This window comes from Pseudoalteromonas sp. P1-25 (assembly GCF_001401805.1).
Classification (GTDB): domain Bacteria; phylum Pseudomonadota; class Gammaproteobacteria; order Enterobacterales; family Alteromonadaceae; genus Pseudoalteromonas.
The window spans coordinates 115,343-173,013 of the sequence record NZ_LKDW01000004.1 but is presented as its reverse complement, the minus strand read 5'-3'; the positions used below and the strand labels follow the sequence as shown (position 1 = coordinate 173,013).

Here is a 57,671-nt window from a genome sequence, read left to right as displayed (position 1 = left end):
TATGCACTTATGGTTTTTGTGGAACTTATTCCAGTTTTGCTTAATTCACTGGTTGTTGAAAACAACTAACTTATTAGGCAATAAATTCGATGCGCTTAGCGTCCACCCTTTATTTATGTGGGTTGTACTTCCCATCGTGTTAACGCTTTCTTTGATGGGGCAATCTATTCCATTCCGAGCCCCCGATAAGCTCACGCCACAGTTGTGGTCGTATGGTTTTTACGGCAGTTTTTATTGTTTAGGAGTAGGGCTTTATAAAAAACAACAGCTCATTTCGTCATATCATAAGTACTTATGGCCTCTTATTTTAGGTGTTGCAATATCACTGACTGGTTATTTTTCTTTATTACCAGCCGCGCCAAGCTTAGATGAAGTGATCGCCGCCGCAACTACGGAGTATTTTGCCGCAGCGGGAGAGCTACATGTATTGCATGTATTATTACAAGGACTGAGTGTTCTTTTTTTAACCGCCATAACGTTTTTACTTGGACATCGTTTTTTAAATCACAAAAGTAAACTCAGTCGCAGCATATCAAATGCATCATATTGGATTTATTTAATACATGTGCCAGTGCTGATTTATATTCAGATGCCATTGATTAATACTAATTGGCCAGTTTTAGTAAAGTTTATAGTTAGCGTGGTGGTTACATTATTTATAGGTCAAATAAGTTATTTATTATTAGTTAAAAATACGTGGTTGGGCGCACTACTTAACGGTAGGCAAACCAAGAGAAAGGTAATACAGTCTGCTTAAATGTCGTCACTTGGTAATGACTAAAAAGCAACACTACATAAAGGAATACTATTATGCATACAATAACAATCAAATCGACCATCGCCACGATTCAACAAGGGACGATTAAAGCCGACGGCAAATTTTGGCTAACCAACACCGATATTCATTTTGCGCCGTTGAACGCACAATTTGGGTTAGGGCCTTATATGTTTGCACGATGTGAAATTGTAAAAGTGAGTAAGTGCTCTGGTAAAATTGCGGGTATTTTGCCTTATACACATGATGCAATTGAAATCGTGTTAAAAGATGGCAATAAATATCAATTCATTGTGTCAAACGCAGATGAATGGATTAAATTACTTACTCATAGTGCATAGCGCAATCGCTGGTAATTCATCAAAATAGCTATTGTTTTAATGTACCTAATAATGCACGATAAAATATGCCACTATTTTATTGGGCATATAGTAATAAAACGCTTTTGCTTAAGCCCCGTTTGGGTAAAAAAGCCGAACCCCTCATCGTTTTAGGGAAAACTATTAAACAACACAAATGAGTTAGAGTCGAATGACGGCTCTGTGCCAATTACATAAAGTGGTAACGCCCGCATAATAGACGTGAGTTTACGAACGTCCTAGTTTACGGGGTTGTTAGATTACTCATCATATTGCCTCTCTTTAAACCATCTTAAGAACTTTTGTTGAGAGGTGAAATTTCTTCGTAAAAAGCTAAATATTAAGTCTTTGTTTATCTTTTCGATTTTTACTACATCTGAATTGTCAGCTTTAGCACCGAATGAATCTGAGATTAGATACAAGGATCATAAAACTGTGGCCAAAATTAGTTGACCACTACAGTGTATCAATATTGATTTGATAAGGCTTACTGACAAAGTCAGCCATTTTTATACACTCCTTAACTGCAAATCCTCGTCCTTTGTAGTTTGCGAAAGCAATATGAGTATTATCAGTCAACACTGCATATAATCTATAGTTATGTGTGTAGCCTTTTCTAGGTATAGCTTTAAAACCTTTAATATCCGATAATTTATAAACACGTTTAAAAATAGTGTATAAACTAGTCGACTTTAATTCCAAGGTTTGTTTTACGAGATCAAAACGACATACATAACCACCAAACGAACCACTCCACCCTAGCCAGCATATAAACCCAGATACCCATATCGGTAATGATTTTGCTTCATCAGAATTGAACACATTAATTAGTCCGATAAATAAAAAGAAACCACACAACAAAACTAGCAATAATCTACTTAACCTTGATTGTCGATAAATAGCTAGCTCACTAGATAGCTCTTTAAAATACATTACAGCACTCCGTATTTAACTAAGCCAGCAATGGCTGTAAAAACAAAAAATGGCAGGGATAGTTTTATTAGCGATTTGCGATCCCATATTTCAATGAAAACAAGATCTTCACTATTAAAATCTACATCTTCCAGATGAGAGTTTGAATTAGCTTTTTTAGTATCATGAGCAATTTGAGGTGAGCTATATAATTCACTTTGAGCAAACCTTATCGGTGTTTTATTTGGCCAATCCGATATGGTTTCAACAGCAGTAGTATTATATTTCGTATATAAAAACGAAATGAACATCTTAGCATCTGTATACTGTTTAAATTCATATAACTGATCAACAAACTTAATTTGATAAGGGCCTTGCGCACCTATACTACTTAATTCAAATGATAGTGTATCAAACGATGTAACAACTTTAGTTCTTTGAAAGCAACCCCATAATGCGGTTTTTAAATTAAGCTGTTTTTTTGTCCCGTTAAACTCTAAACGGCTCTTTTGACCAAAAAGCAATATAGATATACCTAAAAAGAAGCTTGCCGAAATCGCGAAGAAAATACTTTCCCCTCCTTCGCTTGCAACTGTCATCACAATGCTAATAACTCCAGGAACAAGCATAATAAACGCAAAAATTTTACTTGTCATCTCGCGTCTTGAGGGCATTGTTGTATTACCACTTTGATCTGTTTTGAGAACTTTTTTTACAAGCTTGGATAGATTGTTATATTCCATTACTTCAACCTTAAAAATTAATTATTACCTTATTTACATTAACATAAAGTAGCTAAGTAAACCTTATCTCACGATACACATATCGCTCCTGATACAGGAGCAAAATTACTTCAAGCCAGGAAAATTTTAAATGCATTTGATATAAAAAGGTGACCGTTGGCTATCGCTCAAATAAGATCTAGAAACGGAAGTTTGCTTCCGTAATATCGCTATATAAGCTTACAAACCGTGAGTTTACTCACGTTTTGTACTTTTAGATTATAATCCTGTATCTATTGAGCACTGGGAAATACAATTTGTTATTTAACCTATACTACCAGCCATAAAATCAAATAGTGCTGGCTACAATTTGCCAACCATCCTCCGTGAAGGCGTTATAAATATTGGAAAGTTTAAGCAATTAAACCACGCAATGTACAAAGGGTTAAAGTGGTGATTAAAGCTGGACTTAGTAGAGGTAATTTACGAATTAAACCTGCAACATCTACAGTGCCAATAGGTGCTCGTAAAATACCATAAACTGAGTTCCTGAATTTATGATTTATTAAAGTACGCTAGCTAAATCATACAATCTAGGTAAAGGGTTTAAGTGAGTGTTGTTTCAAATTTAACGTGTATTTTACCAAGTCCTTCATACGTAATTTGTATCGGTTTGTTCATCTCCACCTCCATAAGGCCATTATATGACCCGGTTATAAACACTTGGTTTTTTTCTAACTTAAAGCCATTTGCAGATAAAAAATTAATGGCCCAATAAAGTGGAAGTTGCGGTAACTTGCCTGGATGCTGCCCTGCAACATTAACGCTATTGTCGCCTTCCTGCTCCACTATAAGCGTTATATTATTACTCTCATAAGCTTTTTTCTGGCTTATTTCTGGGCCGATATACACACCTTGATTAGATAAACCGTCGGCAAGTTTTTCAAACTGTGTAGCTTCGTATTGCTTGCTAAACCTGTTTTCAATAAGCTCTAATGCTAGATGTGCACGACCTATAGCATTATCTATTTGTTCATTTGTGTATGGCTTTAATGCACTTAAGTCTTTATTTAAAACAAAAGCAATCTCTGGTTCTATCAGCGCTTTGCAATTTTCACTATTTATCAAGCACGTGTCAGTGCCTTTAATAGGTTTATGAAGCAATGGGGCTAGAGTAATTACGCCATTGCTTGATGGAAGCATACATTTCCAACCGTAAACGCTCTCATCATTGAGCTTTATCATCAATTTTTGAATTACTAAAACGTCTTCAATCGAGTCAAGCGTAAAACCTTTAGGAAGATCTGAAGCGCCACTACCGCACTTTCTTTTGCTCAATAAATGCTCTGCTATATGTTGAAGTTTTTCTGAGTTGTTCATTTTGTTGCCTTCGGGTAATACACTACTTGTGTCATGATGAAAAATTAATAATACATTGAACACACCAAAAAACATACTACCTTTGCATTTATAATATATTAGTATTTATTGTAATCTTTCAAGCAAATGTGCCCGCAATTTAGAGCTATGGATTTGCTCAATTAATTCATTCATATTTGCGCTAGATGTGCCTGTATAGTCGATATAGCTTTTGATAGCGAAATACTTCGATTGTTCGCCTTCTAGGGTAAATATCCATTCTCGTGCATCACTTAATTCATGTTCTGGCCATTGACTGATAACAGAATAAGCTAGATTAGGTTGAAATGATGAAGGATAACTATAAAACTCATCTTGTACCTGCTTCGAGTTATTTTTAGTAAGAGTTTGCGCTAGTTGGTGTTGAATAATATGTCGATTGTTACCGGCTATCTCAGTGTGGACTTCAAGGTAATTTAATAGCTGCATAGGGCCTAATTTAGCCCAGGTTTGTAAAAGCCTAAGCTCTGCCTCTTGTTTAATTTTTTCATTGCTTAAGTTATTCAACCATTCGATCCCATCATAGGGTGATACAGCCACTTGACTGCTCAAATAGTCATCAACAATACTTTGATCTGAATGAAGTATTTCAAAATTTAAAATAATATCCCCAGCGACAGGTAAATTATCTGTAATTAAGAAATGTATTACTTGGCTTATATATAACATGTGCTCTGGCGCTTTATATTGCTCACTCAGCCAATGGACACATTCTAATGGCGCTTCTTTGGCCCAATTAAGTAAATGGTTACTTATGGTTTTTATACGTAACTCTTTATCTCTAATTAACAAAGCCTTATCAAGTATGGCCGTATAGATTGGCTTTTCTGTTTCAAAATCTTCGGCAGGTGAAGCTTTAGGCTTGAGCGTTTCTATTGCGTGTTTTGTATTATTTATTTCAAAATGCATTTGCGCAGAAGTTTCTTCGATGACTTGCTTATTGTCGTTTACTTGTATTAAATAAACATAACCGCAAATGATTAGTAAACTAATGCTAATTATCCACTTGCCGTATAAATTTACCTTTTTCATACCCCCTCCAAAAAGTAGAAGCCTGAGACTATAAATAAAGTGCCTCAATCCTTCGAGGCTAATTTAAGTTAGCTTAATTCACCGTGATGGTTAATTTATCTAATTTACCTTTATTTTTAGTTTTAACCGTAATCGTCGCAGTACCTTTACTCCTCGCTTTTACAACACCAGCACTGTTCACAGTTGCCACATTTTTATTGCTTGATGAATAAATGACTTTTTTATTGGTTGCACAGTTAGGCAGTACTGTACTTTCAAGTGTTATAGATTGACCCTTTCTAAGTGTCTGTTTTGCTGAACTTAGTTGCACACTATTGACAGCGACAAAGGTGTTCGGACATGACTGTCCCTCGCCAGGATCAGAGTTGTTATTGCCCACCTTTACCCAGGTTCTTACATAATCAACTTCCATTGAGGTTGGGAAGCCTTCTGCTGATTTATTCGCTGATGGGTAAAATTGATTACATTTCCATTGTGTATGCGGCGCGCGTAAGCCTTGTGATAATGTGAGGTTCATTTGACGATGCCAGTATAAATTTTCCTTTTCACCTACTACTTTACCATCAACATACCAAGTGATCTTGTCTTTAGTCACATTGACACCATAAGTGTGAAAGTCATTTCGAGGATCGAAAGGTAAATGGTATCCGTTATGATTCGTTTGCGGAAAAGACCCTGGACGCATCCATGTTGGTTTACCATTTTTTACTACAATATTGTGTAAGTCATGATCAGATTCTCTCACGGCACTTTTTTGAGTAAGTTCTACTACGTCTATTTCGCTATATTGAACATCCCCTTCTTTCGTTAATGAACGGTCAATGGTGCTATACATCCAAAAAGCAGGCGATACGCCAGGAAATGTACTCGCTCCTTTGATTCGAGCTTCGTAATAGCCATAATTACCTGTAGCTCTTGATTTAGCGACTCCCGATGTATAATAAAGTGGGTAATTTGCAACTTGCTGCTGATTACAGCCATCCCAGAATGTACGCTGATGAGATTCTCGCTTAGTGGTTAATTTTAGTTTGCCATTAGATACTGTCGCATTTTCATTTTTCCATGACCAAACCCCATAGTTTTCTGTTTGAAAGTTCCACTTTGTCGCATCTTTTACGTTAAATTCGTCAGAGCGTTTGGCTTGTAAAATCCATGTTTCACCAGGTTTGGCGATGGGAGGTTGCATAGATGCTGCTTGCGATGCTGCACTTAAAAAAAGCATACTCATAGCTGATATAGGGAATGCCACGATACTTATAGGTTTCATTTATTTATCCATCCTTTGTTGGTGTGAACTGAGCCGCAGCCCAGTAATAGTTGCAGTGTTATAATCGATGAATTTGAATTTACAGATATGTGCTTCTTACCTGTCAGTCTAACTCTCGTTACTCGCGCAAAATTAAGCTGAGCGAGTGGAGATATTTAATATTTATATACAACACCAAACCTCAAAAAATGGTTTTACTGTTCTCTAAAAATGGCTTTTAATCGTTATTTAGTTGTAGTTTTAGCTGGAAAAAGTACGTTTAAATTGCTTCGGCGTGTAGTTTGTTCGTTTTTTAAAAACCGTAGCAAAGTAGTTTGAATTATTAAAACCGACCTCGTAAGCGGTTTCTGTAACAGATTTTTTTAGTAATACTTTTTTAGCCTTTTCTATTCTTATTTCAATAATTTTATTATTGATTGTCTCATCCGTAGCTAACTTAAATTGCTTTACAAGGTAGGAGCGACTTACGCCAACGGAAAGAGCAATCGTGTCTATATTTATATCTTTGAAGTAATTGTTTTCTATATATAAAAGTGCATTGTTTACAACACTATTATTAATATGAACCTGCTTTGCTTTACTATTAATGCACTCATTTTTATCGTCTTGTTGCTGGCTACTGTTATAAAGCGCTGTGTTTACATTCCCGCTGAAATTAACTTTATTAGCGTTAGAAGAGGAACTAAGTATTTGGCTATTCTGATAAGTGGTTATTTCTAAAGGGTTACTAAAATGACTTTTATTTTTAACAGCATAATTTGCTATTTTTATATCTTTTAACATGGTACCTAACCAAATCAATCCACATAGACTAGTACCTGAATAGTACATAACCCAATGCGCTGATGTACTGCCTAAAATGGCGATACAACCTAAACTAATTGCGCTGTATATATAACCTTTGTTTTGTGCTTTTGGTGTGTGCAACAATAAATAGCAACATGGTGTAATTAACAAAACCATAAAGGTAATGCTCTGCAAGTAGTAAATATGAGTGAGTTTAAGCCAATCAATAGGCGGTATTATTACCCCAAAATCTTCAAGCACGTTAATTTTAGGATGCTGTAACTCTGTTAAAACTAAAAAGCACAATGAAAAAGCGATGCCAAAGCTATAGCTAAAACAGGTAACAGATTTGGGTAATCTAACATCGGAAAATTTAAAAAGTGCAATTAACAGTGAAGGTAAACCTAACCCAAAAAATAAAATTGTTCGCCCTAATTGGATGTATGGTTTGGCGTGTTCAATAGGAAGAATATTGAAAGCGGGACCACATAAATAAAAAATAAAGGTTGCGAAAAACACAGCAAAATAGTTATACGACGAACCAAAACGCCGTCGCTCTATAGAAAAGTACACAATTGCAGTAAAAAAAATAGTCGCAACTAACATCGGCACAATGCAGCGCAAAAATACGCCCCACGTCAATAAATTGTCTAACACGCCCTTTCGCCTTATACCCAAAAAGAATACATAGTATGTTTATATAAATATAACAAATAGGCCAGATATAAATTGTAACTAAGTAGTTAATTTATAGTTATTCAACTCTGATAATTTTTAAAAAGCAGCTGACTGGAACAACAAAATATTGAAGCGAAATAAATTCTTTACTTGACGCATAAACATATGATGTTTAGATTCGTAAAATGTTACCTGTTTTTTATTTATACACTGACTTCTATCTATAACAATAAGGAGAGTTACAATGCACACTAAAAAGAAACTAGTACTTGCTATATTAACGTCACTATCAAGCTATTCGTACGCGCATGCGTCCGATGTTTCTGCTACCGCTAAGGACAATGATGATACAGAAATAATTGTCGTAACTGGTGTACGATCAAGTCTCGAAGCCGCATCATCACTAAAACGCTACAGTGATAGTGTTCAAGATAGTATTGTTGCTGAAGATATTGGTAAATTTCCAGACCAAAATGTTGCCGAATCCTTACAGCGTATACCTGGTGTTTCAATTAATCGCGTTAATGGCGAAGGCTCAAAAATAACAGTGCGTGGTTTTGGCCCCGAATTTAACGTTGTTACTTTAAACGGACGCACACTGGCAACGTCTGAAATTGGCCGCTCTTTTGATTTTCAAGTATTAGCTGCAGAGCTTATATCGGGTGCAGACGTCGTAAAATCTCCTACAGCTAAAACGCCTGAAGGGAGTATTGGCGCGTATGTTAACGTTAAAACAGCACATCCATTAGATAACCCCGGATTGCATGTACTGGGTTCAATTAATGCTAAATACAGTGATCTCTCTGGTGAGAGTAGCCCTGAATATTCGGCTTTGTTTAGTAATACCTTTGCAGATGATACTCTCGGCTTTAACATTGCGCTGTCGCAACAAAAAAGTGATAACCGATATGACTCAATGGGTACAACTCGTTGGTTATTACTTAACAATGAGCCAGGGGTTATTGAAGGTGATATTTATAATTTAAATGGGAATGTGGTTACACCCAGTATACTCCGCCATGCTGGGCGAATTGAATACGCCTTGGGTCAAGAAAGCCGTGAGCGCATAGGTGTTAACACCAGTTTACAATGGGCGCCAGATTCAAGTTTTACCAATACATTTGATTACATGTATACCGACCTCTCAGTAGAAACGCAAACGCAAGGTTTACAAGCGGGTCTACAGTATCCTAATTGGCGAAATGTAGTTGTGTCAGACAATGGCACCATTTTATCGGGTACTAAGTTTTCAGGTAGAACACAGGGAGGAACCGGTGAGAATGTTGATTTTAGAATTGATGGTTTGTTCCAAGAGCTTGAATCAAAATCAAAAACGCAGGCATTTGGGTTTAATTCTGTAAAGGAATTTGATGTATTAACGCTTGAATTCGACATAGCCCATTCAACATCTAAATCAACGCCGCGTAGCGATCTATTGGTCCCTAATTATATTTCACCAGAGCGAAACGATAGTTTAAATTTTGATTTTAGAAACACAGATACCGTCAATTTAGATACCACGATCGATTATGCTTCGCCTTCAAGCGTAAGAGCACATTGGAACTTAGTTTCACATTATGAATTAGAAGACACAATTACGGAGCTACAAACAAAAGGTAAATACCTATTCGATTTAGAGTTTACTGAAAGCCTTACCTTGGACTCAATCGATTTTGGTATTGCGTATTCGGACCGTGAAAAAATAAGAGATCGCTATGAAACTTTCCATGAAGATAACTGTGGTTTAATTGTTCCTGGTGCCGATATTTGCGGTGAGCTTAGAGACATGCCAGATGATATATTTTCAGCAAGCCCCTATTCAGACTTTTTAAGTGGCGAGCAAGGTAATTTCCCTCGTGATTTTTTATTTGCAGATATCAATAAATATCATAGTGCAATTGCCCAAATGACAAAAAACCCCAATTGGCCAAATGAGCAATATAATGAGATCGCATCATCAAAAGTAACTGAAGAAAAAATAAGTGCTTATAGTCAATTTAATTTTAGCGGATTGGTTAATGATTATGATTGGCGTGGTAATTTCGGTGTTCGTTATGTAAAAACTGAAACAAAATCTTCGGGATATGGAAAACGCCGCTTAGGGTATACAGGTGAGCTTGATAATGGCCAACCATTATTAGTTGTAGAGTATACAGATTCAGGAATTCTTGAAGCAGAAAATAGTTATACCAATTGGCTACCCAGCGCTAATTTTAGTATTAACTTATCAGATAATTTATTAGTCAGAGCAGCAGCTGCAAAAGTGATGTCTCGCCCTGCCATCGACGATATTGGTGTGCAAACAACCTATACTGATATGCAAGCGGGCAGTTTTTCGCAAACAGGTGGAAACCCTTATTTAGCGCCTTATAAAGCCAACCAATATGACTTATCTTTTGAATATTACAGTGACAGTGGGGATGCATACGCAATTAACTTTTTTAGAAAAGATATATCGAGTTCAATTGGGCAAGTTACCTACCTAGATAGTACCCCTGATATTTGGGATGGAGAGCAATATGTTGATTCTTCAGTTAGTATCGATGGGTACGGAAATGTTAACGAAACGATTAATACTAAACAAAACCAACCTGGCGGAACAATTAGCGGGGTAGAGTTAGCTTTACAACATAATATGGACTATTTACCGCGCTTTTTAAATGGCTTAGGGATACAAGCAAACTATACGTGGGCCGAGACTAAAAACAATAACACTCAAAAAATAGATCTCCCAGGTGTAACTGACCCAGGTGATAAATTAGAGGGGTTTGCCGAAAACTCATATAACATTGTCGCCTACTACGACAAAAACGCATTTCAGGCACGCTTAGCCTACAACTGGCGGGATGACTTTTTAAGTAGCCGAGCTGGTGTAAAAAGTGGCGGATTACCCGAGCATACTGCAGCCTATGGTCAGCTTGACTTTAGTATGTCTTATGCACTAAATGATAACTTTACGATCACAGGTGAAGCAATAAACATTACTGATGAACGCGTTTATCAGTACGCGGATATAAAAGAAAGAGTGATAAATGTGCAGTACACAGGCCCACGATATCGAATAGGCTTACGCGCCAAGTTCTAAGTACTAAAATAAATATTCCAAATTGCAATAAAGATCGCTTTTACGCGATCTTTTTTCGCAAAAGCAATAGGCTTAAATTATGTATATTAGCCATCAATATAGGCTTTTATCCCCGCCCCTGTATTTAAATCCATAGAATTAATATTCTATATAATAGGTTATGTTACGTTGACTATATAAACATATTATGTTTATATAGTAAGTATGAGTGAACTTATATATTACGACCTTAAACAAACATCTGGAATGGCAGCAAGCCTTTCTGTGCAAGTTGCTAAAGAAATAGGCAGACGCATCGTCTCTGGCTCATTTGAAGCTGGTAATTTAATTGATGATGAAGATGCATTAGCTAAACGCTACCAAGTGAGTCGTGTAGTTGTGCGCGATGCTGTTAAAATTTTAGTTAGCAAGGGGCTCTTAGATGTACGCAGAGGCATTGGTACGCGCGTGCTACCTCGAGATAGATGGAATATGCTCGACGATGATGTTTTAGCATGGCATTTATCAGCGCCACCTAATCGCAAGTTTTTAGAGCAATTAATGGATGTGCGTTTGGCTTTTGAGCCAAAAGCTGCTCGCTGGGCTGCAGAGCGCGCACGCCCTGAAGATTTGATCGAAATAGCCGCTGCTTGCGAGCGCATGGCTAAACCCGACAACAGCGCTGAAGATTTTATTATTGCAGACTCCCTTTTTCATAAAGCCATTATAAAAGCCGCTCAAAATAGCTTTTTAGCTTCAATGGAAGGCGTTATTTATTCCGCTCTATTAGTGAGTATTAAAGTAACAAATAAAGATCCACGTGATAACGGTGCATCTATTCCATTTCATCGTGAAGTGTACGAAGCCATTGCAGCCAAAGATGGTGAAAAAGCTGAGTTACTTACCGAAAAACTCCTCAAAGACGCCAGCTTTCGTCTTTCTGCGACAGTAAATAATAAATAGCCATTGTTTATTGTCGCGAATTCGTATAAATAGTACGTATAAATAAATTATACGGACACTAAGATACTATGAGCGAACTAACGTACTACGATCTAAGACGCAGCAACGCGATGTCACCGAGTCTACCTGTTCAGGTGGCAAAAGAATTAGGCCGTAGAATAGTCGCTGGCACCTACACTCCTGGTTCACTTATTGATGATGAAAACCGTTTAGCTGAACGCTTTCAAGTAAGTAGAGTCGTTGTTCGAGATGCTGTAAAAATTCTTGTTGGTAAAGGCCTTTTAGACGTACGCAGAGGCATAGGAACCCGCGTAAAAACCCGTGACAACTGGGCTTTACTTGATGACGATGTATTGGCTTGGCATTTAAGTGCCCCGCTTAACCCTGAGTTTTTAACTCAATTAATGGAGTTTCGTTTAGCATTTGAACCAAAAGCGGCAAGTGTTGCTGCTCAGCGTGCAACCCCTGAAGATGTTAAAGCCATAGAAGATGCGTTAAATGAAATGCAAAGCTCAGTAAGCGATTTAGATAAATTTGTTATTGCTGATGCACATTTTCATGGTGCTATCCTTCGCGCTTCACACAATGAATTATTTATATCTATGGAGTGTGTGATTTTTTCAGCTTTACTTGTGAGTATTAAAGTAACTAACCAAAGTGCAGAAAGTAACCATGCTTCTATTCCATTTCATAAAGAAGTGTTTGATGCAATTGCAACAGGTGACAGCAATAAAGCGCATGCTTTAACCGAAAAACTATTAGCAGATGCTAAAGCTAATTTAGCCAAATTAATGAATATCTGAATTAAATAGCGGCACTAACAAATCATTTAAAGTGAGAGGAATGATTAGCTAATGCCGCAAACACACAACGCTTTTAAAACTTAATTACTTACAGGTAGTATGCTGCATACTTCTTGGCATTGGCTGTAAATTCTTCTAAGCCCATGCCTGCTTTGTACAAGCCACTACCTAAGCCAAAACCAGATGCCCCCGCATTAACAAATTCATCTTGATTTTTCGGTGACACACCGCCAACAGGGTAAATATTAATACCCGAAAGCACGGCAGTAATTGCTTTTAAACCTTTTGGGCCGGCTGTATCTGCTGGAAAAAACTTAAGCGCGTCTGCACCGGCATGTAATGCAGCAAACCCTTCAGTCGGCGTGTAAAACCCTGGTACGCAGTACAGTCCTTTTGATTTACTAAAACGGATCAGCTCTACATCGCTGTGTGGCGAAATAATAATACGCCCGCCCGCTTCAATCACTTTTTCAACTTCGTTTTTGGTAACAACGGTGCCTGCACCAATAATCGCTATATCAGCGTATTTCTTGCTTAACAGTTCAATGCTTTTAAAAGCATCTGGAGAGTTTAATGGCACTTCAATAACGCGGTAACCGATATCAATAAGCACCTTTGCATAATCGAGTACTTCGTTGGGTGTAATACCGCGCAAAATAGCAACTAATGGTAATTGCTTCATTGCTTGTGTGAGTGAAATTAATGACATTTTTGACTTTCCTTATCAGTGATAAACCCTGCTTTTACAGCAAGCGTAAACATGCCTATTGTAGAAGCGGTTGCACTGCTTAAAATAGAAGACGTAAATCCGAGCTCTTTTAGGGCTTCGCAATAAAGTGTGTTTAAACTTGAATTACCAATCAGATAGACATGTTTAATATCGTTAAGCTGGGTTTTGATACCCGCAAGCTCGGCGCCAATCAATAAACCCGAAAGGTAACTTGGCACATGTTCTGCTAATAACTGCTTATCTAATTTTAATGTACGTGCACTAAATAAAGCGCTCAATAAGCTAGTTTGAGTTTGACTAACACCTACTCCTTTTATAAAGCTAGGTATGTCTGTCTGTGTAATATCTAATGAATCTAGGCCATCGCTTAAAATGCTATGCTTAGACAACAAATTAAACATTTCGCCAGTCATATATGTACTTAAACTCGTTATAACCGTTTTTTGCTGAGTATCCTTTGCAACTTCAACCCATTTTGAATGCGTCCCAGGTAAGCAAAACATAGTTTCACTTAATGTTTTATTGCTAAGCTCCCCAGATTGCTTTTCCACAGCTAAAACAGCCCCAAAAACCTGCACCTCTTCACCACGCATTACATCGCAAACGTTATTTTCCATCACATACTTTACGCCAGGAACAATACGAATATCTAAGTTAGATTTATTTTTTGCAAGTTGTAAATTATTTGCCATGTCAGCTGAGGTACAAGGCGCATTTACATAACCTGTATCTTGCCAGCCGATTGCGCCACCCACCATGCCAGCCATCATTATGGGTAGCTTTTTGTTTGCTATCCACGGTGAGATATAACCGAGCAACACGGTTTCTATACAGCCGTTTTTTATATTTAATACACCAAGATCGCCGTTTACGGTATCTAAAATAGCGCCTTCGTTATTGATTAAAAAAGCTCTAAAATTAGAGCTTCCCCAATCAACAACAATCAGCACCGGTAAGTTACTATTGCTGTTGTTCATCAAGCTGTCCTTAACTATTAAATTGATACTTCGTAATGTTTAATAAAGTCAAGATCTGGCTCTATTCCAAGACCTGGGCCTTTTGGAAGTGCAACAGTGCCATTGTTATTTTTAACCTGCTCGTTTATGTTTAACGACTCTTGCAGTAACTGCTCTCTGAACAAGTTAGGTGTTGTATCGTATTCCAGCATAGGCTGTACAGGGTGTGCAGCCCCAGGTAAGTCTGGAAGTGCTGCCAATAAATGAAGGTTTGTGCCTACCGCAATTGCTGAGCCCCACACATGATTTACTACAGGAACAAAATGCGCATGCGCTATAGCCAATACTTTTTGATATTCGGTAATACCGCCAAGCGCACATACTTCGGGTTGTAATAAATCAACACATCTATTTTTAATTAAATCTCTGAAGCCCCAGCGAGTAAATTCAGCTTCGCCACCGGCAATACTCATATCTAGGGCTTCACACAAGTCACGGTAGCCTTGGTGATCTTCTGGCGCAACCGGTTCTTCAAACCAGTAAACACCTAAGTTTTGTAGTTCACGACCTAATGGAATAGCTTCACGCGCAGTATAGGCATGGTTTGCATCAACCATTAAGCGCATATCACTCCCAATACCTTTACGTACGGCCTCAACAAGCTTTACATCACGCTCTGGAGAGAGACCAATTTTCATTTTCATTGCCGTAAAGCCCATTTCTTTAATGCGTTGGCTTTCTTCGGTGAATCGCTCCTCTAAATTAGGAAACTTTTGTAACATCATACCGTAACCATAAGCAGGTATACGCTCTCTATAAGCCCCCCCTAACAGTTTATAAACGGGCTGATTTAAAAACTTACCTGCGATATCCCACAGCGCAATATCAACGCCAGATAACGACTGAATTGGCATGCCTTTTTGGCCATGATCGCGTAATAAGTTGTAAACTTTGTGCCAAATAACGTCCCTATCAAGCGGATCCATACCCAAAATCATCGGTTGAATGACATGTTCAACGATTGTTTTATTGGCAAATGCAACACCGCCACCACCGAAGCACTCGCCCCAACCAGTAATACCTATATCAGTACGTACTTCAACCAAATGTGCAGTGCGTTTTGCATAGTACTGCTGAGAATAACCTAGCTCTTCATCTAGGTCGTATTGTAAAACGTGGCTAATAATTTGAGTTATTTTCATTGTCTGTTCCTTAAACCTTTAACGCACGTGAAACACGTTTGTAGACGAGGTAATCATCTAAAGCTAATAACGAGCAATCAGCCCCAACACCCGATTGTTTAATGCCAAAGTGCGGTAAATTAATACTGTACTTAATCCCGTTTACTTGTACTTCGCCAAAGCGTAAATGCTTAGCAAAATAAGAAATAGTGTCTTCGTTGTTGCTAAAAATAAATGAGCTTAAACCAGCATCTGTGTCATTAGCATCGCTAAGCACTTGCTCGTTATCACTAAATATAATAATGCTAATAACAGGGCCAAATATTTCGTCTTTGTAGATTTTCATGCTCGAATCAACATTTGTGAGCACGGTTGGTTCGTAAAAATATCCAGTAACGCCAGCAGGCTTTTTACCCCCTAATTGTAATTTCGCCCCATTTTGCTGTGCATCCTTCACTAGCTCATCGATACGTTGCCATGAGTTGGCATCCATAACAGGGCCCATATCAATAGCCTCGTTTTTATCAAAACCAACCTTTACTGCTTTTGCACGTGTAAGTACTTTTTCAATAAATTCATCTGCAACGCTTTCGTGTACAAATACGCGGTTTGGGGTCACACAAATTTGCCCTGCGTTGGCAAATTTAACGCCACAAATTACATCTGCCGCGTTATCTAAATTTGCATCGCTACATACAATAGCCGGTGCATTACCACCAAGTTCCATTGAATAACGCTTAATTGAGGTAGCGCCTGTTGCAATGACATGCTTACCTACATTAGTAGAGCCAATTAAAGTAAGTATTGAGGGAATAGTTGATGCTGAAATGGCATCGCCTACAGCGCTATCAGCGCCCGAAAGTATGTTAACCACACCTGCTGGCAAGCCTATTTGCTGACATAATTCACCTACTGCATATGCAGACAAAGGGGTTTTGCTTGACGGCTTTACTACAAGTGGACAGCCTGCTGCCATTGCTGGGCCTAATTTATAAGCTAAATTTAATAATGGAAAATTCCACGCTAAAAAGGCAGCGGCTACACCCGCCGGCTCGCGGCTTAATGTATGACTATGTGTGCCTTCAGTGTCATTTAATTCTTCGTCAACCATATTAACAATAGCGTTGGCATAGAAGGTCAGGCTATCAACCAACATTTGATAGTCATCAGCGGTTGAGTCCCACGGTTTTGCCATTTCTAAATGAACGCATTCACGTAGGTGCTCTTCATTTTCAATTACAGCATCACGCAGTTTAAGCATCCATTGTGCACGCTCTTTTGCAGGCGTCGCTGACCAAGTTGCAAACGCGCTTTGCGCAGCATCAAGTGCTAACGACGCTTCATTTATACCTGCTGCTGATATTTGCCCAACAGCTTCAAGTGTTGCAGGGTTAATAACATCAGTTGAAACATCACTGGTTATCAATTTACCGCCAATATACAGTTGTTTAGAAAGCATTCTGTCGCTCCATTATTATCTACAACACCCACAAGGGCTAAATGATCAAAGAAAGGCACGCCGGCCTTAATACATAACAACTATTTAAACATATGATGTTTGAATGAGCAAACAGAAAATACATTTAGTTAACAAAAAATACTAGTCGCCAAAACTTAGTTTGGCCTTTTTCCACTATGCCATGTTCACTATTTTGAATTGAATGTTGTAAAGAATCGCTATTACCTATACACGGCTCTATCCCCAGTACAAAAGGAGCTGAAGCTCCAGTGGCAGACCAACCATTGTAATTAAACCAAAGCCCTAAGTGACTTATGCTTGCTGATGAAAATTCAAACCCACAGCTTTGTTGGGCTTTATCATCTACTAGTTTTACAATTATATTTTGATCTTTATGACTACCCGTATTTAAGTGTTTGCTAAAAATCTTACTTGCAAAACCACTACTATAGGGCATAACTTCATTTAGCGGCGGGACTTTAGTTGAGTACTCACTCCATTTAATAAAAGCACTATTAACGTTATAAAAGCGACTAAGCCCTTCATCAACTTTAAAGTCTATATGTTTGCTATTTATCAAAATACGCATTTGGGGTTCTACGGCAAAAATAGGATGCGCTGACCAAACAAATGGAAGATTATCAGTTGTGTTATTTTTTATTTGGTAGTCAACAAGTAGTCGTTTACTGTGTTTTTTTAAGGTAAACGTTCTTATAAATGTAAACGTAGAGTCAAAAACCTCAGCTTGTAAGTTAAGTACTATTTCTTCATCGCTAATATGAGTATTCGTTATTTGCCATGCTTGGCACCACAGCTCACCATGATCATGTGAAAAATACGTTTTATCGGGGATGTGTTCATACACCTGAGGAGAAATACCCGGGAAACATTCATCCCAGCCACCGTTATCATGCTCAGAAAAATCATTGTTTTTTGTAATTTTTAAAGTGATTTTTTTATCGTCAGCAAGCCACTCTCTATTGTGCTTTAAGCTTACAATAGAGGTGACTTTCGCACCCAGCTGAGGAATAACTGTAATAGCAAGCTCACTATTTTTTAGCAAAATAGCCTCAAACCCATGAGCTTTACAGTGTGTTAAGTTAAGCACCTCAATCGTGATAGATTACAGAACGGCCGCCATCAATAATGAGGCTTTGCCCTGTCATAAAACTCGAATCTGAACTGGCTAAAAACACGGCTGGATAGGCAATTTCTTCAGTTGTCCCATTTCGTTTTAAAGGATGTACGTCCCCCATTGCTTTGCGTGATGCTTGAGGATCGTCTGTTTGCTCCCATGCTTTAAATGCCATAGGTGTTTCTATCATCCCTGGGCACAGCGCATTCACTCGTATGTTGTGCTTTGCGTATTCAACGGCTAAGTTTTTAGTAAGCCCTATAACGGCGTGCTTTGTTACCGCATACGGAAAATATCCCGGTACAATTTTATATGAATGCACAGAACCTACATTTATAATACTGCCCCGGCCTAACTCTTTCATATGCTCAAGCACGGCCGCTGCACACTGCCACATACCTTCAACATTGACCGAAAAGCTATCACGCCACATTTGTGGAGTAACATCATCTACGTTTCGCCCAGGGCTAATTAAAGCGGCGTTATTAACTAAAATACTGGGCTTGCCAAGCTCATTGACTACTTTTACAACCATGTTTTTTATAGCCGTTTCGTCGCTAATATCAGTATGCGCAAAAATAGCATCAAACCCTTTGCTTTTTAGCTCTGCTACAACGCTTTCGCCCATTTCTTTATTTATATCAGCAACACACACTTTAGCGCCTTGCTCACAAAATACGCGTGCTACTGTTTTTCCAATTCCATCGGCTGCGCCAGTGACAATAGCAACTTCGTTTAATAATCGTGATGACATAGATATGTTCCTTATTTATTAAGCCCTGGGACCAAATCGCGTTCAATGGCCTCAATAGACTTGCCCTTCGTTTCGGGAAGTATAAATGCCATAACAATACAGCCCACAATAGCGACGCCTCCATAATATAAAAACGTATTTGCTGCGCCCATGTTCTCTAATTGCCAAGGAAAAAACTGCTGAATACTCCAGCTAGAAATACTCTGTACTAACGCGGCAAAGGGCAATGCAACGCTGCGTACTCGACTTGAAAATATCTCCGAAAATATCACCCACATAATTGGTCCTATCGACATATTAAAAGCGGCTAAAAATGCAAATAATCCAAATAGAACATACGCAGGGCTAATATTTATAGAAGCATTAATAATTGCACCGGTAACAACTGGTAGCTCTTTTTTACTGTAAATAGTGGCTAAATCAGCTTTTAGCGCAACATCAGTGCTGTATATTTTATTTTCGAAAACGTGCAGCTTTGTGATATCTACTTTTTGATCTGCAACTTTGCTTATTGCTTCACTGTTTAGTGAGTAGGTGGCATTCTCAAAGCCATACCAAATTGACATATGTGCAACAGCAATCAGCAGCAAACCGGTAATTGTTAAAGTTCTTCTGCCAAGTTTTTCAACAAAAAATATGGCGACCAATGTAAACAGTACAGATACCGCACCAAGTACTATTGTTTGTAAAAATGAGTTTTCGACACTCATTCCTATTTGTTCAAACACGGTAGGTGCATAAAACAATACAGCATTCATACCGGTTGCACCTTGCACTACTGCGTAACATACAGCAAGTAAGACAACAAAACGCATTGGCTTACTAAATAACACCCCAAGTTGCTCAAGCGCACTGTTTTTCGAATCTTCTTGAATAGTTGCTTTAATATCATTAAGTACAAGCTCGGTATCGTCGTTATTTATTCCCATACCTTTAAATACAGTGCGCGCCTCTTCATCACGCTTTTTGCTCATTAACCAGCGTGGCGATTCTGGAATTGTCAGTAGTAACGAAAACCAAATAATATTAGGCACAATCTCAAAGCCAAGCATATAACGCCAAATATTAACCTCATTTAACCATTCAATTGAGCCCATATATTTAACAAAAAAGTAATTAACAATAAACGCAAATAAACTACCTAAGGTTATAAGCAACTGATTAACTGATACAAATTTCCCTCGTTTATTAGCGGGTGCAATTTCACCAATATACATGGCTGAGACGGTTATGGAGGCAAATGCGACCCCTCCTATAAAGCGGCCAACAACCAGCATGGGGTAACTTACCGCAAAAGCAGAAATAACAGTAGAGAGTGAATATGTTAAAGCAATGCCAACAAGTACCTTTTTACGACCAAATTTTTGGCATAAAGTACCAGTAAAAAACAGTGCGATGATTACGCCAACAATGGCGCAACCCACTACATTACCGGTTTGTAAACTAGTCAGCTCAAACTGCGAGCTAACATAGCGTAACGCGCCGGATATATTGGCCGCATCTAGGCCAAATACAAACCCGCCAAATGCGGCAATGAGAGAGTATTTAATTGCTTTTGTGGATTGTGTGTGTGTGTCTTTCAATGTATTACCCTTAGTTTTATTTTTATGCTTTTACTGTGCTGCTAATCAATGCATCGCACATATAAAAGAATAATACCAATAGAAAAAGTAAAATAATGCAAACATATGATGTTTACCTATACGATGTACTTTTCATCTCATGTCTAAAAAATGTAAGAGGAAAAGCAAAATTAATATTTAAACTTAATACTTAAAATTAAAAGCCATCTATTTTAACGCAAGGTTCCAGCGCCCCTTTTACCGCATTTTTAAATACAAGCGTAGCGCCGTGAGGGATAGCATCAAATGGCGTATCTTCTAGCCCACATTGCGCTGACGTTACGTAAAGCGTTGTTCCATCATCACCAAACGCTGGGCAGGTAGGGCGAGGTGTTTGCGTCTCTAAGCTTCGAATTACTTTCGCATCTGGCGAAATACAATCTACACGTGCGCCATCCCAAAGTGCTGTCCACATATTGCCTTCGCTATCAATTACCGCACCATCAGGCGAAACCTGTGTATTTGAATAATCAAAAAATATCACAGCATCACCTATCGGGGCTCCTGTATCCGAGTTTACATCCAAACAGTAAATTTTTTGAACTGCGGAGTCTGCGTAATAGGCTTTAGCGCGTTTTTTATCAAAGCAAATGCCATTCGGTATAGTTAAATCACTAACAACTTGAGTAACTACGCCGTTATAAAAACGATATATAGCCCCTTTATTTTCTTTTGCATCGGTATGCATTGTGCTTATCCAAAATCCACCCCAAGGGTCAGCACGCCCATCGTTACTTCTGTTATCGGGTTTATCTGCTTCAACGCTGCACAAAAAAATGTGCTTATGCGTACTGGTGTTATAAGTATTTAGGCCTTTATCACTTGCTAGTAAAAGGGTTTCATTGTTTACCCAAGCTAGGGCGGTAACCATATCATCTAAGCGTTGCACAGCTTTATGGTCGCCTTTTTTACTGTGTAAAAGATGATTTGGAAAATCGACCCAATAAAGCGTTTGTGTGATCGGGTGCCACAAAGGGCCCTCGCCTACAAAATTTAGTGTGTTATCAAAAACAGTTGCTGTAAGTGTATTCATATAATTCTCTGCGCAAGTTACCAGTTAGTATGTGAGCCATCACGCTTTGATAAATGCGGCGCTTCGGTTTCTACAGGGGTTGCTAATCTGAACGCAGCTTCGTTTACTTCAACACCTAAACCAGGTACTTCAGGAATAGTAAACTTATTACCTGTTAATACATGCTGCTTAGGAAAAAGAAGTGGATCATGGGCGCCAAACTCACTAAACGGACCTTGGTGTGTTTCCATTAAGGCTAAATTTGGTAGCGCTGCAGCAAAATGATTTGTTGCTGCTGTACACACAGGGCCAAGCGGGTTATGTGGCATAACATCTATATAATGTGCCTCAGCCCAACCAGCCACTTTCATCGCCTCCGTTAAGCCACCAATGTTACACACATCTACACGTAAATATTGAGTAAGCCCCTGCTCTATATAAGGCTTAGCTGCCCATTTAGAGCTAAACTCTTCACCAATCGCAAAAGGAATATGCGTTAAAGTACGCAGCGTTTTATACGCATCAGGGGATTCATGGCGAATAGGCTCTTCAATAAAATCGAGTGTATCGGGCTTTAAACGTTGGCAAAACGAAGCAGCTTCAGCCACGCTTAATCTGTGATGGTAATCAATACCAAGTGTAATATCAGGTCCCAGCACTTTACGCAGTTCGTTTAAGCAACGGGCTGTTCTGGTAATAGATTCTTGAGGCTCAAAAAATGCTGGGTCATCAAAACGACTCGGTATCACTCTTATTGTCGTCCAACCAAGTGCAACAAGTGCTTTAGCTTCTTTTACTAAATCATCAAATTTATCTGGGTCGGCCTCAGTATAACAACACGCAAAACATTCTATATGCTCACGTTGTTTACCGCCTAAAAGTTGATACACCGGCACTTGTAAAGATTTAGCCAATATATCGTAAAGCGCAATATCAATTGCTGAAATTGCAGCCGTAATCACACGGCCACCTTCAAAGTAATGGCTTCGATAAAGCTCTTGCCAAATACGACCAATTTTACGAGGGTCTTGACCTTTTAAAAAGCCAGCAAAATGCTGTATGGCACCAATGACTGCATGCTCACGATTTGAAAGACCAGACTCGCCCCAACCAACAATCCCACACTCGGTTACAACTTTAACTAAAAGCTGGTTACGTTTGCCAACGCAGCCAAGCAATGCTTCAACAGATTCTATTTTCATTTATTATTACCTATAAATTGTTAAGGCTGAGTGGCTGGTAAACGGTATTTGTCCATGCGGTCAATATCGTATTTTTCGTATTTTCTTTTTAATAACCAACGCGGACGCTCAAGTGTAAGTTCCCACTCAAATAATGATTTAAACATAGATTTAACGCGTTGCGGATTTTTTGCTGCTAAATTTGTTTGCTCACCAACATCTGTACTCAAGTCGTATAATTCTGCAGGGCGGTCTGGGTATCGAATAAGCTTCCAATCGTTCTCACGAATAACCGCTCTGTTTTCTTTTTTCCAATACATCACTTTGTGCGGGCGCTCTGTATTTTTACCTTGTATATAAGGTAATAAGTCAACGCCATCAATATCACTACCTAACGCTTTACCTTGTGCCGCACTGTAAAAGGTGGGCAGTAAATCGAGTGTACTAACCGGGTAGTCGTAAACAGAACCTGGTTTAATATGCTTAGGCCAACTCATTACAAACGGTACCCGAATACCGCCCTCTAGCTGGTTAGACTTAGTACCCGCAAGAGGTGCATTATTTGATGCGTTTTTATCAGATGGGCCGCCATTATCGTTTGAAAAAACGACAATCGTATTCTCATCTAAACCAAGCTCTTTAAGTTTATCAAGTACGTAACCACTGGCTCTGTCTAAACCTAATGTCATGGCTGCAAGCTCTTTGCGTTTACCCGTTAAATGAGGGAATTTTGCTAAGTCTTTAGGGTCTGATTCAAGCGGGGTGTGTACTGCATTGAATGCTAAGTAGATAAAAAATGGTTCATCTTTATTTGCTTCAATATACTTTACAGCTTCTTTACCTAACTCATCGGTTAAATACTCTTTTGGCTCTTCGTAATTACCAAAGTCGCGTTCTAATTTTTTATCAAAAAAATGTTTGTTTCCATTTTCCATTTCTTGTTCTGAATAGCTAAAGTAGCTTCTGTCACCACCTCTAAACCCTAAAAAGGTATCGAATCCACGGTTTAGAGGATGAAACCTGTCGGCATCACCTAAATGCCACTTACCAAATACCGCTGTTTTATAACCTTGCTCTTTGAGGTAATCTGCCATTGTTTTTTGATCTAGCGGCAAGCCCATATCGGCACCTTTTAGTGCAGAGTTATCACTCATAAAACCCGGTACATTAATTTCTTCATAGCCAAAGCGTTGTTGATATTTTCCTGTCATCAACCCAGCGCGTGAAGGGCCGCAGGTAGAATCACTCACATAGCCTTGAGTAAAGCGCACACCACTTGCAGCTAATTTATCTAAATTAGGCGTTTTAAGTTCGGTACTACCTTGAAAGCCAAAATCACCAAAACCTGCGTCATCTGCAAAAATTAAAACAATATTAGGTTTTTCTGTTTGTACTTTTGCCATTGCATTAGGACTAACGCAAAAGCCTAAACATACACAAAGAAGAACAAGTAGCTTATTCATCATAGTTTCCTATTTAATACCCTGTTTTTGTACATAGTTAAAAAGCATTAATTACACCATCGCTAATATATTGATTGCTTTAAATTATTACGCACAGTTAATTTTATAGTTAAGTTGTAAAAAATACGTTTATAAATCACAATATCGCTACACTAAACAAAACATAGCAATATTGCAAACATATGATGTATGATATTTTAAAATAATTATCACAGCACATCAGTTTAATTGCAGCTCGATTTGAATACTCAGTGATTAGCTGCGCCTATTACCTAATTTATATCATGCAATGAGTGTGTTTGAAGGCAGATTAAAATATGATAAATATAATAAAACGCTTAGTTAGTATGCTTTTTTTATGCTGTTGTTTTTCAGCTATTGCGAACGAGGAATGCCAATCTTGCCATCAACAACAGACACATGATTGGGAACAGTCAGACCATGCTCGTTCAATGGCTATAGCTAACAACGATACGGTGCTTGGTGATTTTAGCAATGCTACGGCGACCCACTTTTCTCAAAAAGCCGTTTTTTATAAAGAAAAAGATACCTTTTTAATTGATTTGACCGAGCAAGGTACTAAAAAAACGTACACCGTAAATTATGTTTTTGGCTTTGACCCACTGCAACAATATTTAATTGAAGTTGAAAAAGGCAAATACCAAGTATTTCCTTTTGCATGGGATAGCCGCGCTAAATCACTAGGCGGCCAGCGCTGGTATGCCAATTACGCTAACGAAGATGTAAAACCTGACGATCGTCTCCATTGGCTGCAACCTCTACAAAACTGGAACGGCATGTGTGCCGATTGCCATTCAGATAATTTAAAGCGTAATTTCAATAGTGAAAAGGAGCGCTTTGATACACACTTTTCAAACATAAATGTGGGTTGTAAATCATGCCACAGTGAGATTACGGATGAACATAAAACTAAAAAAGTGACTAAATCGGCCCAAACAAGCCCCACCAATATGTCGCAGTGGAAAATAACCGGCGATGACACAATCGCCACGTGGCAAGGTGAGCCCCGCGATAACAGCTTTATGCAAGGTTGTTATGCGTGCCACTCATTACGTAGCCCACTAACGGATGGTTTTGACAATAGCCAAGCGTTTTTAGACCAGTTTAGCCCTTCCTTTTTAGAACCGAATTTGTATCATGCTGATGGCCAAATTAAAGAAGAGGTGTATGTATTTGGCTCTTTTGCGCAAAGTAAAATGTACAAAGCCGGTGTTAACTGCCTTGACTGTCACGATAAACACACCATGAAAGTTAAAACAAAAACGAATGGGCTGTGCTTACAGTGCCATAGTGCCAGCGAATACAATAAACCCGAGCATCATCGCCATAAAGAACAGTCAGCCGGTGCACAATGTGTTAGTTGCCACATGCCAACAAACAGATACATGGGCGTTGATGACAGGCGCGACCACAGCTTTAAAATTCCGCGCCCTGACATATCAATAAAATACGATACACCCAATGCGTGTGTTCAATGCCATGACGGCCAAACAAACGAATGGGCAGCAAGCACGCTTGAAAAGTGGCACGGTAAACCGCCTGAATTAAGTGCAAGCGAGCACAGTATGCTTGAACTACGCTCATTAAAAGCGATATCGAAAAATGCACATATGAGCTTGATTAATGATTTTTCGTTAAACGAAATAGACCGTGCCAGTGCAATAAGTTATTTAGGCGGCTCAACTACAGAGCTTAGCGATAGTGACGTAAAAAGTTGGGTAAACTCACCGCTTCCGCTTATCCGCCTAGCGATTGCTAAGGTAGGCTTTTTGCTCCCTGAAGCAGAGCGTTTAAAAAGTTATAAGCAACTATTAACCGACAAGTTAAAGTCGGTGCGAGTTGCTGCAGCACAAAATCTAAGCCAAACAAAAGCGCAGCTAGATGGGCTTAATCAATCAATTAGAGAACTTGCATATGCCAATAAGGTAAATACATGGCGCGGTGAAGGAAATATAAATCAAAGTATGCTCGCACTTAACAAGCAAGACGTAAACGGCGCTATTAAGTCATTACAAAAAGGCATTAGCGTTGACCCTTACTTTGATGCAAGTTATGTAAATTTAGCCGACATTTATTACCGACTAGGCCAAACAGAAAAAATGCAAAGCGTGCTTAATAATGGTTTAACAGCAGTGCCGAGCTCTGCGCCGCTGCATTATGCAAATGGTATGGCGCTTATTAGAAGCGGTAACAAACCCGCTGCTGTTGACTCGTTTAAACACGCAATGACACTTGAGAGTAATAACGTGCAATACGCTTATCTGTACTTTTTAGCACTCGATAGCATTGGCTCAACAGCCAAAGCCATAATAGAGTTGAAATCAAAAATCAGTACCTATAACAATGCAACACAATTAAAAAGTTTAGGGATGAGTTTTGCTCAGAAGCTAAAAAATGCTGAAGATTATCACTTTTTTGCATCGTTAAAATAAGTTTGAATATATAGGGCAAGCTGACTTTTCGTGATTAACTCTGTAATTGTGCGTTGGGTATTTAAGAAAAGCAGTCCCTATTTGAACTTATTTTCATACGTAAGCACAAACGTTACATGTTTATCGTATATACGCTACTCTTTTCTTTCTAGGGGCGAATAACGCAATAGCAGCTCTAAAGTCCACTTGGTTAATTTCTCGAGCCGTGATTGAATAGCCCCTAGGTTGAACAAATTTCAGTGCATACAGTTCACCTCCCTAATAACAACACGACTAATTAAGCCAGCTTTGATGAGCCAAATTAAACTTGTCGATGTTTATACCAATTCACTTAAATAATTGGGCGGTTTTGTACTTATAAAAGTGAGTTGAATAACCGTTACAAACCATTACTAATTTGATAAATATAGTTTTTTAAAAAATCAGCGCGAGTATTTGCCTTTCAAAGTCATCACGTATTATTACTCGTTTTTAAAACTACACATTGCTTATCCATAATCTTAATCTCTTTTAACTAAAGTCATTAATTAACGCTTATCTATCAGAACACTTGCCTCTAACTAAAACAATATTTAATAAACAAGTGATTAACATATTGCAACTGCAAACATCATATGTTTAAATTGTTAGAACGAATTGCGTTGCTTATTTTTATTGACTGTTAATGGTCTTTAAAGCACCAACAATGTCTTTTAGTCAACTCGATTCTTCATGATAAGTACTGCAAAGTACTACCTGCACACTGACAACTATAAAGAAATGGAGTGGTTAAAATGCTTAAACACAGTAAATTGCACACAGCTATATTGCTTGCATGCTGTTCTTTATCAACTTTCACACACACAGTCTCGGCCCAAGAGGAAGTTAAGAAGGACGACGATAACTTTGAAATAATCTTAGTGAGCGCGCAAAAACGTGATCAAGCACTAAAAGAAGTGCCCTCTTCAATTGAAGTATTGAATGGTGATTTAATTCAAGAGACCCAGATTGATAATGGTTTTGATTTAGTAACTTACCTCCCAGGCTTTGGCATTGATGACAGCAGCGAAATAAGAACAACGACATTAAAAACACGTGGTATAGGCACTTTTACAAATTCTATTGGCTTACAATCATCAAACTTAGTGGTAATTGATGGTGAAGTACTCCCCCGCCAATCAATGCTCAATCTCCCGGTATCTGACGTTCAACGTGTAGAAGCTATGCGCGGGCCACAAGGTACACTATTTGGCCAAAATACATCTACCGGTTTACTACATTATGTCACTAAAAAGCCGCAGCTAGATGACCGAATTTCAGGCACTGTTAGAGCACAGGTTACTGAGTTTGATGGCACTGATTTTAGCGGCACAGTAAATGTACCACTTAACGAAAACTGGGCAGCTCGATTTAATGCTCAATACAGCGATATAGATGGTTGGATAAAAAACACCATGCCAGGTGAAGAAAACTATGACATTGGCGCCAAAGAAACTAAAGCAGGCCGCGGACAGCTCTTATACGACAATGGTGAAGAACTTAATGTGTTATTTCGTCTAGAGTACTCAGAAACAGACACTAACTGCTGTTCACTTACCCGTTTAGGTGGCATTAATCCAGATTTTGGCCCACGCCCAATCGTTAATGTAAAAGACGACGGCACTATTGAAGGCACTACATATAATCGCATAAACCCAGAGTCGACCTTTGAAGAAGCAGGCGGCCCAGTAACAGCACGAAACGCTGAAGCCAATTACGGTAAAACTGAAAATTTTGGTTTTTCTATGTCGGCTGACTACTATTTAAATGATGAAATTACACTTAGCTATAATGGTAGCTACAGAGACTTTGATCTATATAATAGCTCTGCATTTTTTACAATAAACTTTCCTGTGCAACGTTCGGCATTTGGTGGTAATGAGTCCGTAGATGTAATTCAGCAAGAATTTAGAGTATCGTCATTTAATAATGAAAAATTTGATTGGGTATTAGGCCTTTTTTACCATGATACCGACGGTCAGCGCTCTGAAATACGTGATGGCTGTATTGCAGGTAACCGCGGCTTTATTGAAGGCGGTGAATTAACTGGGTGTTACTCAAAGCAATCGACCGATGCTTTTTTAGCTAACTATGCAGCTACTGGTGATGACGACCGCTCATTACTAACGCCTTCTCGCTTACTAAATAGTGGGGACTTTACCACCAGCTTTGAAAATATTGCCATTTTTGGTCAACTTGAATACCAAATTACCGAGCAGTTAGATGCCACATTTGGCTTTAGGCTACTTCACGAAAAAGGTGAAGCAACCTTTGCTCGTACCGACCTTGCTACTCCCTCTAACGGAGTCGGTATGGACACCTATGCCGATGTTTTTGAGCTGGCTAAAACTGATCCATCGCTAATAAAACGTCAAGATGATCCTACTAAGTTTTCTGATTCAGATACTGCCTTTATATATAAAGCAGTACTAGGGTATGACTTTACAGATGATATTCGTGGTTATGTAAATTACTCAACGGGCTATAAAGGGGCGTCTTACTTTGTAACAACAAACACAGACCCTGATGAAGCTGATAACTTCCCTACCGATCCTGAAAACTCTTCAAACTTTGAAGTAGGTCTGCGTTCAGCGTACTTTGATAATGATTTACTGTTTAACTTTACCTACTTTGATATGAAAGTTGACGATTATCAAGTGCGTGCCAGCCGTGTAATTGACGAAGAAAATAACATTATTTTTGCAGGCTATGTTAACGCAAATGAAGCACGTTCAACCGGTATTGAAGCAGATGTTGTGGTTAAAATATCAGATAAATTAAAGTGGTCATTTAACTACGCTTATTTTGACGCACGCTACGAGGACTTCGCTGATACACCGATTAATTGTCCTGCAGATGATGGTGGTTTACTTGCTTCTCGCTGTACAACTGATTCAACAGGCCGTCAGAGCTTTGATCAAACGGGTTTATCTTTCCCTAATAATGCAGAGCAACAATTTTTAAGTACTATTTCATATAATACACAAATTGCTGATACAGGCTGGAATGCGAATACACGTGCAGTTTGGCGTTATAATGGTAGCCACACGCAATCAATTAACGAACTTGCCTTTGGCGAATCAGCTAACCCATCGTCAAGCATTTGGGATGGTTACTTAAGCGTAAGCAAAGATAACCTGAAGTTTAGTGTATTCATTAAAAACTTATTCGATAAGTCGTACACTACTCGCCAACGTATAAACTCTGAAGGTTTTGGCGAAGCATTTTATCCTCGTGACTGGAGTCGTTATGTGGGGGCAAGTGTTCAATATAGCTTTTAGTAGATAACGAAAAACTAAATACATAAAAATAGCGCTTAATAAGCGCTATTTTTTTCCTAACTTTATTACTTACAACGGCTCTTTTCTTCCAACTAACTCCCCATCAGCATCATTAATAACCGCATTGCTAATATCTACATGTTCATTATTACTCCAACGAACCGATACATTATTTATCTGTGTACACGTACCTAAACCAACGTGTAACTTATTATTTTCGCTTTGTGAAAAGCCAGCACCTGTTGCGCCTACAACACGCTTATAAGTTTGCCCACATGCTTTTATAGTCAACGTAGCTCCCAATGCCGACACACCAGCTTTAGGCGAGTAACCAATATTTGTGACTAGAAAGTTATGCTGCGCGTCTAAAGCTGTGCTGTTGGTGAATAAATGCCAACGGCCGCGCTCATTTGAGTAAATTAAGTCAAGGTCGCCGTCATTATCGTAATCAAAGGCCTGTGCACTGCCCCCTGTTGCTCCAAGTTCAGTTGAAATAACACCATGATTTTTTAAAGCCTCAAAGCCTTTACCTTGCTGATTTAAATACAGTACCTGCTTGTTCGCTTTTGCTGGGTTACCATAACGTAATACAAATAAGTCGCTCCAGCCATCATTATTAAAATCCCCGGCTACAGCACTGGTTGTAGGTTCGCTTAAATTAACATTGAGCTTGGCTGTTGCATCAACAAACTTACCTTGTCGGTTTTCTAATAACACCGCTGGTAATGGCTCAAGCCCTTTTACTTTGGGTGAATTGGTCACTCTTTTAATAACACCAGCGGTCGGCGATTTAGTATCGCCAGCTACGCGCCAAGTGTCGTTACCTAAGTAACCTATATATAAACCTTTGTTATTTAGCTTTTTAGGCCAGCCAGCAGCTTGTTCTTTTGTTACCTGAACCGTACGTTCACTACCACCATGACCTTTAAGTTTTAACGGCTCACTATTTTTACCAATAAACACATTAAAATGAGGATATGCCATTTGCAGGTTTTCTATTTCAAAATTACCTTCGATTTTAAAGTCTTCAAATTTAAATGCTTCGTTACGAGTAAAGAAAGCAAAATTTTGAGATTGAGCATCATAAAAGGTGTGTTGTTCAAATTGATGTTTAGCGCGGGTTAAAAATAAATCGAAGTCACCGTCATTATCAAAGTCGATTTCGGTCATGCTGCTTACATGGCTAATATTGCGATTATCCCCTAGGACAGTCTTACTTTTATTTTTATAACCTAAATCAGATTTACTCTGCGCTACAACAATGTCATCTCCGCCGTAAAAAAATAAATCATCGTGCCCGTCATTATCAAAATCACTAACTAAGGCCTTATATCCAAGCCATTTTGCAGTAGGTAAGTAATCGACAAACTTAAACTGATTATGTCCTTCGTTTTTATATATGTGGTTGGCTCCCTTTTTTTGCTTCTTAAGCGGAAAAGCTGAGAGCATTAAATCTAAGGTGCCACTGTTATTGCCATCTATTAATTTAACCGCACGGCCGCGTGTACGTTCAAAATCATTAAATGTTTCTCCACCTTCAACAGTTCGGTCGTGATTTATTTGAAACGATACAGGTAAACGAGGTTTTAAGCCGCCACCACCGCCTTGAGCAATTATTAAATCCATTCTTCCATCAAGGTCATAGTCAGCAACAGCGACGCCGTGAGTGTCGCCTTTAATAATTATCTGAGGTGCTGAAAAGGTATTGTCTTTGTTATTCCAGAAAATTTTTACTGCGTGGGTGTGCTCAGTAATTAATACATCTTGATAGCCGTCTTTATCAAAGTCAGCAATGAGTGCACTATCCCATTTTCGTCTCGACAAAGGTTCAAAAGGAATAACATTTTTAGTTTCCGAGAACATATTCCCCTTTGTGAAACTATTTTTGTAGGGGTCAACTTTCATATAGCTGCAACCGCTAAGGACAATACTTGTAGCAATAAAAGTTAAGTAAAAAGTTTTATTTACTGGCTTATAATTATTTTTCATTTCTTTAATCCTTAATTAGCTAATTGAGCCGGCTTTTTCTGCCAAACACGGACATACTCAATTTCAAAATCAACCACGCCATCCTCTTTTTTTCCTTCAGGGCTATTACGCTCAAGCTCCTCTTTGCTGGTCGGTACACCATGCCAAGGAAATGTTTCCTGATCGAGCCATAAAAATAACGGCTTAGTGGCTACATAACCTTTATCAACCCCACGATGCTCTTTAGCCCATGCATCTGCTTGTTCAGCGCTAACTTCACTAAATAACTTACCATCAACATAATACTTAATCCCATCAGCACTCCAATCAATTCCATATACATGAAAGTCATCAGCGACTCTAAATCCTAAGTCTTTGCGCTCTGTATAAGTGGGCTTCCCCATTACCTCTTTATTCCAATCGCGAATTGACCACCATAGTTCACTGTCTATATGGTCTTTTTTCGGGTCAAGGGAGTCTCCAAACAGTTCAAAAAAATCAACTTCTAGCTTTTCACCCATTGACCAAAATGCACTGCTTATTTGCGCATCAGCGGCTTTACTTTTAATTTCTATATATCCGTATTGAAATGATCTGCGGCCAATAAAACACGCTGTTGTTATATTTTCGTATTTAAGTGCATCACCAAAAACAGGTTTGTGAATTTTTTCTTCAAAAGGAAAATCGGGCTCCCAACGGGTCTCAAGTTTTAATTTTCCATCTTCTAAGCGATAGTTATTACCCGAAAACTGCGAAGGTGCTCGCCCTTTCCATACTTTTTTATGTGGCCTATCTGGGTGTTTATAAACGGGTTTGCCGTTTTCTAGTTTACCTACAATGTACCAACGCTCTTCATCGATGGTACTGCCTTCAAATTCATCACTTACTTGCGTGTTAAGTATCCACTTACCTGTATTTTGCGGATCGCTTAAGGGAAATAGAAGTTCATTAGCGAAAGTAGCATTACTGCCGAACGCCACCATACTAAGGACAATTACACTTAGTGATGTTTTTATAATATGTAAAATATTCATGCTTTTTGTTTCCTACAAAGACAGATCTAATAATGTCCGGTGAACTTTGCTTCCAAACTAAAAAATCCCATTGTTAAATTAACAATGGGATCTAAATTTAGATACGTCGTTATTTACTGATAAATTCACTAGCGCTTGTAATGCTGCCACCATTACGATTTGTTCCGTCAATGGCATTTTCTCGATAAATAATTGGATTGTTGCGCGTCACATCCCCAGCATTCAGTCCTAGTAGTGAGTAGTCAATATCCGCATCCGCTTGTATTGCAGCATTAACTTTAATGCTGTATCGGCCACCAAATTTTCTATATCGTTTTCTTTGAATATTGTTACTTCCCTCATCTAAGTCCTGTGAAGAAGCTTGGCTAGGTGCTTCTATATTACCGTTTACAGTAAGCGACGGGCGATCATGACGTTTAACTAAGTCGTTACCCACATTGTCTTGAGAATATGACGATACAATGGCAACAGGCGCTATCGGTTGGCCTAACCAACGCGCACCAGAACCATCCCGCGGTAACTTAAATATTTGAAAATTCCCATTAGACGTATTTGACGCCGTATTACGAATACCTTTTCTTGGTAAAAAATAACTGCCTGCGATGGTAATATCTGACTTAAAGTTAACATCGGTAATAATGTGCTTAACCGTACCGCTGATGGTGGTATCAGTAAAATAGCCTCTTGTATATCCTATATCATTTGTATCAGCCCACACTGGCGCACTACCCGAGTCAGCCCAGATTACAAAAGTACTGTTTTTACCCTTTGTGATGCCTTTAATTTTTATGTTTTCGTTTATTTTTGCATGCGGTTTTAAAAATATTGCGGCAAAACCACCAGTGTTACTAATACTATCAAGTACTATATTTCTGTAGGCGCCGTGGCGTGGGCCTGCGCGGTTTAATCTATCTGTTACAAGCCCACTACCAGGCTCTATACGTACAGTAATACCACGTTCACCAGTAATGTTTTTAAAGTATAAATTTTCACCACTAAAAGGTTGGATAACGGCATACCCTGTTGCTATTTTTTCTCCACTGATGTCGGCTAAATAACCTTTTTTAGGTATGCGAGAATAGCTTGAGTTAAATACTACATTGCGATTTAAATTAGTACCTCCAGAGTCAGATTGAACACCTGGTTGGCCATTATCGTCTGCGACTAAAAATATATTGGGTGTTTGTGAAAAATTATCCTTTTGGTGCATACGTGAAATAGAAAAGTTTTCAGCATACCCTACTCGTACCATACGTTTATCTTGAAAAACTGTATTTGTGTTTACATCAATAATAAAACGATCATTCTTTGTGGCATTAGTTTTTGGACCCGTTGTTGTTATTTCAATATTTTCTGCTTTGTCTGCATTTCCACCTTTTTTACCAAAATCAAATAAAATATTTTGATTCATTTTTAAAATAGTATCGGGCTCTATTTCAAGTCGCACATTAGAGGGCATCGAAATTTTATTTAATGTGTACGTGCCTTTTTTGATGACTACTACACCACTTACTGCTGAAGCAGCATTGAGTGCATTTACAATCTTATTAGTACATTGACCAGGAGCCGATGCACTATTAGTAGTACTGCATTGCCCTGTGTTAGTGATTGTCGCTTCAACGGTATTAGAAATTGTATTGGTGAAATACCCTGGTTTGTTTCCTATTGAGGCCGCATAAGCTGAACTAATCGTTCCGCTCAATAAGCATGTGTAAAGCAAAGCTTTATTTCTGTGTGTTAACATTATTACTCCTTGTTTATAAATAGAATTGTCAGTCATCTTTAGAGGTTACAATTACCTATTGCTAAAACTGAGTAGTAACAATAGGTAATTATATTTGGGTGGTTATTGATCGGTGCGAACGACTGCGTAGTCGTCTATCAGTATTGAGTCTCCTGCAGGCATGCCATGTACTTCCCACAAGGTGAACACATCGGTTATTGAGCTCCAAGTAGTGGGAATAGTCCATTCTCGTGTGTTCGTTGTGTCTTCAGTAAATTCAATATATTGCCACTGGGTGGTTGCATCCAGTTCAGCGCTGAATAACCCCGCTTGTGAATAACGCCCTGTAAAACCTTGTGCATCATCAGGAATTCCCTCATAAACCCAAGGCACTACAACATGGCGAAGCGTTATAGGCTGTTCAGGTAGTTGATTTAATTTAACCCATGCTGAAAAGCGATACGTTTTACCTACAGACTCAGCACCACGACCATAATTGGCGCTATACCAATTACGTTGTTTATTCCAAACTTGCTGAGTTGCAAAAGAGTACGGTGTATTCGCTTCACCTTGAGTTGCAGTGCCCGCTGTAATTTCAAGCGAACGGCCATTACCCGACACAGAGGTTGCCGATACACTATAAGTGGCATTCCCTTTATAGGGCGCACCCTCTGCATCTAAATTAAAGTCAGTATTAAAACCTGCGGGGTGTTCAGACACGCCCGGCTCACACATTTGGTTATTAACGGTATTTATCGTAATACTTTTTTGTGAAATGAGTGATAAAGGTGTACTTGCTGTATCGCCATCAATAAGTTCAACCGTGACCGTATTTGAGCTGTCTATTGTTGTAGGTGCTTTAACGGCAAGTACTTCTCCAAAGCCACTTTTTGAGGTTAAGCTTTGCGTAAATGAAACTTCATCGTTAAGTGTCCAATCAAAAGTATATTCGCCGCTTAACTCTGCGTTTAATAAAGCCGGTTGTACTTCTATACCGCTTGCTACGCAGATTGGAACGTCCTTGTTTCCGGAAGATGCGCCTAACTCGTTTTTATCATCGTTTGTTATTGCAATACTAAAAGCACCCGTTACTGTAAGCGTGGCGTTTGCTGTTACTTCTGGGTTATCAACACTTGTGGCTGTAATAGTGGTTTCACCCGTATTTTTAGCGCTAATAAGACCATTTTCATCAATGGTTGCAATATCTTCATCTGCAATTGAGTAAACAAGTGCGGGGTTGCACGCGTAACTAGGTATTGCTGATGCAAACACACTTGCCTGCCCACCTACAGGTACTTCTATTGGTGAAATAGTGATCTCAGATACAGGGTCATCAATTGCATTGATGGTTAATTGCAATGTACGGCTAGGCAGTGCCTCCCCTGGTATGCGATTTGCGCCATTATCAATAGAATAGGTAATGTTATAAATAACTTGGCTTGGAAAATCTAAATACCCATCCGCAATGGGGTTACCATCACTGTCGAGTTGACCTCTTATATCTGTTTGATCGCATTGCCTTAATGCTTGTGAAAACGCATCTGTATCGACCACTAATTTAGTGCTATCACTTGATTGCGTGAAAGGTGAAATCCGGTGTGATGCAATGGTATTAGCACTTGTTTGTGGGGTAATGAAATTATTATTAGCCACAAACTCTAACTCACTTACGTTTATGGTTGCTCCTGACTCAGAAGCTGGTTTACCGTCGATTGTTACGCCTTGCAGTAAATCAATTTCATGAACTGCGGACTCTTCATCTAATGCGCTTGTGATCACTGCAGTATCGATTACAAGTGCTAAATCAGATTTAAACTGAGGATCGTAACCTTCATCCGTACCGCCGCACCCTGTTAATACTGAAAATATAACACTGCTAATCGCTGTTTTTATTAGTAAGTTATGTTTCATCTTACTCTCCAAAATCTGTATGACAGCGCGCCTAACGTGGCCCGCTGCTAATAGTTTCTCAATCAAAAGGTACCGCGAAGACCAACACGGAATTGACGACCTGTTTTCCAAACTGATGCTGTACGCGAAGTAGTTACACTGCCATCTTCAATTGCATTACCTTCATCAAGCACAACTTCTTGCGAGTTAGCTTCAAACGCGTTGCGCGTAAAAGAACTGGTGTAATAAATTCGGTTAGTTTCATCAGTTAAGTTAAGTGCCTGAAAAGTTAGACTAAAGTTTTTATTAATTTTATAACTTGAGCTAAAGTCCAAACGATGGGTTGCCTCTTGCCATGTAGCACCGCCAACTAAACCTCGGTTTACTAACTGCTCCCCGGTGTAGCGACTCGCTAAACGTAATTGAATCCCTTTTTGTTCCCAGTACAGTGTTGTATTTAGGGAATGCTTTGGCGTGTAAGGTTGTGGTAGTGGTTTTAAAAATATATCGGTATTACCTACCTGCTGACGGTCAGATTCTGAATCTTGGTAGGTATAGTTCATGTTTAAACCTAAGCCACCCCAATAACTTGGTAAAAAGTCATAGTTTTGGTTGTAACCTAGTTCAACACCTTTAATATCTGCGCCCTTACCATTGGTTACTGTGGTTACGTTTACAACGTCACATTCAATGCGCCATTGGTCAAAAAAGCCCGCAACTTGCCTAAGTGGCATACAGTCTTCTTCGTTACCCGGCGCTCGGTTTTCATCGTAATCAAGCAGTAAGTCTGCCGTTTGTAAATTGTATTCGGTCCTAACGTCTTTGTAGTGATAAGGAACAACTACTGTTTCTTCAAAGTCTTTCATATCTTTGAAAAAGAACGCTGCAGACAGCAAGCCTGAATCACTAAAGTACCACTCGAAAGACAAGTCTAGATTGGTTGATTTAAGCGGTTTTAAATTTGCATTACCTGCTGAGCCATTAGCAGAGTCCCATTGTCGCTCAAAAATTTGTGTACGTGGGTTTAATGAATCAAAACGAGGACGCGTCATTGTTCTACTAACAGCAAAACGTGCAATCATTTCGTCGTTAACTGCATAATTTAAGTTTAAGCTAGGTAAATAAGCGTCATGTCCGCCCTTTTTAGTTACCCATGCAACGCGGTCTTGTACTTCTCGGCCACTGCCTTGAGGACCAGTGAATGCCGTAGTCCTATCCAAAAATGGCCATATTTGCCCATTACTTGCAAAATGAGCCCACGCATTAGCAGAGGTAGGAACCAAGTTCCCGTTGCTATCGTAAATTAAAGAAGGCAAAGCATTGTTAGCTATAATGTTGCCATTTTCATCTACAAACACTTGCTGATTTACACCCAGCCCTGTGTTGCCATCAGCCCCGGGAATTACAAATTGACCCGTTTGAGGGTCAACAGGAAAAGTAGCTGGGTTTGAGCGGTTATACGCATGAGTGATTTGCCATGCCCAACAATTTTGTAGCTCAGCATCGTTTGCGGGTGTGTAACGATGATCAGGCTGACCCGTGTCAGATACCCCCATAACAGCAGCAGGGCATGGTTCTAAATTAGTATTAGCTAAACCACGTTCAACTAACAAATTATACGCATCAACCATTTGCGGAAAGCGGATAAAGTTAATGCCGCCTACACCTGTTGCCGTTGTGTCGTCTTTCACATAACGCAGGCCTAGGTTACCGGTTAAGCGGCCATCCATGAGTTCAAAGTTTGCCTTAAAGTAGGCAGCTTTAGTATCCGTTTCTATATTTCGGCTACCGGTAATTGTTTCACGTATACCGACTTCACCTGCATCTTTACCCGATACAATCTCAAGTGCTTTTTCTGCGTCTAGCAGTGGCCAGCCATTAAAAAATTGTGCTGAACGGTCCGATTGAATATCTTCACCAAAGTTATCATATGGGTATGCACTATTTGCAACTATATCGGCTAAGCGAATTGTACCAAGTCCACGTACTTCAAACGCTTGACTGGGGTCTTCTAAATCTATTAAGTCACTGCCATTTGTGGTTGCTCTATTTTGAATAGAGACATCTTTTTTACGATTTGTCCACTTAACACCAAACTCAAGAGAGCGTAAAAAATCTCCCTCAAGGGCATAGTCAAAATCAACAAATAACGACTTGTTTGTATCCGCTAACTTATTTTTACGAAGCACTAAACTTCCTAAGTGATTGTGCTGCATGTCATACGGATTAAAACGGCTGTACACCGCATTAGACGTACCATCAAAAGCATCAAACTCCCCTGGTGTAACACCCGTTGAGTAACTACATTCTCCATTACCACCACAGTTGTAGCCAACCATTTCGTGGCTGCCATCAGGCATTGATTCAACTATTTGCCGACCTGCCGTGCCCCATGTAGCTGTACTAATAGAAATGAAACGATCTTTCTCATCATCGTCTGGTGTTTCATCTGTCGTTTTAGAAAAACCAGCGCGCACATTCATATTGAATGAGTCAGTTACCTGATAATCAATATCAAGTGACGCTACGTTTGTATCTATTTCACGCAGACCGTAAGAGCGGACAAAATTTCCCCCCGTAGAACGACTGCTTGACTGCTGTAAGGTATTGGTTGATAAATCAACACCATTGAGTGATGTGTTGTCATCTCTTGGATGAATCAAAGGTGTAACAGGCCCCATGTTTAAACGCAGCCTTTGGCTATCAGTGAGTACATCCTGCTCTGTATGGGTAATATCAAGCTGAATATCGAGTGTGTCTGTTGGCCTATATTGAAACCCCGTCGATACTGATAGACGATCTCGTTGGTCGTTATTTAATGTAAAATCAATAACCTCACGCGCTAAAACAAATAAATCACCTTCATGCAATAGTTGTGTTTCAGGATCGTAATTATTGAGCGAGCTAATTGGATTTAATAGCGCTTGGCCGTCATTGCCAAACAGCTTGTTGCCATCAGTATCACGTTGATAGCCCAATACTCTAATCGGTTTACCTGTTGCTATATCATGAGCTGTTCTTCCAGTTGCACTATCTAAATCAACAATGGGAATTGCACCATTAGCCCAGTCAGTATTAATACGATCTTGTCGTGTTTTTTGTGTATCTTTAGAAGCAGTTATAATAAAACCAAAGGTGTCGTCGAAGTATTTATCAGAAAAGCTAAAGTTGATACGTGAATCATTTTCATCGGAAAATTCGTTATAACGTCCTTCAACAGTAAATGAACGTCGTGGCTTAGCTAAATCTAAAGGCTTCACAGTACGTAAAACAACGGTCGCACCAAGTGAACCTTCATCGTTATCAGCTGAGGATGTTTTAATAACGTCTATTGATGATAAAATATCTGATGAAAAAGAACTTAAATCTACGCTGTTATCGTTAGTGGCACCTGCACTAGAACCATCGGTGCTAAGCCCACCTGTTAGTGCTACACCATTCATAGATATTTGGTTTAAAGAAGGCCCTGCACCACGCACTGAAATACGTGTCCCCTCTCCACCTTCTTCTTGAATGGAAACGCCAGTTACCCTTGAAAGTGCATCGGCAATGTTTTGATCTGTTGATTTACCTACATCTTCAGCGTGAATTGAATCACTCACGTTCTCGGAAAAGCGCTTTGCGTTTACCGCTTTTCGCAAGCTACTTTTGATACCCTGAACCTCTATTATTTCAATATCTTTTTCTAGTTTAGTCTTCACTTTTTTTCGTCCTCTTGTGCAAAAGCAGAGGTTGAAATAAGTGAAGCAATGATAGCTGCAGAGACTGCTGATAACCTAAAGTTATGCTGCATTGTGTGCGCTCCTGTTTATCGGCATCGTGTGTCTTAATGCCAGTGTGATGATGTCGTCTATTTTTATAGTTAGTTAAGCGACTCAGAAGAAAGGTAAGGACGATTCGAAATGCTAATTTTTATTTCTGCATAGTGCCTAACTTGCGATCAAGTTAAACATATGATGTTTATATTTACAAGTTGTTTACTTTAAATTTTACACTTTTGTTTCTAATTTAGAAAATTAGAGTTATGCAATTGTATTCACATGAATTTGATTCAGCGGTCGTAGTAAAGATTGTTTATAAAAAATAAGAATGAGATCTAAAGCCCCTACTAATTAAAAATAATGAGGCTAAAAAAGAAAATTTTTTTGCTTAGGAAGTGGCTTTCTGCAGTTGTAATATTAGTTTTTGTTTTAGCATGCTCAAACTATTAACATGGCCAATTAGTCTTTTTAGAAGTCGATAGCTATATGTATTATCAACGAATAAAGCTCATTTATACAGGCACTTAAAATAAGCCATTTAGTTGAAACGAAGCGCTTAGTCAACTATCAACCTATTTTCTAATTCGCTTATAAATAGTTTCACTGCTTGGCTTCTTAATGTACTAGGCGGGCTCACAATATAAATTCCTCCTTCACGCAGTTGCCAACTTGGTAAAAGTTGTATCAATCTCCCGTTATCCAAATCTTGCTGTATAGCAAAGTCTGGCATGATCCCAAAGTGGTGCCCTTCTAGTAATGCCTGTCGAAGCGCTGATGTAACGTTAAATGTCAGGTTTGAATGAAGCTGTACTTCCGTTCTTTGTATTTGGTTATTGGTTTTATTTTTTTTCGTAAATACACGAGCAGAGTGATCAATACCATAATACGCAGCAAAGGGAAGTTGCTTAAGGTCGCTAGGGGTCTCAGGATACCATTCATTTGCTTTGTTAGGAGCACACACCAATACTTCTTTAAACGTTCCTAGTTTTCTTGCGCGGTTAGAGGAATCACTTAGCCAGCCAATTCGAAAAGATAGGTCGAAGCCCTGACTAACTATGTCGACAATATCATCGTTCAAGCTCAATTCAATCTGAATTTTTGGGTACTTTTGGCAAAAATTAGCAACAAAGGCAGATAATTTAGCTACGCCAAAATCAATAGGAGAGGTTATGCGAATTGTGCCTGTAGGCTCTTGGCTTATCTGAGCTAAGCCTTCGTAGGCAAGCTGTGCATAATTTAGTACGTCCCTACTCTGTAAATAAAATACTTCCCCCGCTTTTGTTGTGTGCATATGCCTCGTATTGCGCACAATAAGGTTAACGCCGACCTCCTCCTCAAGTAGCTGTAATTGTTTACTTACTACGGCTTTGCTCAGCCCTAAACGCTGAGCTGCTGCGGTTATGGTTTTTTCTTCGACTATTGCGACAAAGTAAGCCACGCGATTTAGGTTGTACTTAAGGTGATTGTTCATTGTAAGTAAAAAGCTGACAGTGTTTATTTAAAGTCAGTCTATTACAAACAGTCTCGTAAGCGTATAGTTTTTTACATCAACCAGAGCGATTTTATACAGAGATGCGATATGAGCAAAAACAAATTCATCATCATCTACGACACCTATTGTGGATGGTGTTACGGCGCTGCCCCAATTTTTGATGCTTTGTTAGAAAGCGGTGCAAATGTAGAAGTGTTACATCGTCATCTTTTTCAAGGAGCAAATGCGCCGAGAATGCGAGATGGGAAAGGCGATTATATCGTTGACATGGACGCGCGTATCGCACAGCTCACCGGGCAACAATTCAGCGAAATTTATACGCGTAATGTTATTAGATCGAAAGTCGAAGTTTTAGACTCCAGCTATTCAGCACTCGCCGCTGCGCTTGTGCATGATCAAGGTGCAGAAAAAGAATTTTCTCTTCGTCGTAGGTTAGAAAAATTGCGTTTTGTCGCAGGGACGTCCGCACAAGATAAGCAAGCAGTGACCAATGCGCTTGTTGATGAAGGTGTTGATTACGACCAAGCTGTACAGCTTGACCACCCTTCAAATACTAAAAAAGCGCAGAGCATTTCTCAGCGCGCTGTCGAGCTAATGCGTCTTGTTGGTTCTGCTGGCGTACCAACGATACTGCAAGTTAAAGATAAAAAGATTGAGCAGGTAGATCACAGCGCATTTTATGGTAGACCAGAACTAATTTTAAGCCTCTTAGAAACAAGTGCTTAAAGGTATTTATAGATTTTATTAACTAGGAGTTATATATGAACATTCTTTTAATTGGTGCAACTGGCATGATAGGTAGCCGAATTTTGAACGAAGCGGTAGAACGAGGACATACGATTACAGCGCTAAGCCGTAATATTGAAAATGTACCCGCTCTTGCAAATGTAAACGTGGTAAAAGGCGATGTTTACGATGTTGAGTGTATATCCGAACATGCAGCGCAAGCCGATGTTATTGTCTCAGCACTAAGTCCACGCAATACCGATGATGGTGTAGCTGAAGCCGAAGCCTTCACGCAAGCACTTATCGCAATTCAGCAGAAGTCTAACAAACGCTTGCTGACTGTTGGAGGCGGTAGTTCATTACAAATGCCAAATGGACAAAGTGCGCTGGAATTAACACCAGAAAGCATTTTGCCGGAGGCTACCGGGATGCGCAAAAGTTTTGCTCTGATGACCCTTGCAGACATTGATTTTACTGTATTAGCACCCGGTGGAATGATAGCACCAGGTGAAAGAACAGGCACCTTTCGCATTGCAGGAAGAACCATGCTAACTAACCCTCAAGGCGGCAAAAGCAATATCAGCGCAGAAGATTTTGCTATCGCAATGTTAGATGAAATAGAAAACCCAGCGCACTTTAGAACAATTTTTAATGTTGCATACTAAATAAACTGAGGAGTAATACCAATGATTACACTATACGGTCACCCTATTTCAGGTAACAGCCATCGCGTTGCTAACTTTTTAAATATTCTGGGGGTGGAGTATTCAGACAAGGTTGTTGATCTTTCCAAAGGTGAGCATAAGGCCCCAGAGTACTTAGCGAAAAACCCTTTAGGTCAGGTTCCCACATTTACGCATGACGATGTAACGCTGCGCGATTCAACAGCAATTCTTATTTATCTTGCACGAACGTTTGATACATCCAATAGCTGGTATCCACAAGAGGCATTGGTCCAAGCACAAATTCAACAATGGCTGTCTGTTGCTGTGCACGAAATAATGAATGGGCCATTTGTCTTACGGGCAATTCAATTGTTCGGTATGCCAGCCGACGAGGCTGCAGCAAGAGAAAAAACCGAAAAGTTATTTAATGATTTGTTTGAGCCCCACTTATCTAGCAACAACTGGCTAGTAGGTGAGCATGCGACCATTGCTGATATTGCTTGTTACAGTTATATCGCGCGAGTAAATGAAGGGAACTTTAGCCTTGATGCGTATCCTTCAATTCAAAAATGGCTTCGCGCTGTAGAGGCTATTGATGGCTTCAAAGCAATGATGCACGCCAATTAAACAATAGTGAAAATGAGGAGAGTACTATGCCGGTTTCAACTTATCATTCAGGGGAACTAACCGCACAAAACAAGGCAGGAACTAAAGGCGTGGCTGCTGAACTTGCGGCGGGTAAGCGTAGTGCTCTCAGTTTTGCTTCTGGCCATGACGTATTCTTAGCTGCTCAGTCATTCGCAGTGCTAACCAGTGTTGATGTGAAAAGTGAGTCTGTATGGGTGACCCCGCTATTTGGCAAGCCTGGCGATTTAGCCGCTATCTCACAAAAGCAAATCGCTATCTCTCGCGATTGCATTCCAAATTTAGACATCCTTAATTTCATAGAGGCTGGTATACCATTGTCACTGCTAGGTATAGATCTAAATCGAAGAATGAGGCACCGAATTAACGGGTATGCTGCCACGGCACAGAACAATGCTAAGCATAGTCTTGCTTTGCAAGTTGATGAATATACACCTAATTGCCCTAAATACATTAATCGTCGAAATATAATTCCAGCTTCTGGCGGCATGCCTGCGTTAAACAAAAATGCTAGAGCTGAGACTCGTACTAAGCTTAGTGAGGATGATCAAAAATTTGTCCGAAATATGGATACCTTATGGATAGGTAGCTACGCACCAGGCATAGGTGCTGACTGCAATCACCGAGGAGGCAAACCTGGCTTTATCCGAGTCGTGTCACCTTCATCAATTGAGTGGCCAGAGTACAGAGGTAATGGCATGTTCTTTACCTCGGGCAATTTGGAATCTTATGATAGAGCTGGGGTAACACTTGTTGACTTTGACACTGGCAGCATGATTCAAATGACTGGCAGAGCAACGGTTGATTGGGAGCACGATGGTCGCTATGAGGGAGCCTCAAGAAAAATAGTTTTTCACATTACCAGCCTTGTTCGAACGAATGAGGTGACTAATCATCGTTGGCAACGGTTAGATTACTCACCTTATAACCCTGCGGTGTCGGGGGTAGATATCACAAAGAGTGAAAGTGACTTTCCTCAAGTTGCAACACTTGCCAAAATTGTAGACGAAAACGCCAGTGTAAAGACTTTTCGCTTTGTTGTTCCTCGGCGCATTACTTTTTTACCTGGGCAATATGCTACCTTTGAGTTTGCCAATCTTCGCGGCGGTGAGCCTATCGAAGTTCGTACTTGGACGCTATCGGAAACACCCAATAGTATTAATGGTGATAACACATTAGATATCACTGTAAAACGTATCCCAAATGGATTAGTAACAAATTGGCTTCATGACCATGCAAAGATAGGCATGGAAGTGAAGTTAGTGGGTATTCAAGGTGAGATGACTGCTCTTACAGTAGATGAAAATACGCAGATACCTACGGTGCCTGAACATCTATTATTATTGAGTGCAGGGATTGGTATTACGCCAAATTTAGCGATGGTACGAGGCATTGGCGCCTTTTCATTGCAGCATAAAACGAAGATTACAATGATCCATATCGATAGGAGCGAACAAAACTTAATTGCGCAATCTGAATTGCTGCGTCGCTCAATGGAATACCCTCACTTTAACTACACTACGCTTATTAGTCATCGTGATGGGCGACTAACAAAAGAGTCTTTAGCTGGTTTAGTGGCTAATGCTGCATATCAACATGCTTATATATGTGGACCTGCACAGTTTATGAGAGATATGACAGAGCATTTAGTCGATATTGGTGTGCCTGTAGAACAAATTTTTACCGAGAGCTTTACGTTTTAACCTAGCTAGATAGGTAACGTTGAATGTATTGATTAGATTATCACTCTTATAGGTTATTAATTTTTTTAGAAAAAAAAGCAAGGCCTGTTACCAAACCTTGCTTTTTACCTCTCATAGTTAACTCTGTTACCTTAAAGATTAATTACGCTATCTACCCTAACCTTAGTTGTACTTATCACTTCGCCATTGCTGTAACGCAAACTCACACTATCGATTTCGTTACACTGGCCTAAACCAAAATGAACGACGTTATTAAATGATTGTGTATAGGGTGCTGCATCAGGTGATACCCGTCTTGTTAGGGTTTTACCACAGGCTTTAAGTGTGGCTATAGCTCTAATTGCGCTGGCATTATGCTTGAGTGAATTACTTATACGCAGTAATGCATAGTGATTACTGTTATTTGCTTGGTTACTAAATAAGTGCCACTGACCTCTGTCGTTATTCATAATAATATCGACCTGACCGTCTAAATTATAATCAAGTACATTTGCGCCTGAGCCTATGGTGCCTAAGGTATTTGTTATTAAACCCGAATGAGTAGCTTGGCTAAATGTGTTATCGCCATTATTAAAATACAGTATTTGCGATGTAGGCGTTACCAAGTTGCCTTGTTTAACAACAAACAAATCTTGGTAGCCGTTGTTATCAAAATCTCCCACGCTTACGCCGGTCGTATTTAAATTTGTTTTAATGCCGGCTTTTGCGCTCACATCCACAAATTTTCCATCGTTATTTTTAAGCAGCAAATCCGATGGTGCTATAGGCTTTTTATTTACGGTATAATGTTTAACATCGGTTACTACACCCGTTGTTGGTGAAAAGGTATTACCCGCCATACGCCATTTATTATTACCTATATAACCAACATATAGTCCTTTATTAGGTTGAGTATCCGGCCAGCCTAAGCCGTTACTACTTACAATATTGATATTTTTACCACTATGTCTTTCACCTTCAAACTTGTATTTATAAGCCCCCTCTCCAACAAAAACATCTTGGTTTGGATAAGGTGATTGGTAATTAACTAAATTAAGCGTATCGCCAATAAGTAAGTCGTCGAACTTAAATGGACCACGTTTAGTATAAAAACCAAATGTGTGGCTTTTAGCATCAAAAAACGTATCGCCTGCTTGTAATGGATTAGCTCGACTTATATATAAATCAAAGTCACCATCGTTATCAAAATCGACTTCGCTTACACCCGTCGCATTCATTATTTTATCACGTAAAACGTTGGCGGTTACGTCACTAAAGGTAAAGTCGCCATTGCCTTTTAAAACACGTAAAGCGCCGTCGCCATATATCACTAAATCGTCAATTTTATCGTTATTAAAATCTGTAATAAGAACTTTTTGACCATCTCGATTAGTTTTTGGTAAATCAGTTGCGTGGGTTATATTGCCAGTGCCATCGTTTTTATAAATAAAATTACTGGTTTGTTTACCACTATTCGCCTGCGGGAATCCCATTAGTAATAAATCTAAATGACCGTTGTTATTGGCATCAAAAAACTTACTAGTACGCCCACGTAACGTTGGCAGTTTGGGTGAAAACTCGCCGCCTTCAATAATTTCTCTTTTGTTAAAATGAAACAATTTAGCATTGCGTGCGTTACTACCCGAGCCACCACCACGCGAAAGCAAAATGTCCATTTTGCCATCTTTATCGTAATCGCCTACGCCAATACCGTGCATATCACCCACAATTAGGTCGCGGCCTTTATCGTAAACGCCTTTATTGTTCCAATACAAACGGATGGTATAACCATGATCAGTAAGTAATAAATCTGGGTAACCGTCTTGGTCTAAATCGCTTATTAATGCGTTATCCCATTTACGCCGGTTTTTGTTTTCTAATTTAATTGCTTGGTGCTGCTCAGTAAATAATGTACTGCCAGGTATTATCTGAGCGCCCGTTAGGGCACTCGCTTGCTGACAACCTAGTAAGCTTGCACCCATGCATAACAAAGACACATGCCATACAACTGCTTTTACTTTCATAAAACCTCCGTGAATTTGATAAAACTTACTTAGTTGTTTTAAACGTTTTATCAAATCGTGGCATAGCATCTAGCCGCCAGTTCACACCCTCTGTAGTTTCATGGAACCAGCTAGGCTGCTGGTTATCCCAGCTCCATTTTTCCATTTCGCGGACCATGTCGGTTAACAGTGCTTTATTAGATTTACTTACATCGTTTTTTTCAGAAATATCGTTTTCGATATTAAATAACTGCCACGGTTGCTGGTTAACTTTCAAAGCTTTCCATTGATTTAAGCGTATCGCTGCATCACTGTAACCTTTACGATGACGAAGAGCATAAATTGGCTCATCTTTATGTGGGTTTTCATTTTTAATAAATGCAGGCCACATATTAGTGCCATCTAATTGTTGGCTTTCTTCAATTTTAGCGCCCGCTAAAGCTGCAAATGTTGGGTATAAATCAAGTGCCGATACAGGGTGCGAAAAACGCTTGCCCGCAGGTACATGTTTAGGCCAATGAAACAACATAGGTACTCTAAAGCCGCCTTCTTGTGTACTTCCCTTACCGGCTGTGAGTGGGAAGTTATTAGCGCCTTTGCTTAATTTTCCACCGTTATCGCTCATAAATACGATAAGCGTGTTATCTAACTGATTATTTTTTTTAAGAGCGCTAACTAATTTACCAATACCACGGTCGAGGGCGAAAACCATACCCGCGTATGTTTTACGATCTTTATTTTTTATATTAGGGAACATTGCCATATCTTCATCTTTAGCTTGTAGTGGTACATGCGGGGCGTTGTACGCTAAATATAAAAAGAACGGGTTAGTTTTTTCCGCTGCTTTATCTACAAAATTTACGGCTTCGCGTGATAGTGCATCGGTAATATATTCTGTTTCTCTAACTTTTTTACCGTTATGTTCAAGCGGTGTTAAGTATTCAAAAATATTTTTTAAACCTTGTGCTTTTTGCTTTTCATAAATTGGCTGGTATTGACTTGGAAAATAATTATGCCCGCCCCCTAAAAACCCATAGTATTCATCGAAACCGCGTTGATTAGGATGATATTTCGGCGCATCACCTAAGTGCCATTTACCAAGAGCACCAGTGAAGTAGTTATTTTCATTTAGTAATTTACTAATAAACTTAGCATCAGTAGGCACGCCTACGTTTGAGCCGCGTGTCGGTAAATTAAATTGTGAGCCAATTTTATGTGGATAACGACCTGTCATTAACGCAGCTCTGCTTGGGCCGCAGAACGGGTGCGCTACGTAAGCGTCTGAAAAGGAAGTTCCTGATTTAGCAAGATCATCAATATTTGGGGTAATAATATCTTTAGAGCCATTAAAACCTACATCTGCATAACCTAGGTCATCTGCAACAATAAGAATAATATTGGGTTTTTGTTCACTTGCATGTATACCCGCAGAGCCAACTAATAGCGCAAGCGATGATAAAGCGCTCAATAATTTTGTGTGTATTTTCATAGTGCCAGTCTCAATTTTGATAATAAAAAATAGTAGGCCAATTAAGGCCCACCAAAGGGCATTTCTCGGCTATAAAAAAGCTTTCATATGATGATTAAATTTAGTTAATGATGGGTCCTCAATACGCTTCAGCTCCCCAGCCATTTTATTAACTAAATCAGTAAGCTGTTTTTTGTATTTAGGATTATCTATTTGGTTTGTGATTTCGTAAGGATCATTTTTTAAATCGTATAATTCATCGCGGCTGTCGCCGGGATTCCATACAAACTTCATTTCAGGAGTACGTATCGCTCTAATACCAAACCAGCCGCCGTTGTACCACTCGTATGCATAAAGTGCTACATCATCTTTGCCAGAATCCGCGCTATCACCCTGCTCCATTAACGGCACGAGTGAACGTCCATCCTCGTCACCATCAAGGGGTAATGACATCCATTGACGAAGTGTAGGTGCAATATCAAGCATAGATACCTGACGATTAATTATTTTAGGCTCAATATTTGGCGCACGAATAATAAGCGGCATACGCATTAATTCGTCATACGCGTAGGGGCCTTTGTCGTACAGGTTATGCTCGCCTAGCATGCTGCCCTGATCGCCGACTAAAATAATGTGCAGGTCGTCGTATAAACCTTCTTCTTTGGCGGTATTAATGAGCTCGCCAACAGCATGATCTATCATGGCGATAGCCCCATAGTAAAAACTGTGTGCTTTGCGCCAATCAGTTTCAGTCATATGGCTTACATCATGCCAAGGCCACCAAATATCGTCTTGTGCCATTGGTTTGTTTTTACGTTCAATACCAAAATTGGGAGGAAGTTTTATATCTTTGTAGTCGTACATGCTGGCGTAAGGCTCTGGTACGCGGTACGGCGGATGAGGTTGCTCAAAACTAACAATCCCAAAAAATGGTTTGTTTGATTTAGCTGCGTTTCTCAGCATTAGTTTGCCTTCGTTTACTTCTTTAGCCGTTACCGTATCAGCATAAGTGCCAGGCAAAGTTTTATAGTAGTCGTGTTTTTCACCGTTTTCATCTCGCTCCCCAGCGTTCATTCGCTCTACATTTTTTTTAGTACCATAAGGTGTAAAGGGCCGGCCATTACGCTCTTCATCTTTATCGTGACCCCACATAAAGTTAGCACCTCGAAGGGTGGGACCTTGAGCGCCTAAGTGCCATTTACCCACATAACTAACATCGTAACCTACGCTAGTTGCACGTTTAATAACGCTTCCCTCACTTAGTGATAGTTCAGAGAGTCTTGAATGATAAAGCCCTACGTTATCGTCAAGCCCCGTTTTATGCCCCCAACGCCCAGTAAACATAGCCGCGCGAGAAGGCGAGCATAACCCCGTAGATGTCATAGCTTGATCAAAGCGCGTACCCTCATGTGCTAACGCATCAATATTTGGCGTCGAAACGGGGCCATTTCTATAGGAGAAAGTGTCGAATCGCATATCATCAAACATTAAAATAAGTACATTTGGCTTTTTCTTTTGCGTATGTTCTTTCCCCGCGTCATTGGCATATACAGTAGATGCAAACAGTGCGCAGTACCCTATTATCATCAGTGATTTAAAATTGAATACTTTCATTATGTGTGTCCTGTCAGGTGAAAGGTTTTACAAATTAACTTACTAAGCATTGTTAAAATAGTTATCCATTTAGCACAATGGTTAGCTTAGTAATATTAATACAAACAATATAAACATATGATGTTTAGGTTTTCAATAAAAAAAAGGGTTTGTCCCTTTTTTAACAGTTAGAACCTGTGTGAAATATACACAGGTTCTAAGCAGATTAATTAGGTGTAACTTCGAGTAGCAGAACACCCTCAGATGGAATATCAAAAGTACTTTTAAGCTTATTGCTGGTCATCAAGTTTTTAATATTTACATTCTTACTGCCTTTAAGAGATAACTCTATATCTGCATTGCCATGACCTAAATTTAAGATATTAACAAGATATTTCCCATTTTTTTGTTTAACAGTACGCCATGTTACCGTTTTAAAATCTTCCCCATTATCCGCCGTTATTGATACATCTGGTAGACTGTCTGATACTTGCTCAAGTGCCATTTTTTTAATTGCTTTAGTATCAGAACCCTTAGGCATAACAATAAGCTTACCTTTTCCTGGTGCTAACTTAACTTTACGTGGTTGGCCATATTCATTTAAAGACAGGCTCTGTTCAGAGTCTAAAATAACTGTACCACCATTATTTAAATAGCCTTGTAGTGTCTTAAATTCATCATCAGTAACAAATTTATTACGATAGACAAGTATCGCGTCCCAATTACTATTATCTTGTTTTTCGATTATATTTTTTGTAGCAAAGCCAAGCGGAAAACCTTCAAAAAACAAATCTTCATAGAGCGCGTAACCTTTACTCATATAGTCATCAATATTAATAGCCGTGGTTTCAGAATAAAATAAGCGAAGCGGACGACGCTGTTCTCTGAGCTCTACAATTTCCTCAGAAAAACTATTAAGATCAAACATTACTTGAGTAACTTCGTTAGTTACATGGGGCTGCATATTGTTAGAACCCGCAAATGCTCCTCCCAAACCTGGGTCAAAAAAGTCTAAGTCACCTTCTAATCGATCCTCTGGCGAACCATCAGGATCGCGTGCCCAAAACCACCCCATATTGGCATCCATACCAAGTAAAGTGGCAAGCCAGTAAACACTTCGTACATAACTAGTACGTGTATCCAAATCACGCCACTGACCCGATGATAAAAAGTGGGACTCTGAATTAACATTAATTTTATTTGGTGCTACTGATTCCATAAAATCATGGAACATAGCCACAATGCCCCAATTATAAGCGTATTTTTCGATCCATTTAGACGATTTACCAGGGCGAATGTTTTCGCTACCAAATGATTTGGCATCGTGCCCAACCATAGTTGTCAATTCAGCTAGAGCTTCGGTATCTATACCTCCAGAGCGAGAGTCTTCCATGAACATACGAGGCATAATTTTAATATGAGTATCGGCGTCTTCATTTACAGAGTGCAGTTCGTTTTGAACATACGTAAACCAATCCGTACTTCTATCCATATTATACCGCGTCCAGTCGTACCAGATGGGTAAGCCTTTTAACGCCGGATCAATAGGGATTTCTATTGCAACACTTTTAAAGTTTTTAAAATTAGTATCCCAATTTTCATTAAGCTTAGTTATATTTCCCTGATATTTAGTGCGCAACCAATTTCTAAATTTATTTAACGTGTACGAAGAAATACTCGTCATTTCTTGGAAATTTTGTGTCCAATGTCCTTTTTCAGCATACCAATGTGGTTCGTTAGCAAGCACAAAACCCACCTCAGTGACTTTTTTACCTTTGGTGAGTTCACCCGTTTTACGAATTATCTTGCCCCATACTTCGCGTGCTAATGGGTTGTCAATATCGAACCCAGTAAATAAAGAACGCCCTTTTCTAACCTCGGGTTCTCGCTCTTCAACCCACTGTGGGATACCCATTAGCCAATAAACTAAAAAACCAATGTTAGTGTCTGGAATACGGGTTAACTCTTTCATTAGCTCCTCGTCAAAGGTACCATCCTCACGCACTAAAAAAGAATTAATAGCGCGATCATGATCAACAGGGTATAAATCTTCACCACCATGATAAAGCGCACCTAAATGGTCGTTGTAAATATCTTTATTTGTAAGCGGTTGCCCCACCGTTTTTGAAAAATAGTCATATAGAAATATTGGCTTACCATTACTTACAAACATGTTGTCTTGTGCTTTAGTATTTTGCCAATCAACTTTATTTACAGGACGACGCTTTATCTCACCAGCCAGCTCTTTAGACAAATCATCTATCCCTTTATCTAAAATTTGAATGACTTTCTTTCGCTCAAAATCAGGAAGGTCTTTTGCTAACTGCTCTTTTTTGTCTTTATAATAACGTTCATAACTAAATAGCTTAACAACAGCGTCGTAATTGTTCTCATCCCAATTAGCAAACTTTAAAAACTGTTCTGCAAACCACACAACGCTCTGCTCACGTGTAACATCTATTTGCTTACGCTTAGCTTTTGCCATTAGCTTTTTAAGTTTATTAATTTTTAGTTGTGCTGCTTTTTCGTAGCTATTCAACGAAGTACTTGCTGCACTTAGCGTTTCAGTGTTTTTTGAGTCTATAACACCTTCTTGCTGTGAACACGCTGATGTAAGTAAAAATAATGGGGCTAGTGTGAAGCCTAATAGATGTTGTCTCATGCTATCTCTCGTTTAGAAAAGTTATTTATAGATCGTATTTATTATGTTTCTAAGGTTTATTAATGATAACATACATCATATGTTTGCATTTGTAATTTGTTTTTTACAACTAAATACTATTTTTCACATAAAAATTAACTTTTATCAAAACGCCAAATTTTCAAAAGTACGTGCTTATTAAAGCGCAAACGACGCTTTTAAAGTTTTTGCTTTCACCATACTGCACGTGTATCTCGGTAATATAATTTTTAGGCACTCTATGGACTCCCCATAGTTTGCTAAAAACCCAATGAGTTTTCTATTGTTGCGATGTGTAAACTATTTAAGCTACACCGTAGTGGCGTTTATGTGTGGTTAAAAAAGCCATTGAGTGACAGAGCAATCGAAGATAATCGTTTGCTTAAGCTTATTAAAGTTTTACGTTGCCTGTGGTGGCACTTACGGTAGTCCTTAGGTACACGAAGATTGACGTGAAGCTGGTGAGTATGCTGTGTTAATCGCGTAGCTAAAATCATGCGCCAACATAAACTCAAAGCGCAAATAGGTTATAAACGTCGCCCTATTAAAGGCGGTAAAACATCGCGCATTGCAGATAACTTGCTAGCTCGACAGTTTAATCCTCCTGCGCCGAATCAAACTTGAGTAAGTGATATTACTTATGTGAGAACCTATGAAGGCTTCTTGTATGTAGCCACTGTCATGAATTTATTCTCTAGGCGCATCGTAGGCTGGTCGATGGATAAAAACATGGACAAACACTTAGTAATTAAAGCATTGCTCATGGCAGTTTATCAGCGCCAGCCGAAAGCTGACGTAATGGTACATAGTGATTAAGGAAGCCAGTATGGTAGCGCTGATTACTTAGCCTTTATGAAAGAATATAACCTTGTACCCTCAATGAGTCGAGCTGGGAATTGTCACGATAATGCAGTTGCTGAAAGCTTTTTTGTAAAGATTAAAAAGCGAATAGTTAAGCGTAAGATATATTCGACAAGGGAAGATGCGAAAGCTGAGATATTCAATTTTATAGAAATGTTCTACAATCCAAAAAAACGCCATTCACACACAGGCGGTGTTTCACCTGCTAAGTTTGAGGAAGCGTATTTTTCTGAGTTAGAAACTGTCTAGAGAAAGCTGGGAAGTCCAAGTAAGAGAAACTCACCAGGCTCGACATTCATACTGTATACTTTATTAAATTTATATGGCATTAAGCATTACCTTGAGTCAATAATGAGATACGTTTTTTAAATTGAAAATCTCAGAAACGATTCATTTTTTACAAATATTAAGCAGTGCAGTAACAACCACTGGTTTTATTAAGTAACAGCTGGCTGTTAAATCCAGCTACAAGATTATTTATAACCGTTTCGACAAAACCACTGCCCTGCGCGCAGCCAAGCCCTTGAGAAAGAGGGCCTGCATAAACAAAGTCACCCTTGTCATTAATAACTACTGCCGCGGGGGTAGATGGGAGCAACTTTTGTAAAGAGGCTGTTTGCTCAATATTGATAAGCGCAAAGTTGTGCGCTTTAGAAAACGCCGCTAATTGCTTTAAGTGAGGTTGAGCTTGCTTGGTACAGCCGCAGTCAGGGTCGGTGACTATAATCAACGCATTTTTATTAGTGGTTATAAATCCTATGTGTTGCTTAAAATTGGCAAACCACCCAGTTTGCTCAAGTACACCCACACTATCAAATACACGTAACTGGTTGTATTGATAATAAACCAGCCCTGAGACAGTCACAACTAGCCACAAAACTATTACTATCCTCGTTTTTATGGCTGATTTACTTAAACTTGGCAATGCTCTGCTCTAACACGGCAATACTTACATCTATCATTTGAACTTTGGCGGTTAACTTTTCGACCACCTTGGTGTCTTGATATTGGCTTTGCTGCATTTGTTCTGTGCTGGAGGCTATTTGTTTTGTGTTAACCGCTTGATCAGCAACAACTTGTGAGACAGAGTGAGCACTGTGGTTTACAGCTTTGATTTGCTCACTCATCGCACTTATGTTTTCTTTCAAGGTGGTGCTTATATGCGTTAAATCAACCACAAAATCAACACATTGACTCATAGATTGGGTTGAGGTTTTACTGTTAGTAACTAAATCTTTTAGCGTTAATGCAATTTTGTCTGTCGTCGCTTTACTGCTTGTAGCAAGGGTTCTTACCTCATCGGCTACAACAGCAAACCCTCGGCCATGTTCACCGGCCCTTGCAGCTTCAATGGCTGCATTTAGCGCAAGTAGGTTAGTTTGCTCTGCAATACCTGATATCTCATTGAGTAAACCTGATATTACATCGCCTGCTGCCACTAAATGATTTATTTGCTCTTCGGTATGATTAAGTAAATTAAGTAACTCTGTGCTTTTAGTCGCAGTTTGCATAACATCATTAGATGCATTGTTGGCAGCTTGAGAAATGCTATCTACCTGTTGCTTTAACACATTACTTTCATGCTCAACTGAACTAAAGCCTTGGGCAACTTGCGCGCCTGAGTCAGCTATATCATTAGTTTGTTGCTTTCTTTGCTCAGCCCCGCTTGCTAACTCATCATGTACGTTTATTAATTGCTGAGAGTTTTTCTGCAGTGAAAGAGACTGGGTTTGTACTTGACTAATCACATCCGATAAATAACCTAATAAGGTGTTAAAACCCGCCACGGCATTGCTATTTTTGTCATCCGCTCTGAGCGAAAGTTGTATATGTTCTGGGTCGTGCATAATAGCTTCTGTCGCTTTGGTTAAAGACAGCCCAGCACGCCGCTCCTGTTGCAATGTTTTAGCAATATAACCGGCTACAAACACCTCTACTATTGCATAACCGGCATGTATAAGTACCGTAGTAAAGGCGAGCCTATCTGGGTCAAATACATAAAAACCAGTGTTTTGTATTTGTAAAAAATAAAAGCTTAAATGATGAATGGCCACAAAAATAATGGCAGTGATAAACACGCGCCAGTTCACAAACATGATTAACATGGCCATTAAGATGAATATTTCGAAGTGTATTTCTATTAATCCAAAGGCTTGTTGTATGTGCAAAAAAGAAAACATCATGATTGCTGCTGCAACCACGTGCCCAGTAACGGGGTTATTTTGCTGAGTTTTAAGTAACCAAATGGGCAATAAGCTTAAAGGTAAGCCAACAATAAATGCTTGTGCAAGTGTGCCAAAGTACACCCCTAGAGCTATTGACTCTACAAACAAAAAAATGAATATTATGGTGAATAAACGACTTACACTATTCATAAATACCTTTAGTTATTAGTTTTATAATATAATCGGGTTTTGTACGTATTAGCCGATAATTTCGACCACATTTTTATTACTATAGCTTAGCCTGCAAACTTTACTTAATAATTGATAAAACCGCTTTAAATTCTGGCGATGCGGCGTTTTTTGTCCATTGAAAAATAATACTTTCTACGCTGGTAATGATAGCACCTGCTTGTTGTAGCTGCATTAAAGCTAATGATTTATGCTCCGGATCTCGTGAGCCTACCGCATCAGCAGCTACATATACTTCAATCCCTTGCGCTATTAAATCTAAACAGGTTTGTAAAACACATACATGTGACTCTGTGCCTATTACTATAACTTGCGTGCGTGTAAGTTGTTTAAACGTAGCATTAAATGTCGGCTCGTTACATGCACTAAAATGTGTTTTTTCAATACTCTGCGCATTTAAAAGCGCGTCTTTTAATCGTCTATTTGTGCTACCTAGTCCTTGTGGGTATTGCTCTGTAACAATGCTAGGAATTTTAAAAATGGCACTAACTTTGGCAATTTTTATTGACCACTGCAGTAAATCAGAAAATTCGCTAATTGCGGGAGAGAGGTTATCTTGAATGTCTATTACTAATAAAATGCTTTTATCAGCATATAAATTTTTGTGACTCATCATAACACCCCGTTTTTTACTTAATTATAATTAGCAAGCGTAGCTTAAGTAATTATTAATGACTAAGTTTAGTTGATATAAGTTGTAATCCACAATTCAAAAAAGTGTGCTATATTTAACTTTTAAATGTACATTCCCCCTGCCCTAGAGCGAGTTTATTAGTGCGATTGAGTATTCTGTTTTTTCTCTTCACCACTGTTTATTTTCTTTGTATTAATAGCGTATCGGCCACCACAAATTATGCTCAACAATTACAACGAATATCTACCGATGAAGGTTTATCCCAAAACTACGTAACTAAAATTCTACAAGATGATTTAGGTTACATTTGGATAGCCACAGCGCAAGGCCTAAACCGCTTTGATGGTTACACTGTCACTCCCTTTGATGGCGGATTTAACCTTAACGAAAATTTCATTACTACGCTT

Annotated in this window: 44 protein-coding genes (2 of these 44 running past the window's edge); 15 read left to right on the top strand and 29 right to left on the bottom strand. The window is 39.2% G+C overall.

Features of this window, described 5'->3' with window-relative positions:
• Positions 1–757, top strand: the 3' portion of a protein-coding gene (locus AN393_RS04775; RefSeq protein ID WP_055016942.1) for an acyltransferase family protein. Its footprint begins 413 nt before the window's first position; 757 of the gene's 1,170 nt are visible here — the last part of the coding sequence; the start codon falls outside the window, past its left edge; the stop codon is at positions 755–757.
• Positions 758–810: 53 nt separating this feature from the next.
• A complete protein-coding gene (locus AN393_RS04770; RefSeq protein ID WP_055016943.1) occupies positions 811–1,116 on the top strand; it encodes a hypothetical protein in 306 nt (101 codons plus the stop codon).
• 474 nt (positions 1,117–1,590) lie between these two features.
• Here the strand turns inward: AN393_RS04770 and AN393_RS04765 are convergent, their stop codons facing one another.
• The 6 genes from AN393_RS04765 to AN393_RS04740 form a co-directional block, all read right to left on the bottom strand.
• Positions 1,591–2,067 (bottom strand): hypothetical protein, encoded by a 477-nt coding sequence (locus tag AN393_RS04765; RefSeq protein ID WP_055016944.1) that lies wholly within the window; start codon positions 2,065–2,067, stop codon positions 1,591–1,593.
• Entirely contained in the window at positions 2,067–2,789 is a 723-nt protein-coding gene (locus tag AN393_RS04760; protein ID WP_055017477.1) for a hypothetical protein, read from the bottom strand. Before AN393_RS04760 ends, AN393_RS04765 begins: the two co-directional genes overlap by 1 nt.
• Before the next feature lie 585 nt (positions 2,790–3,374).
• A complete protein-coding gene (locus AN393_RS04755) occupies positions 3,375–4,148 on the bottom strand; it encodes a 2-keto-4-pentenoate hydratase (RefSeq protein ID WP_055014530.1) in 774 nt (257 codons plus the stop codon).
• A gap of 105 nt (positions 4,149–4,253) precedes the next feature.
• Positions 4,254–5,219, bottom strand: a complete 966-nt coding sequence (locus AN393_RS04750) for a hypothetical protein (RefSeq protein WP_055017476.1) — start codon at positions 5,217–5,219, stop codon at positions 4,254–4,256.
• 73 nt (positions 5,220–5,292) lie between these two features.
• Positions 5,293–6,405: a family 16 glycosylhydrolase gene (locus AN393_RS04745; RefSeq protein ID WP_161804102.1), complete on the bottom strand. Its 1,113-nt coding sequence runs from the start codon at positions 6,403–6,405 to the stop codon at positions 5,293–5,295.
• 321 nt (positions 6,406–6,726) lie between these two features.
• Entirely contained in the window at positions 6,727–7,533 is an 807-nt protein-coding gene (locus tag AN393_RS04740) for a helix-turn-helix transcriptional regulator (RefSeq protein ID WP_161804103.1), read from the bottom strand.
• Between the two features lie 661 nt (positions 7,534–8,194).
• Between AN393_RS04740 and AN393_RS04735 the strand changes: the two genes are divergently transcribed.
• The 3 genes from AN393_RS04735 to AN393_RS04725 all read left to right on the top strand — a co-directional run bounded on the left by AN393_RS04735 (position 8,195) and on the right by AN393_RS04725 (position 12,780).
• A complete protein-coding gene (locus AN393_RS04735; protein WP_055014419.1) occupies positions 8,195–11,035 on the top strand; it encodes a TonB-dependent receptor in 2,841 nt (946 codons plus the stop codon).
• Between the two features lie 204 nt (positions 11,036–11,239).
• Positions 11,240–11,977: a FadR/GntR family transcriptional regulator gene (locus tag AN393_RS04730; protein ID WP_055014420.1), complete on the top strand. Its 738-nt coding sequence runs from the start codon at positions 11,240–11,242 to the stop codon at positions 11,975–11,977.
• A 68-nt stretch (positions 11,978–12,045) separates the two neighbouring features.
• On the top strand, positions 12,046–12,780 hold the full coding sequence (locus AN393_RS04725; RefSeq protein WP_055014421.1) for a FadR/GntR family transcriptional regulator: 735 nt from the start codon (positions 12,046–12,048) through the stop codon (positions 12,778–12,780).
• A gap of 88 nt (positions 12,781–12,868) precedes the next feature.
• On the opposite strand, the gene AN393_RS04720 is transcribed toward AN393_RS04725, so the two are convergent.
• The 10 genes from AN393_RS04720 to AN393_RS04675 form a co-directional block, all read right to left on the bottom strand.
• A complete protein-coding gene (locus AN393_RS04720; RefSeq protein WP_055014422.1) occupies positions 12,869–13,489 on the bottom strand; it encodes a 2-dehydro-3-deoxy-6-phosphogalactonate aldolase in 621 nt (206 codons plus the stop codon).
• Entirely contained in the window at positions 13,480–14,487 is a 1,008-nt protein-coding gene (locus AN393_RS04715; RefSeq protein ID WP_055014423.1) for a 2-dehydro-3-deoxygalactonokinase, read from the bottom strand. Before AN393_RS04715 ends, AN393_RS04720 begins: the two co-directional genes overlap by 10 nt.
• A 17-nt stretch (positions 14,488–14,504) precedes the next feature.
• Positions 14,505–15,668, bottom strand: coding sequence for a mandelate racemase/muconate lactonizing enzyme family protein (locus tag AN393_RS04710; RefSeq protein ID WP_055014424.1), 1,164 nt, complete (start codon positions 15,666–15,668; stop codon positions 14,505–14,507).
• Between the two features lie 10 nt (positions 15,669–15,678).
• Positions 15,679–17,106, bottom strand: a complete 1,428-nt coding sequence (locus tag AN393_RS04705; protein ID WP_055014425.1) for an NAD-dependent succinate-semialdehyde dehydrogenase — start codon at positions 17,104–17,106, stop codon at positions 15,679–15,681.
• Positions 17,107–17,230: 124 nt separating this feature from the next.
• Entirely contained in the window at positions 17,231–18,169 is a 939-nt protein-coding gene (locus AN393_RS04700; protein ID WP_161804162.1) for a hypothetical protein, read from the bottom strand.
• A 46-nt stretch (positions 18,170–18,215) separates the two neighbouring features.
• Positions 18,216–18,995 carry a glucose 1-dehydrogenase gene (locus tag AN393_RS04695; protein WP_055014427.1) on the bottom strand — a complete coding sequence of 260 codons (780 nt, stop codon included), beginning with the start codon at positions 18,993–18,995 and terminating at the stop codon, positions 18,216–18,218.
• Positions 18,996–19,006: 11 nt separating this feature from the next.
• On the bottom strand, positions 19,007–20,578 hold the full coding sequence (locus AN393_RS04690; protein WP_055017474.1) for a sugar porter family MFS transporter: 1,572 nt from the start codon (positions 20,576–20,578) through the stop codon (positions 19,007–19,009).
• Positions 20,579–20,774: 196 nt separating this feature from the next.
• Positions 20,775–21,650, bottom strand: coding sequence for an SMP-30/gluconolactonase/LRE family protein (locus AN393_RS04685; protein ID WP_055017473.1), 876 nt, complete (start codon positions 21,648–21,650; stop codon positions 20,775–20,777).
• Positions 21,651–21,667: 17 nt separating this feature from the next.
• The gene (locus AN393_RS04680; RefSeq protein ID WP_055017472.1) at positions 21,668–22,831 is read right to left on the bottom strand and encodes a mandelate racemase/muconate lactonizing enzyme family protein; all 1,164 of its coding nucleotides are present in this window, start codon (positions 22,829–22,831) and stop codon (positions 21,668–21,670) included.
• Positions 22,832–22,851: 20 nt separating this feature from the next.
• A complete protein-coding gene (locus tag AN393_RS04675; protein WP_055014431.1) occupies positions 22,852–24,273 on the bottom strand; it encodes a sulfatase in 1,422 nt (473 codons plus the stop codon).
• A gap of 317 nt (positions 24,274–24,590) precedes the next feature.
• On the opposite strand from AN393_RS04675, the gene AN393_RS04670 reads away from it, so the two are divergent.
• Together AN393_RS04670 and AN393_RS04665 are read left to right on the top strand one after the other, a co-directional pair.
• Positions 24,591–26,726, top strand: a complete 2,136-nt coding sequence (locus AN393_RS04670; RefSeq protein WP_055014432.1) for a multiheme c-type cytochrome — start codon at positions 24,591–24,593, stop codon at positions 26,724–26,726.
• 773 nt (positions 26,727–27,499) lie between these two features.
• The gene (locus tag AN393_RS04665) at positions 27,500–30,025 is read left to right on the top strand and encodes a TonB-dependent receptor (RefSeq protein ID WP_055017471.1); all 2,526 of its coding nucleotides are present in this window, start codon (positions 27,500–27,502) and stop codon (positions 30,023–30,025) included.
• A gap of 69 nt (positions 30,026–30,094) precedes the next feature.
• On the opposite strand, the gene AN393_RS04660 is transcribed toward AN393_RS04665, so the two are convergent.
• The 6 genes from AN393_RS04660 to AN393_RS04635 form a co-directional block, all read right to left on the bottom strand.
• Positions 30,095–31,888: a CRTAC1 family protein gene (locus tag AN393_RS04660; RefSeq protein ID WP_161804161.1), complete on the bottom strand. Its 1,794-nt coding sequence runs from the start codon at positions 31,886–31,888 to the stop codon at positions 30,095–30,097.
• 137 nt (positions 31,889–32,025) lie between these two features.
• Entirely contained in the window at positions 32,026–33,027 is a 1,002-nt protein-coding gene (locus AN393_RS04655) for a family 16 glycosylhydrolase (protein ID WP_055017469.1), read from the bottom strand.
• Positions 33,028–33,136: 109 nt separating this feature from the next.
• Positions 33,137–34,771 carry a hypothetical protein gene (locus AN393_RS04650; RefSeq protein WP_055017468.1) on the bottom strand — a complete coding sequence of 545 codons (1,635 nt, stop codon included), beginning with the start codon at positions 34,769–34,771 and terminating at the stop codon, positions 33,137–33,139.
• Positions 34,772–34,873: 102 nt separating this feature from the next.
• The gene (locus AN393_RS04645; RefSeq protein WP_055017467.1) at positions 34,874–36,661 is read right to left on the bottom strand and encodes an Ig-like domain-containing protein; all 1,788 of its coding nucleotides are present in this window, start codon (positions 36,659–36,661) and stop codon (positions 34,874–34,876) included.
• A gap of 62 nt (positions 36,662–36,723) precedes the next feature.
• Positions 36,724–40,341 (bottom strand): TonB-dependent receptor, encoded by a 3,618-nt coding sequence (locus AN393_RS04640; RefSeq protein WP_235576185.1) that lies wholly within the window; start codon positions 40,339–40,341, stop codon positions 36,724–36,726.
• 616 nt (positions 40,342–40,957) lie between these two features.
• Complete coding sequence (locus tag AN393_RS04635) at positions 40,958–41,872, bottom strand: LysR family transcriptional regulator (RefSeq protein ID WP_055014438.1); 915 nt, start codon at positions 41,870–41,872, stop codon at positions 40,958–40,960.
• A gap of 108 nt (positions 41,873–41,980) precedes the next feature.
• Here AN393_RS04635 and AN393_RS04630 point away from each other — a divergent pair, with 108 nt between their 5' ends.
• Genes AN393_RS04630 through AN393_RS04615 form a run of 4 tightly spaced genes read left to right on the top strand, consistent with a single transcriptional unit; the run spans position 41,981 to position 45,632 of the window.
• On the top strand, positions 41,981–42,619 hold the full coding sequence (locus AN393_RS04630; RefSeq protein WP_055014439.1) for a DsbA family protein: 639 nt from the start codon (positions 41,981–41,983) through the stop codon (positions 42,617–42,619).
• Positions 42,620–42,654: 35 nt separating this feature from the next.
• Positions 42,655–43,284, top strand: coding sequence for an NAD(P)-dependent oxidoreductase (locus tag AN393_RS04625; RefSeq protein WP_055017466.1), 630 nt, complete (start codon positions 42,655–42,657; stop codon positions 43,282–43,284).
• A 21-nt stretch (positions 43,285–43,305) separates the two neighbouring features.
• Positions 43,306–43,911 carry a glutathione S-transferase family protein gene (locus tag AN393_RS04620; protein ID WP_055014441.1) on the top strand — a complete coding sequence of 202 codons (606 nt, stop codon included), beginning with the start codon at positions 43,306–43,308 and terminating at the stop codon, positions 43,909–43,911.
• Between the two features lie 26 nt (positions 43,912–43,937).
• Complete coding sequence (locus AN393_RS04615) at positions 43,938–45,632, top strand: FAD-binding oxidoreductase (protein WP_055017465.1); 1,695 nt, start codon at positions 43,938–43,940, stop codon at positions 45,630–45,632.
• A 131-nt stretch (positions 45,633–45,763) separates the two neighbouring features.
• Here the strand turns inward: AN393_RS04615 and AN393_RS04610 are convergent, their stop codons facing one another.
• From AN393_RS04610 to AN393_RS04595, 4 genes are all read right to left on the bottom strand, one after another.
• Positions 45,764–47,635: a CRTAC1 family protein gene (locus tag AN393_RS04610; protein WP_055017481.1), complete on the bottom strand. Its 1,872-nt coding sequence runs from the start codon at positions 47,633–47,635 to the stop codon at positions 45,764–45,766.
• Positions 47,636–47,660: 25 nt separating this feature from the next.
• Positions 47,661–49,103, bottom strand: coding sequence for a sulfatase-like hydrolase/transferase (locus tag AN393_RS04605; RefSeq protein ID WP_055014444.1), 1,443 nt, complete (start codon positions 49,101–49,103; stop codon positions 47,661–47,663).
• A 69-nt stretch (positions 49,104–49,172) separates the two neighbouring features.
• On the bottom strand, positions 49,173–50,696 hold the full coding sequence (locus tag AN393_RS04600; protein WP_055014445.1) for a sulfatase-like hydrolase/transferase: 1,524 nt from the start codon (positions 50,694–50,696) through the stop codon (positions 49,173–49,175).
• Between the two features lie 205 nt (positions 50,697–50,901).
• Entirely contained in the window at positions 50,902–53,337 is a 2,436-nt protein-coding gene (locus AN393_RS04595) for a hypothetical protein (protein ID WP_055017464.1), read from the bottom strand.
• A 513-nt stretch (positions 53,338–53,850) separates the two neighbouring features.
• Between AN393_RS04595 and AN393_RS20665 the strand changes: the two genes are divergently transcribed.
• The 3 genes from AN393_RS20665 to AN393_RS20415 are packed head-to-tail and all read left to right on the top strand — an operon-like array spanning position 53,851 to position 54,465.
• Positions 53,851–53,979 (top strand): hypothetical protein, encoded by a 129-nt coding sequence (locus tag AN393_RS20665; RefSeq protein ID WP_268795558.1) that lies wholly within the window; start codon positions 53,851–53,853, stop codon positions 53,977–53,979.
• Positions 53,980–53,988: 9 nt separating this feature from the next.
• Positions 53,989–54,171 (top strand): DDE-type integrase/transposase/recombinase, encoded by a 183-nt coding sequence (locus AN393_RS20420; RefSeq protein ID WP_327077725.1) that lies wholly within the window; start codon positions 53,989–53,991, stop codon positions 54,169–54,171.
• 36 nt (positions 54,172–54,207) lie between these two features.
• A complete protein-coding gene (locus tag AN393_RS20415) occupies positions 54,208–54,465 on the top strand; it encodes an IS3 family transposase (RefSeq protein WP_200909022.1) in 258 nt (85 codons plus the stop codon).
• Between the two features lie 157 nt (positions 54,466–54,622).
• Here the strand turns inward: AN393_RS20415 and AN393_RS04585 are convergent, their stop codons facing one another.
• The 3 genes from AN393_RS04585 to AN393_RS04575 form a co-directional block, all read right to left on the bottom strand.
• Positions 54,623–55,081: a DUF6436 domain-containing protein gene (locus tag AN393_RS04585; protein ID WP_408003131.1), complete on the bottom strand. Its 459-nt coding sequence runs from the start codon at positions 55,079–55,081 to the stop codon at positions 54,623–54,625.
• Positions 55,082–55,124: 43 nt separating this feature from the next.
• The gene (locus tag AN393_RS04580) at positions 55,125–56,591 is read right to left on the bottom strand and encodes a methyl-accepting chemotaxis protein (protein ID WP_055014448.1); all 1,467 of its coding nucleotides are present in this window, start codon (positions 56,589–56,591) and stop codon (positions 55,125–55,127) included.
• 100 nt (positions 56,592–56,691) lie between these two features.
• Positions 56,692–57,246 (bottom strand): hydrolase, encoded by a 555-nt coding sequence (locus AN393_RS04575; RefSeq protein ID WP_055017463.1) that lies wholly within the window; start codon positions 57,244–57,246, stop codon positions 56,692–56,694.
• 158 nt (positions 57,247–57,404) lie between these two features.
• Between AN393_RS04575 and AN393_RS04570 the strand changes: the two genes are divergently transcribed.
• Positions 57,405–57,671, top strand: the beginning of a protein-coding gene (locus tag AN393_RS04570; protein ID WP_055017462.1) for an EAL domain-containing protein. Its footprint extends 4,236 nt past the window's final position; the window shows 267 of its 4,503 coding nt (coding positions 1–267); it begins with the start codon at positions 57,405–57,407; its stop codon lies beyond the right edge, outside the window.

Coding starts and splice junctions, on each gene's coding strand:
- AN393_RS04770 (WP_055016943.1), top strand. CDS start 811: ATGCATACAATAACAATCAAATCGACCATCGCCACGATTCAACAAGGG.
- AN393_RS04765 (WP_055016944.1), bottom strand. CDS start 2,067: ATGTATTTTAAAGAGCTATCTAGTGAGCTAGCTATTTATCGACAATCA.
- AN393_RS04760 (WP_055017477.1), bottom strand. CDS start 2,789: ATGGAATATAACAATCTATCCAAGCTTGTAAAAAAAGTTCTCAAAACA.
- AN393_RS04755 (WP_055014530.1), bottom strand. CDS start 4,148: ATGAACAACTCAGAAAAACTTCAACATATAGCAGAGCATTTATTGAGC.
- AN393_RS04750 (WP_055017476.1), bottom strand. CDS start 5,219: ATGAAAAAGGTAAATTTATACGGCAAGTGGATAATTAGCATTAGTTTA.
- AN393_RS04745 (WP_161804102.1), bottom strand. CDS start 6,405: ATGCAACCTCCCATCGCCAAACCTGGTGAAACATGGATTTTACAAGCC.
- AN393_RS04735 (WP_055014419.1), top strand. CDS start 8,195: ATGCACACTAAAAAGAAACTAGTACTTGCTATATTAACGTCACTATCA.
- AN393_RS04730 (WP_055014420.1), top strand. CDS start 11,240: ATGAGTGAACTTATATATTACGACCTTAAACAAACATCTGGAATGGCA.
- AN393_RS04725 (WP_055014421.1), top strand. CDS start 12,046: ATGAGCGAACTAACGTACTACGATCTAAGACGCAGCAACGCGATGTCA.
- AN393_RS04720 (WP_055014422.1), bottom strand. CDS start 13,489: ATGTCATTAATTTCACTCACACAAGCAATGAAGCAATTACCATTAGTT.
- AN393_RS04715 (WP_055014423.1), bottom strand. CDS start 14,487: ATGAACAACAGCAATAGTAACTTACCGGTGCTGATTGTTGTTGATTGG.
- AN393_RS04710 (WP_055014424.1), bottom strand. CDS start 15,668: ATGAAAATAACTCAAATTATTAGCCACGTTTTACAATACGACCTAGAT.
- AN393_RS04705 (WP_055014425.1), bottom strand. CDS start 17,106: ATGCTTTCTAAACAACTGTATATTGGCGGTAAATTGATAACCAGTGAT.
- AN393_RS04695 (WP_055014427.1), bottom strand. CDS start 18,995: ATGTCATCACGATTATTAAACGAAGTTGCTATTGTCACTGGCGCAGCC.
- AN393_RS04685 (WP_055017473.1), bottom strand. CDS start 21,650: ATGAATACACTTACAGCAACTGTTTTTGATAACACACTAAATTTTGTA.
- AN393_RS04680 (WP_055017472.1), bottom strand. CDS start 22,831: ATGAAAATAGAATCTGTTGAAGCATTGCTTGGCTGCGTTGGCAAACGT.
- AN393_RS04675 (WP_055014431.1), bottom strand. CDS start 24,273: ATGAATAAGCTACTTGTTCTTCTTTGTGTATGTTTAGGCTTTTGCGTT.
- AN393_RS04670 (WP_055014432.1), top strand. CDS start 24,591: ATGATAAATATAATAAAACGCTTAGTTAGTATGCTTTTTTTATGCTGT.
- AN393_RS04665 (WP_055017471.1), top strand. CDS start 27,500: ATGCTTAAACACAGTAAATTGCACACAGCTATATTGCTTGCATGCTGT.
- AN393_RS04660 (WP_161804161.1), bottom strand. CDS start 31,888: ATGTTCTCGGAAACTAAAAATGTTATTCCTTTTGAACCTTTGTCGAGA.
- AN393_RS04655 (WP_055017469.1), bottom strand. CDS start 33,027: ATGAATATTTTACATATTATAAAAACATCACTAAGTGTAATTGTCCTT.
- AN393_RS04650 (WP_055017468.1), bottom strand. CDS start 34,771: ATGTTAACACACAGAAATAAAGCTTTGCTTTACACATGCTTATTGAGC.
- AN393_RS04645 (WP_055017467.1), bottom strand. CDS start 36,661: ATGAAACATAACTTACTAATAAAAACAGCGATTAGCAGTGTTATATTT.
- AN393_RS04635 (WP_055014438.1), bottom strand. CDS start 41,872: ATGAACAATCACCTTAAGTACAACCTAAATCGCGTGGCTTACTTTGTC.
- AN393_RS04630 (WP_055014439.1), top strand. CDS start 41,981: ATGAGCAAAAACAAATTCATCATCATCTACGACACCTATTGTGGATGG.
- AN393_RS04625 (WP_055017466.1), top strand. CDS start 42,655: ATGAACATTCTTTTAATTGGTGCAACTGGCATGATAGGTAGCCGAATT.
- AN393_RS04620 (WP_055014441.1), top strand. CDS start 43,306: ATGATTACACTATACGGTCACCCTATTTCAGGTAACAGCCATCGCGTT.
- AN393_RS04615 (WP_055017465.1), top strand. CDS start 43,938: ATGCCGGTTTCAACTTATCATTCAGGGGAACTAACCGCACAAAACAAG.
- AN393_RS04610 (WP_055017481.1), bottom strand. CDS start 47,635: ATGAAAGTAAAAGCAGTTGTATGGCATGTGTCTTTGTTATGCATGGGT.
- AN393_RS04605 (WP_055014444.1), bottom strand. CDS start 49,103: ATGAAAATACACACAAAATTATTGAGCGCTTTATCATCGCTTGCGCTA.
- AN393_RS04600 (WP_055014445.1), bottom strand. CDS start 50,696: ATGAAAGTATTCAATTTTAAATCACTGATGATAATAGGGTACTGCGCA.
- AN393_RS04595 (WP_055017464.1), bottom strand. CDS start 53,337: ATGAGACAACATCTATTAGGCTTCACACTAGCCCCATTATTTTTACTT.
- AN393_RS20665 (WP_268795558.1), top strand. CDS start 53,851: ATGCGCCAACATAAACTCAAAGCGCAAATAGGTTATAAACGTCGCCCT.
- AN393_RS20415 (WP_200909022.1), top strand. CDS start 54,208: ATGAAAGAATATAACCTTGTACCCTCAATGAGTCGAGCTGGGAATTGT.
- AN393_RS04580 (WP_055014448.1), bottom strand. CDS start 56,591: ATGAATAGTGTAAGTCGTTTATTCACCATAATATTCATTTTTTTGTTT.
- AN393_RS04575 (WP_055017463.1), bottom strand. CDS start 57,246: ATGATGAGTCACAAAAATTTATATGCTGATAAAAGCATTTTATTAGTA.